The 57,671-nt window shown below is 42.1% G+C and carries 37 protein-coding genes and 1 tRNA gene (1 of these 38 running past the window's edge); 20 read left to right on the top strand and 18 right to left on the bottom strand.

Going from position 1 to position 57,671, the window contains the following annotated elements:
• Both AC1DUD_RS21540 and AC1DUD_RS21535 read left to right on the top strand, forming a co-directional pair.
• Nucleotides 1-754, top strand: partial view of an alpha/beta fold hydrolase gene (locus AC1DUD_RS21540; protein WP_477378190.1) — the 3' portion only. 302 nt of this gene lie to the left of the window's left edge; 754 of the gene's 1,056 nt are visible here — the last part of the coding sequence; the start codon falls outside the window, past its left edge; it ends in the stop codon at nucleotides 752-754.
• A 280-nt stretch (nucleotides 755-1,034) separates the two neighbouring features.
• A complete protein-coding gene (locus tag AC1DUD_RS21535) occupies nucleotides 1,035-2,129 on the top strand; it encodes a metallophosphoesterase family protein (RefSeq protein WP_477378188.1) in 1,095 nt (364 codons plus the stop codon).
• A 412-nt stretch (nucleotides 2,130-2,541) separates the two neighbouring features.
• Here the strand turns inward: AC1DUD_RS21535 and AC1DUD_RS21530 are convergent, their stop codons facing one another.
• Entirely contained in the window at nucleotides 2,542-3,816 is a 1,275-nt protein-coding gene (locus AC1DUD_RS21530) for a dipeptidase (protein ID WP_477378186.1), read from the bottom strand.
• A 242-nt stretch (nucleotides 3,817-4,058) separates the two neighbouring features.
• Between AC1DUD_RS21530 and AC1DUD_RS21525 the strand changes: the two genes are divergently transcribed.
• Entirely contained in the window at nucleotides 4,059-4,475 is a 417-nt protein-coding gene (locus AC1DUD_RS21525) for an acyl-CoA thioesterase (RefSeq protein WP_321555184.1), read from the top strand.
• A gap of 111 nt (nucleotides 4,476-4,586) precedes the next feature.
• On the opposite strand, the gene AC1DUD_RS21520 is transcribed toward AC1DUD_RS21525, so the two are convergent.
• On the bottom strand, nucleotides 4,587-4,982 hold the full coding sequence (locus AC1DUD_RS21520) for a DoxX family protein (protein WP_477378183.1): 396 nt from the start codon (nucleotides 4,980-4,982) through the stop codon (nucleotides 4,587-4,589).
• Between the two features lie 216 nt (nucleotides 4,983-5,198).
• Here AC1DUD_RS21520 and AC1DUD_RS21515 point away from each other — a divergent pair, with 216 nt between their 5' ends.
• The 4 genes from AC1DUD_RS21515 (at nucleotide 5,199) to AC1DUD_RS21500 (ending at nucleotide 8,499) form a co-directional block, all read left to right on the top strand.
• The gene (locus tag AC1DUD_RS21515) at nucleotides 5,199-5,786 is read left to right on the top strand and encodes a hypothetical protein (protein ID WP_477378181.1); all 588 of its coding nucleotides are present in this window, start codon (nucleotides 5,199-5,201) and stop codon (nucleotides 5,784-5,786) included.
• Between the two features lie 593 nt (nucleotides 5,787-6,379).
• Nucleotides 6,380-7,033 carry a flavodoxin gene (locus tag AC1DUD_RS21510; RefSeq protein WP_477378179.1) on the top strand — a complete coding sequence of 218 codons (654 nt, stop codon included), beginning with the start codon at nucleotides 6,380-6,382 and terminating at the stop codon, nucleotides 7,031-7,033.
• Nucleotides 7,034-7,082: 49 nt separating this feature from the next.
• The gene (locus AC1DUD_RS21505; RefSeq protein ID WP_477378177.1) at nucleotides 7,083-7,772 is read left to right on the top strand and encodes a carboxymuconolactone decarboxylase family protein; all 690 of its coding nucleotides are present in this window, start codon (nucleotides 7,083-7,085) and stop codon (nucleotides 7,770-7,772) included.
• Nucleotides 7,773-7,965: 193 nt separating this feature from the next.
• Complete coding sequence (locus tag AC1DUD_RS21500; RefSeq protein ID WP_477378174.1) at nucleotides 7,966-8,499, top strand: (R)-mandelonitrile lyase; 534 nt, start codon at nucleotides 7,966-7,968, stop codon at nucleotides 8,497-8,499.
• A 32-nt stretch (nucleotides 8,500-8,531) separates the two neighbouring features.
• Here the strand turns inward: AC1DUD_RS21500 and AC1DUD_RS21495 are convergent, their stop codons facing one another.
• From AC1DUD_RS21495 to AC1DUD_RS21460, 8 genes are all read right to left on the bottom strand, one after another.
• Nucleotides 8,532-10,334, bottom strand: a complete 1,803-nt coding sequence (locus AC1DUD_RS21495; protein WP_477378172.1) for a carbamoyltransferase family protein — start codon at nucleotides 10,332-10,334, stop codon at nucleotides 8,532-8,534.
• Nucleotides 10,335-10,338: 4 nt separating this feature from the next.
• Nucleotides 10,339-10,488 carry a DUF5989 family protein gene (locus AC1DUD_RS21490; RefSeq protein WP_477378170.1) on the bottom strand — a complete coding sequence of 50 codons (150 nt, stop codon included), beginning with the start codon at nucleotides 10,486-10,488 and terminating at the stop codon, nucleotides 10,339-10,341.
• Nucleotides 10,489-10,509: 21 nt separating this feature from the next.
• On the bottom strand, nucleotides 10,510-10,893 hold the full coding sequence (locus AC1DUD_RS21485) for an SxtJ family membrane protein (RefSeq protein WP_477378168.1): 384 nt from the start codon (nucleotides 10,891-10,893) through the stop codon (nucleotides 10,510-10,512).
• 3 nt (nucleotides 10,894-10,896) lie between these two features.
• Nucleotides 10,897-12,753: an SGNH/GDSL hydrolase family protein gene (locus AC1DUD_RS21480; protein WP_477378166.1), complete on the bottom strand. Its 1,857-nt coding sequence runs from the start codon at nucleotides 12,751-12,753 to the stop codon at nucleotides 10,897-10,899.
• Nucleotides 12,754-12,858: 105 nt separating this feature from the next.
• Complete coding sequence (locus AC1DUD_RS21475) at nucleotides 12,859-14,490, bottom strand: RagB/SusD family nutrient uptake outer membrane protein (RefSeq protein WP_477378164.1); 1,632 nt, start codon at nucleotides 14,488-14,490, stop codon at nucleotides 12,859-12,861.
• Nucleotides 14,491-14,512: 22 nt separating this feature from the next.
• The gene (locus AC1DUD_RS21470) at nucleotides 14,513-17,500 is read right to left on the bottom strand and encodes a SusC/RagA family TonB-linked outer membrane protein (protein WP_477378162.1); all 2,988 of its coding nucleotides are present in this window, start codon (nucleotides 17,498-17,500) and stop codon (nucleotides 14,513-14,515) included.
• A 544-nt stretch (nucleotides 17,501-18,044) separates the two neighbouring features.
• Entirely contained in the window at nucleotides 18,045-22,037 is a 3,993-nt protein-coding gene (locus AC1DUD_RS21465) for a hybrid sensor histidine kinase/response regulator transcription factor (RefSeq protein ID WP_477378159.1), read from the bottom strand.
• Nucleotides 22,038-22,308: 271 nt separating this feature from the next.
• On the bottom strand, nucleotides 22,309-24,639 hold the full coding sequence (locus tag AC1DUD_RS21460) for a glycoside hydrolase family 31 protein (RefSeq protein ID WP_477378156.1): 2,331 nt from the start codon (nucleotides 24,637-24,639) through the stop codon (nucleotides 22,309-22,311).
• Between the two features lie 892 nt (nucleotides 24,640-25,531).
• Between AC1DUD_RS21460 and AC1DUD_RS21455 the strand changes: the two genes are divergently transcribed.
• The 4 genes from AC1DUD_RS21455 (at nucleotide 25,532) to AC1DUD_RS21440 (ending at nucleotide 30,204) form a co-directional block, all read left to right on the top strand.
• The gene (locus tag AC1DUD_RS21455) at nucleotides 25,532-27,286 is read left to right on the top strand and encodes a tetratricopeptide repeat-containing sensor histidine kinase (RefSeq protein ID WP_477378154.1); all 1,755 of its coding nucleotides are present in this window, start codon (nucleotides 25,532-25,534) and stop codon (nucleotides 27,284-27,286) included.
• 53 nt (nucleotides 27,287-27,339) lie between these two features.
• Nucleotides 27,340-27,975, top strand: a complete 636-nt coding sequence (locus AC1DUD_RS21450) for a response regulator transcription factor (protein ID WP_477378152.1) — start codon at nucleotides 27,340-27,342, stop codon at nucleotides 27,973-27,975.
• A 338-nt stretch (nucleotides 27,976-28,313) separates the two neighbouring features.
• On the top strand, nucleotides 28,314-29,339 hold the full coding sequence (locus AC1DUD_RS21445) for a hypothetical protein (protein ID WP_477378150.1): 1,026 nt from the start codon (nucleotides 28,314-28,316) through the stop codon (nucleotides 29,337-29,339).
• Nucleotides 29,302-30,204 (top strand): hypothetical protein, encoded by a 903-nt coding sequence (locus AC1DUD_RS21440; RefSeq protein WP_477378148.1) that lies wholly within the window; start codon nucleotides 29,302-29,304, stop codon nucleotides 30,202-30,204. Before AC1DUD_RS21445 ends, AC1DUD_RS21440 begins: the two co-directional genes overlap by 38 nt.
• A gap of 214 nt (nucleotides 30,205-30,418) precedes the next feature.
• On the opposite strand, the gene AC1DUD_RS21435 is transcribed toward AC1DUD_RS21440, so the two are convergent.
• The 4 genes from AC1DUD_RS21435 to AC1DUD_RS21420 form a co-directional block, all read right to left on the bottom strand.
• Nucleotides 30,419-31,549, bottom strand: a complete 1,131-nt coding sequence (locus AC1DUD_RS21435) for a carboxypeptidase regulatory-like domain-containing protein (RefSeq protein ID WP_477378146.1) — start codon at nucleotides 31,547-31,549, stop codon at nucleotides 30,419-30,421.
• 74 nt (nucleotides 31,550-31,623) lie between these two features.
• The gene (locus tag AC1DUD_RS21430) at nucleotides 31,624-32,910 is read right to left on the bottom strand and encodes a hypothetical protein (protein ID WP_477378144.1); all 1,287 of its coding nucleotides are present in this window, start codon (nucleotides 32,908-32,910) and stop codon (nucleotides 31,624-31,626) included.
• An 11-nt stretch (nucleotides 32,911-32,921) separates the two neighbouring features.
• Entirely contained in the window at nucleotides 32,922-33,668 is a 747-nt protein-coding gene (locus AC1DUD_RS21425; protein ID WP_477378142.1) for a hypothetical protein, read from the bottom strand.
• Complete coding sequence (locus AC1DUD_RS21420) at nucleotides 33,661-34,218, bottom strand: RNA polymerase sigma factor (RefSeq protein WP_477378140.1); 558 nt, start codon at nucleotides 34,216-34,218, stop codon at nucleotides 33,661-33,663. Before AC1DUD_RS21420 ends, AC1DUD_RS21425 begins: the two co-directional genes overlap by 8 nt.
• Nucleotides 34,219-35,369: 1,151 nt before the next feature.
• On the opposite strand from AC1DUD_RS21420, the gene AC1DUD_RS21415 reads away from it, so the two are divergent.
• From AC1DUD_RS21415 to AC1DUD_RS21390, 6 genes are all read left to right on the top strand, one after another.
• Nucleotides 35,370-36,053: a response regulator transcription factor gene (locus AC1DUD_RS21415; protein ID WP_477378138.1), complete on the top strand. Its 684-nt coding sequence runs from the start codon at nucleotides 35,370-35,372 to the stop codon at nucleotides 36,051-36,053.
• Entirely contained in the window at nucleotides 36,050-37,417 is a 1,368-nt protein-coding gene (locus AC1DUD_RS21410) for a sensor histidine kinase (protein ID WP_477378136.1), read from the top strand. The genes AC1DUD_RS21415 and AC1DUD_RS21410 overlap by 4 nt, the downstream gene beginning before the upstream one ends.
• Nucleotides 37,418-37,572: 155 nt before the next feature.
• Complete coding sequence (locus tag AC1DUD_RS21405) at nucleotides 37,573-38,691, top strand: efflux RND transporter periplasmic adaptor subunit (RefSeq protein WP_477378134.1); 1,119 nt, start codon at nucleotides 37,573-37,575, stop codon at nucleotides 38,689-38,691.
• A gap of 12 nt (nucleotides 38,692-38,703) precedes the next feature.
• Entirely contained in the window at nucleotides 38,704-41,805 is a 3,102-nt protein-coding gene (locus tag AC1DUD_RS21400; protein ID WP_477378132.1) for an efflux RND transporter permease subunit, read from the top strand.
• 11 nt (nucleotides 41,806-41,816) lie between these two features.
• Complete coding sequence (locus AC1DUD_RS21395; RefSeq protein WP_477378130.1) at nucleotides 41,817-43,112, top strand: TolC family protein; 1,296 nt, start codon at nucleotides 41,817-41,819, stop codon at nucleotides 43,110-43,112.
• Nucleotides 43,113-43,126: 14 nt separating this feature from the next.
• The gene (locus tag AC1DUD_RS21390; protein WP_477378128.1) at nucleotides 43,127-43,501 is read left to right on the top strand and encodes a hypothetical protein; all 375 of its coding nucleotides are present in this window, start codon (nucleotides 43,127-43,129) and stop codon (nucleotides 43,499-43,501) included.
• A 184-nt stretch (nucleotides 43,502-43,685) separates the two neighbouring features.
• Here AC1DUD_RS21390 and AC1DUD_RS21385 read toward each other — a convergent pair.
• Nucleotides 43,686-43,759: transfer RNA gene (locus AC1DUD_RS21385), tRNA-Asn, on the bottom strand.
• Between the two features lie 406 nt (nucleotides 43,760-44,165).
• On the opposite strand from AC1DUD_RS21385, the gene AC1DUD_RS21380 reads away from it, so the two are divergent.
• Complete coding sequence (locus tag AC1DUD_RS21380; protein WP_477378126.1) at nucleotides 44,166-48,494, top strand: cache domain-containing protein; 4,329 nt, start codon at nucleotides 44,166-44,168, stop codon at nucleotides 48,492-48,494.
• Nucleotides 48,495-48,640: 146 nt separating this feature from the next.
• On the opposite strand, the gene AC1DUD_RS21375 is transcribed toward AC1DUD_RS21380, so the two are convergent.
• Nucleotides 48,641-51,010: an ABC transporter permease gene (locus tag AC1DUD_RS21375; protein ID WP_477378124.1), complete on the bottom strand. Its 2,370-nt coding sequence runs from the start codon at nucleotides 51,008-51,010 to the stop codon at nucleotides 48,641-48,643.
• 139 nt (nucleotides 51,011-51,149) lie between these two features.
• Nucleotides 51,150-54,809, bottom strand: coding sequence for an ABC transporter permease (locus AC1DUD_RS21370; RefSeq protein WP_477378122.1), 3,660 nt, complete (start codon nucleotides 54,807-54,809; stop codon nucleotides 51,150-51,152).
• A gap of 270 nt (nucleotides 54,810-55,079) precedes the next feature.
• Here AC1DUD_RS21370 and AC1DUD_RS21365 point away from each other — a divergent pair, with 270 nt between their 5' ends.
• Both AC1DUD_RS21365 and AC1DUD_RS21360 read left to right on the top strand, forming a co-directional pair.
• Nucleotides 55,080-55,802: an SDR family NAD(P)-dependent oxidoreductase gene (locus AC1DUD_RS21365; RefSeq protein WP_477378120.1), complete on the top strand. Its 723-nt coding sequence runs from the start codon at nucleotides 55,080-55,082 to the stop codon at nucleotides 55,800-55,802.
• Between the two features lie 197 nt (nucleotides 55,803-55,999).
• On the top strand, nucleotides 56,000-56,566 hold the full coding sequence (locus AC1DUD_RS21360; protein WP_477378118.1) for a dihydrofolate reductase family protein: 567 nt from the start codon (nucleotides 56,000-56,002) through the stop codon (nucleotides 56,564-56,566).
• 171 nt (nucleotides 56,567-56,737) lie between these two features.
• On the opposite strand, the gene AC1DUD_RS21355 is transcribed toward AC1DUD_RS21360, so the two are convergent.
• Nucleotides 56,738-57,472 carry an XdhC family protein gene (locus tag AC1DUD_RS21355; protein ID WP_477378116.1) on the bottom strand — a complete coding sequence of 245 codons (735 nt, stop codon included), beginning with the start codon at nucleotides 57,470-57,472 and terminating at the stop codon, nucleotides 56,738-56,740.
• Nucleotides 57,473-57,671 lie beyond the last annotated feature (199 nt).

Here is a 57,671-nt window from a genome sequence, read left to right as displayed (position 1 = left end):
AGCCGGTTACAGGGTGATTGTCCCCCACTTGCGCGGTCATGGTACAACACAGTTCCTTTCGGCACAAACCTTCAGGAACGGACAGCAGGCAGCAATAGCTACTGATGTCATCGCACTCATGGACGCGTTGAAAATAGACAGCGCCATTATTGGCGGGTTTGACTGGGGCGCACGTACGGCCAACATCGTGGCAGCATTATGGCCTGAGCGTTGTAAAGCAATGGTTTCGGTAAGTGGCTACCTGATAGGCAGCCAGGAAGCAAATAAAAAACCCCTGCCACCAAAAGCAGAACTATCATGGTGGTATCAGTTTTATTTCAGCACAGAACGTGGCCGCATGGGCTATGAGGCTAACAGGCGTGATTTTAACAGGCTTATCTGGGAAACTGCATCCCCTACCTGGAAATTCGACGACGCTACTTTTGCACAAACAGCTCCTTCTTTTGATAACCCCGACCATGTTGCTATCGTGATCCATAACTACCGCTGGCGCCTTGGTCTCGCCGAAGGTGAAGCAAAATATGATGACATGGAAAGAAGGCTGGCAACCGCGCCTCCGATCATTGTACCTACCGTAACCCTTGAAGGCGATGCCAACGGTGCCCCTCACCCTAAACCTGAAGATTATGCCATCCGCTTTAAAGGCAAATATGCACACCACACCATTAACGGCGGTATAGGGCACAACCTGCCACAGGAAGCCCCAAAAGCTTTTGCAGACGCGATCATAGAGGCCGAAAGTTTTGCCAAATAAATTTATAAAAGAGCTTAAAGCTAACAGAACAAAACATATTTTAACAGATAACTGTCAACCGGCTGCAATATACCCTCCATTGGTCAAGGTTAATTGCAGCTGGTTTGTTTTTTTGTTACCTCAGGGTATCTCGCAGATTTAATTAACCAAGAGTAAATCCTCCCCTTTTGACTAAATTTAACAACGGTTATTTTGATCCAACACACACATCTTTCAGGAATAAATAAATAGCTTTATAATCATCAATTAGTTATACTACCTTCCTTAACCCTATTGAGCTATGAAAAAACTTTTGTTCCTGTTACTCGCCGCCTTTCCTGCATTTAGTTATGCGCAAAAAGATTCCATATTGGTACTATCAGATGTACATGTACGGCTGGACACAACATGGAGTACCTTTTATCATACAGACACAGATTCCTCGCTCTTTCTGTCGGCAATCAAAAATATTAAACCAGGGAAATACCCATTCATCATCATGCCAGGTGATCTGCTCAAACATAAAGGTCATAGCAAGCAAGTAATGAAAACGACGTTTGCCTATATTATTAAACACGTCCACAACATAGATAAACGCTCGATCATCCTGCCTGCGTTAGGAAATAATGATTGCATGGCACATAATGTACCCGACGCTGAGACCTACGACGTTTTCTATAAATCCCTGCTTAAACCAATTGACCAGAATGGGAAAATAAAAAAGACGTTTTATAAAGGAGGGTATTATGCTTACGAAAAGAATGGGCTATCAATTATTGTATTAAACACGGTGCTTTTTATGAGCGAAAATAAAAATCTGGCACCGGCAGCGCGAGCCGAATTAAAATGGCTGGAATATAAATTAAGTACACTTAAACCCAATCAATCGGTTTGGCTCGTTTACCACGTCCCTCCGGGTATCGATCGTTATTCAAAATCACCTTCATGGCAGGATAGCATCCAGTTAGCGTATACACATATCATTAAAAAATATGCTTCGCTTATCAAATTTCAACTGGCAGGGCATACCCATATGACGGACGTTAAATTAATGGTCGACAAAGGAAAGCTGCTCTCCTCTGTTGTGATAGCGCCGGGCCTGGATACACGGAACGGAAATAATCCTGCCTACCAGGTGATGCATTACAATAAACTGGATAAAAAGATAAACGAGATAACTACGTATTATACCGATTCCATGAGTAATCTCCAATGGCATTCCTTTACTTTCAAAGATCTTGGTTTTAAATTCCTGTTGGATTGTAACCGCGATAGCAGTACAGGAGTCGAGTTTGTTAAGCATTACACTGTAGATAGGGGCACTACAAAGTCTGAAGACGGTGCAGCTATCGCCTGGAATGACGATTTTTGCACTACATCGAAAATAGATCATTGAGTGTTCAATTGAACAAAAGATTTAAAAAACTCCCCTCTTGAGAGGGGGCGCGGAGGAACGAGTGGTAGCAGGGGTGTGTTTATGCGATTAGCTCATCAAAGCAGAGACACACCCCTCCACCCCTCTCAAGAGGGGAATCGCACAATGCCACACTCTTTTTATTAAGTTAACGGTGATGGCGTAACCTATTCAAGCATCAATGACGGCCGGAAGTAGCGGCATCAAACACCCTTCGTCCCCTCAGGGTCTCTCATAGAGGACCCTGAGGCTGACAATTATTTCAGATCGGTAATTTTAATTCAATTAATCATAGCTACAGGCATAGCGCAGAACATCAGGGTCCTCTGCGAGAGACCCTGATGGAACAAGAAGTTAACGGCCATGGCGTTGACATCTATCGCCTGTTCAAGCATCAATGATGGCCGGGCGTGGCTGCACCAAACACCCGGCAAAAATTGCCGCCTCCTATCTTGCCAATTTCATCAGCGGTAAAGCCGGTTTTTAACATGACATCAACAACAGCATAATAAAACCCGGCTTTCTGATCCTGCCATGCCTCGTTTGTGCGTTCGCCAACCCTACCCCTGTTCTGACCGCCGCCACCAGGACCATTGCTCCCGTTATTGCCGGGACCATTAGGACCGTTATCACCAGGGCCTCTGTCGTGATGATCATCGGGGCCACCACCCGGCGGCGGACCTTGATTACCGGGCTTAGGGCCGAAACCACCGCCAGCTCTGAAAGCCGGGGTCAGTTTGGTATCGGTACCTATACAAACATGTTCAACCCCGATAACATCTACCAAAGCCCGGATGTTTTGGGCATATTCTAATGGACTATCGGCCAAATGTGTCCATACGCCAATTACGCCGCCTGCATCGGCAACTATTTTTGCCTGCTCCTTGCTGATGAGCCTTGGCCGCATCATACCGGCCATATTAGGGTTTTGACCTAATTGTGTATCAAGCCCTGTATGAGAAATGATCACCGGGCTGGCAGCCAGTTTAAGAGCAGCAGCGATGGTTTCTCCATTAGCATGTGCCAGATCGATAAGAATCCCAAGTCGGTTACATTCTTTAATAATATCCGCACCAAACGCAGTTAAACCACCCCTGCGTGCGGGGCTTGTGTATACATCACCCAATGGTACAGATGCATCGTTGTCATGAAGCAATCCGAGGTGCCTCAATCCCCGGTCATAGGCTACAGCAAGCCGGTCCAGTTTTCCCTCTAAAAAGTGACCTCCTTCAATAGACTGGATCACGGTTGGCTGGTGCTTATCATGAGCAGCTTTCAAATCTGCCAGGTTCAAAGAACGCTTTATACCATTATTTTTTAGTTGCTGATCCATGGCGGCAAGGCCATTCAGGAACCGGTCGTAGGCTTCTCCCGGGTTAGTCAGCTTTTGATAATCGAGCGCGAAGGTCATGCAGATGGCAGATAAGCCGGAGCGTTTCATTTCGCCGGCAAGGTCGATTTCCGGACCAGGCAATGCGTCTGCCGTGAGTGGGACGTCGATATGATTATGTGTATCAATACCGATTGTTGCGGCTACAATGGCGGCTACCCTTGGGTCTATTTCATCCATAGCCCATATAGCCAGCGGGCTCAGCATCATTGCGGCCCCTGTACCGGCAAGAGTAGTAATAAACTGGCGGCGCGACCATGTTGATTGAGATCTTATCATGATTTTAACATTGTAAACTTATTAAGCGAAACTATTCAAATATAGCCGGTAGCCCATTCACAGGCCAGTGCAATCGGCGTTCACCCGCTTTTCACCGACTAAGCCTTAAACTAACCTGATGTACAACCTGTAACCCGATACTGTCAGGCTTATGTACTAAATTTCAGATCGACGATTTTGGTTACTTCCTGAAACGAAAAGGTTCAATAGCTTTGCGATCTAACAAAGAAGAACTAATTATTATGGAATACTCAAAAACCTATGTTGCAAAAGATGAGCATATAGATGTGCAGGAAATTATGGATGGTTTATACTATCCGTTTTACATGGAATATTGCAGGCATGATTATATCAGGGAAATACTGGGCTTTGATTTTGAAACCGAAGCAAAAAACGGCATTTACATGGTACTGTCAAACTATAGCATCAGCTTTTTAAGGTCATTAAAAAAAGGTGATGAGTTTAAAGTTACCTGCACCTTGTATACTGATAAAGGTGGCTTACCCAAACTGCACTTTAAACAATCTATCATATGCAATAATAAGGTAATGACCAAAGCTGTGTTTACAGGAACCTGCGTACCGGCAACCGGCGGAAGACCATATTTACCGGCATCTGTACTGGAGAAAATAAAAGATGCCCCTGTTCTTGAAGATTAAAAATCTATCTCCGGTTAAAAAGAAACAAATAAAACGAGGCCTTTCCGATATGGAAAGGCCTCGTTTTATTTGTTTAAACCTGAAATACAGGTGCAGCTTAACGTATTGTTTTTATAACGCGGCCGGCGCTACGTATACTGCTGAATAGAGTTTACGGAACATCAGGTAGGTTACTGTTACCATGATAAATGCAACGATAGCATCTATAGTAGCAGCAAAATTAAGTACAGCAATTTTGGATAAGAAAGCAAATATGATATCGAAAAAGATACCTGCAAATACCCATTCTTTTAACCTAAGCAACCTGTTAGGTGTTAAAAGCACGGCGACGCCCGCAAGTTTGGCAACACCAAGGATGTAGATGAAGTGCGGAGGATAGCCCAACTTTAAGGTTATATCCCATACAAACTGGTTTTTGGTAAGTTCGCCAAATCCGCTTGCTGCAAACCATAGTGATGTTAGCGCTGCGCCTATCCAATAGATTGTTTTTACTGTTTTTGTTGTCATGATATGTAGTTTTTTAGTTGTTTGATGACTCAAAATTGTGGCAAAAACAGCCCATATTTAAGCACTTTCAGGACGAAGCAGACAAACTAACCTGCCGGCCGGACAATCTGGAACCCGACTATCTTACAATACCTGTTTTATATTGTCAGATCTTTTTTAAATTAAAACATCCGATACTATATTTGCCTCCCACAAATACCCTAATTCTGAATCACAATGGATGTCGAAAAAAATCCTTTTGCCAAAAAATCAGATATCGAGAGAGCTGGCTTTAATCTTTGCCTGATGTCGCTGATGACATTGTTATGGACAATAGTGGCGTTTATCGGTATGCGTAAAGAATTATACTCAGTAATCTTAATATTATTTCCTATCCTGTGCTACTTCCTTGTTAGAAATGGATTAACCTTATTTAAAGCCGCTAAGTTGTTGCCTGAAGAGGCCAGTGAAAAAGATAATGCACGCGATAAGAAATTCAATTATATTTTCATTGGCGAGGGCGTAGGAATTTTATTAGGAGTTAACATCGTTAACAATATAGGTCATCCTGAGCTTGATATGCCGGTTATAGCGCTTGTAGTAGCCCTGCATTTTTTCCCACTGGCCAAATTGCTTAACCGCCGGGTTTTATATACAGTAGCCATATGGGGTACGGTTATTGCGATTGCAGGTATTTTATTAAGTATAAAAAATATCCTTCCAGTAAACGGCATTATGGCTTTTACTGGCGTTGGAATGGCTGTCGCTACTTCGGGGTATGGGCTTTATACCCTGCAATCCGCACGAAACTATATTAGCCGGTAATAAACTCCAGGTTTAAATGCCTTATTCTTTGAGTAATTATATTGCCAAACCAGAGCCTTTTCATCTTAACGCTAATTGCCGCTTCATTACCGAAGCTTTATCCTTCATCCTAACAAATAACCGAATCAATTTCCCTTTTTTAAAAAAAACATCAAACTGTGTAGTTTTTTTGCTTCTCAAAAAAAGGCGGGATCTTGAAAATTTCGCATTGACTTCTGACAATGGCGTTTTTCGAGCCAATTCATCGAGAAATTAAAGAGAGTTGAAAATTGGGGTGAGACCCTTTTAAAAAATTTCTAATAAAGCTATTGTTTATGGAGATTTTTTAAAAAATAAGCATACGGTTGATTAGTATTTTATATCATCTTTCAATAAACGTGGTGGTGATATAACTGTCGTTCACCTGCCAGAAATAGGGATCAAAGACAATACTCATTTTGCCTTTGATCCCGATTTGAATAATGTGCAAATAGCTGATCTCCTATCGAAATGGTTAAAGAAAAAGACCTAAATAAGTAATAATGGTAGAAATGCCAGTAATTTGTATACCAAGAAAACCCTGTTGGATCCTGAATTTGCAAACATAAAATGATATGATAAAAAAGGCAACAATATATGGGGTATTGCTAAGTACTATTTTAATTGTGCTTACGTCGTGCTCCATGGCACAAGGGCCAACAATTGCAAATGAAGCATCACCAACAGAAAAAGGTGACGCAGTGAAGGATAAAAAGATATTGATCGTTTATCTGTCACGCACAAAAAACACCAAGGCGCTTGCAGATATTATCCATCAAAAAGTTGGCGGCACGCTGGTAGCATTGGAACTGGCGACACCTTATCCTGAAAACTACCAGCAAATAGTAGCACAGGTAGCCAAAGAAAATGAAACAGGATTTCTGCCACTGTTAAAAACAAAGATTGACAGTATGGAACATTATGATGTCATCTTTCTTGGATTTCCAACTTGGGGGATGCAATTGCCACCGCCTGTCAAAAGCTTTCTGCACCAATACGATCTGAGCGGAAAAATAGTAGTTCCTTTCAACACTAATGCTGGTTACGGTGTTGGCCGAAGCTTTAAAACGGTCAAACAATTATCTCCAAAAAGCGAAGTATTGGAAGGATTTACGACCAAAGGCGGTGTGGAACGGGACGGAATTTTATTCGTGATGGATGGGGACAAAGAAAAGCAGGTTAAGGCAGAAGTAAAGGCATGGTTGAAGAAAATAGGTTTGATTGATTAATAATCCGGAAATGATCATGGGGAAATTCTTAACATCAATAATCGTAATAATGGCGATAATAGTTTCAACGACGGCTAACGCTCAAACCAATACAGCGCAAAATTTAAGCGCTAAACAAGAGGCAATTGCCCGCATTTCGGCAGTTACGGGGAAAGGTGATCTGTCAAAACTAAAAGTGGAACTGAATACCGGCCTTGAAGCCGGACTGACCGTTAATCAGACCAAAGAAGTCATTGTTCACGTTTATGCCTATGCCGGATTTCCCCGTAGCATTCGGGGACTGCAAACTTTTATGACCGTTTTAGATGAACGGAAAGCCAAAGGCATTAGTGATGTAATGGGTACGGAAGCATCTCCCATAAAAGATGAACGCAACAAATATGACCGGGGTAAGGCTGTTTTAGACACGCTTTTAGGCGCTCCGCAAAACGGGCCCCAACCAGGCTACGCGGCATTTGCTCCTATCATCGAAGTATTTCTAAAAGAACACCTTTTCGCCGATGTTTTTGAAAGGGATGTTTTGAGCTATGCTGAGAGAGAATTGGCAACTGTGTCGGTACTTGCCAGTATAGGCGGTGTAGAGCCGATGTTACAATCGCATATGAAGATCTGTTTGAAAGTTGGATTGACAGCTGGTCAGCTACAGCAATTTGTAGGTATTATCCAACAAGCGATCGGCAAAAAAGAAGCTGAGGCTACACAAAAAGTTTTGGATGAAGTACTAAAAGACAAAAAGTAAAAGATGAAAAGTTATCATTAATAATAGCAATAGCAAACTATGAATATGGCAAATGCCCAATCAACTCAAAAAGCGTATCAATCCAACCCGTTTACGCTGGTATCTGATGAAGCCATAACCAAAAATGAAAAAGGTAAAGTAAACAGCAAAACTTGAGAAGTAAAGATTTAAGAATAACTAAACGAAGGAAATAATGAACAAAGCATGTTTAAAAATTAGTGTCTTAATTGTTTCCGTCATCGGCTTACTGGGGTTGTGGTCATGTAACAATGCCAGGAAGCAACATTCAGAAACAGAGCAGGCAAATACAAGCATGATTTTCCCGAAAGGCATAAAAGTAACGAGCGATAACTTCACAGGAACGGTCTGGCTCAATTATCTGGCACAAAACGATACTACCTACAACGTAAATATTGGTTCGGTAACTTTTGAACCGGGAGCAAGAACCAACTGGCACTATCACAAAGGAGGCCAGATACTTCTTGTAACGGAAGGTAAAGGCCTGTACCAGGAAAAAGGGAAACCAATCAAGGTTATTAAAAAAGGGGACGTAATAAAATGCCCACCCAATATAGAACATTGGCATGGAGCTACATCTGCCGATGCCATGACGCACATTGCCATTGGAACTAATACTAATGTAGGTGGGGCAGTATGGTTGAAGCCGGTAACCGACAAGGAATACCAAGCATCATTAGATAATCAAATCAATTCATCCCAGAATTAATTTTAATCCCCGCCAATGGTTGATAAATTTGTTTAATCATTAAAACGTGTTTCCTTCCTGATAAGAAAACTCCCAATCACTAAAACGTCCATTCCGGTTTGGATGAAGCAGGCCAGTGCTTCAGATACAGTATTGACTATCGGTTCGTCCATCCTGTTAAAAGATGTATTGATGACTACCGGACACCCCGTAAGCTTATAAAAAGCGTTGATCAGGTTATAAAAATCAGGATGACTATCCCGCCCTACAGTCTGAACCCTGGCAGAAAAATCCACATGTGTTACCGCCGGGATCGTTGACCGTACCTGCTTCAGCAGATCAACCCCGTAAATATCCTGATTTTCTTTAGAAGGAGAGATTCTGACCTCTTTAGCAACATCGGCGACCATCAGCATGTAAGGGCTTTTCCCGGTCATATCGAAGTAGGATGAAGTGTGTTCTTCTAAAATTGCAGGGGCGAACGGCCTAAAAGATTCCCGAAACTTTATCTTTTGATTGAGTATGTACTGCATTCGCTGATCTCGTGGATCCCCAAGTATGCTTCTGGAACCAAGCGCACGCGGGCCAAACTCCATCCGGCCTCTGAAATATCCTACCACTTTCCCCCCGGCTATTTCTTCCGCGACGGCGCTGTAATAGCGGTCTTCGGTTAGCTCTTCAAACCTGACATTTTCGTTTAAAAGTTGCGTTTTGATATCCTTGTCCTGCAATGATGGGCCCAATAAAGCATTTTGCATTTTATCCTCCGGAAAAGTTATCGGCCTTGAGTTCCCCAAATAGTCGTAGTACACTGCATAAGCAGCCCCTAATGCACCACCGGCATCGCCGGCAGCTGGTTGTATCCAGATATTTTTGAAGCCCGATTGTTGAAGGATTTTACTATTGGCAACACAATTTAATGCCACACCTCCTGCCAGGCAAAGATTGCTTATCTGAAATTCCCGTGAAAGATTGACAGTTATCTTTAACATGATCTGTTCGGCGACAGCCTGGATAGACCTGGCTACGTCCATATGGAACCTGGTGAGGGCAGCTGACGGCTCACGGCGCGGATTGCCAAACAACTGTTCAAACGCAGACCCCGTCATAGTCAAGCCCGTACAATAACTGAAATACTTTAAATTTAGTCGGAAGGATCCGTCCGGCTTGAGATCGACCAGGTGTTGGAATATAAGGTCAACAAATGTTGGCTCACCATACGGGGCCAGTCCCATAACCTTATATTCGTCACAGTTTACCTTAAAACCCAAATAGTAGGTAAACGCGGAATATAACAAACCTATGGAGTGCGGAAACCTGATTTCCTTATGGAATTTGATGTTATTACCCTCTCCAACGGATACAGACGTGGTTGTCCACTCACCAACCCCATCTGCTGTAAGTATCACCGCCCTATTAAAAGGTGAAGGATAAAAGGCCGAGGCCGCGTGTGACATATGATGTGTACTGAATAATAAAGTAACCTTCTGAACATTAAAGGCTTCATCTGTTTTCTTCAGTTCCTGCAATAGCTTCTTTTTTAAAAATAGCTTTTCTTTTAACCAGAGCGGCATCGACTTTATAAATGCCAGGAAGCCTTTCGGGGCGAAGGATAAATAAGTCTCTATCAGTCGCTCAAATTTTAAAAAAGGTTTTTCATAGAAAACGATGTGATCAACTTCATTCAACCCGATTCCGCCCTCCTGCAGGCAATAACGTACAGCGCGGGCAGGAAAACTTTCATCGTTTTTTTTCCTGGTGAACCGCTCTTCCTGTGCTGCAGCAATAATCAGGTCATCTTTCAGAAGACAAGCTGCACTATCGTGAAAAAAAGCGGAGATTCCCAGTATATACATGCGCTTAAAATAAAGTGTAGATGAACGGTGCCAGCGCAGAGCCCTGCGCCAGAATCAGTAAAAGCCCCAATAAAAACAGGATAGCGAACAACGGTAATAACCAGTAGCGCTTACGTGAGCGCAGGAAGTAAAAGAACTCAAAAATTATTTCCATGATTTTGAATTTTAAGATGAATTAAAACTGCCGCTTATAGGATTCTTTTTCAGGCTGTTCCGAAGGCTGCCAGTAACTTACCAGGTGTTTTTGCGCCCTCGCTTCAATTGTTGTTTTTTTAAACAGCCGGAGTAAAAAGGCGAGAGGCGTGATGATCAGGAAAAACATAAGGGAAAGTATGGCCGCTGTGTTGATCATACCCAGGATTTCACCTGTCTTATCCCATATCTTCCTGACGGGGTTCAATAAATTCGGAACTGTAAAGGCTGTTAGTATCAGGATGAGGCCCACAACGCCGGGTATGAAAGTGAGTTTGTGTTTAAAAAACACAAGGCATATATCAAGGACAAGGAAAGCAATACCGGTTACCCATCCAAATTTCCTGTTGATCTTTTTGTTTTCCATAACTTACCTCAGAAGTGTTGTTTTGTATTTCCTGGCAGCATCATCAATACCTATGGATTGGAAATCAATCGCGATTTTTTCCTTAAGCGTATGATCGCCTGGTGACTGGGCCAGCTTGCTTTTTATTTTCATAATATCTTTAACTGTTGCCAACATAACCGGTAAACTAACATCCTGCGGATGTAGTTGCATACCCTCCTGGATATAAGCCATTGATTTTTCCGGCTGGTCTGTTTTTAAATACACGAGATACATATTCCGGGCATTCTCGAATGAGGGTTCCTGATCATAGGCCATTTTAAAATAAAATGTGGCATCCTGAAAATTTCCAAGGTCGAAACTGAGCCTGGCAGCATAAACTTTGTAGGTAATATTTCGCGGAGACTCCAACAGCACAGCCTCAACGGCTTTCAACGCGGTCTTTTTGTCGTTGGATTTCATGCTATATTGGAATAATTTATTGATGGCATCAGTCCAACTGATCCTGTTTACAGCCAAAGCTCCCGCCAATTGCTCATCCAACGAATTTCCACGCTTAAAACCAGTAGAGATTGGTTCATTAAAGGGCCAACCCGACTTTAACATCATAATGGTATACGCTCCGTAAAGAGAATCTATCGTGGTAACAGGCATCCGCCTTAAAAGATCCTCAAATGACATTTCCGGGCCGGCAGTCGCCTTGATAAGTTTTGATTGCTGAATAGATTGATAAAAAGCATCTGAAAGAAGTGCGTAACCATATAGATTGGGGTGTACATGCTCTAAAAGGGTCTCCGTCCCCAATATCTGGTGCGGTGAATGTACCTCGAAAATTTTCCTGGCATCAACCAGGTGAACGTTGTTATATTTTGCCGAAAGCGCGGTGATGATCCTATTGATAGTATCTGGTCCCCGGAACCGGAGCAGGTCCAGTTCTTTTGCCTTAACAAATTGCTTTTTTGCTGCCGGATAATCTTGCGAAGCATATAATAGGCTGCCTTTTTTAAATGCGGCTTCGGCATTTGCTGATACTTTCCCATTGCTGATAAAAGGGTGCTGGTCTTTTTCATTACTCACAAGGGTGCTTAAAAACACGGGGATGGATCTACCCTGCAATAGCCTGCAGAGTTCGTCCATATTGGTTTGAAACTGCCTGATGCCCGTGTCATATTCTCTGGAACCATAACTGATCTCCTGGCTGGCCGCCATTCGCTTCATCAGGTTTTCTCTTTGATCAATGGTTTTATTTGCTGCGCCTTTGATATTCCTGAAGCAGTTTTCGATTAACTGAACAACCCGGGAACGGCGCAGTGCAAGAACCATCTCAACCAGTGTACGGTTGTTGGCAATATTGCTGGTTGAACCCACGCCCAAAGCCCCGTAATATTCATTATGCCCGGTGTAAATCAAAACCGCGTCGGGTTGAAAATCAATTACCTGTTTGCCAAAATCAAGCACCGTATATGAGTTTACCGCTGTAAGCGAAACATTTATAACCTCGAGATTGATTCCGGGATACATATGCATTAAACGGTATTGCAGCCAACGGTGAAACGAGCCATTATGCAGATAAGGATAACCCGCCGTAGTCGATTCGCCCAATACAAATATCCTGAACGTGTTACTGCCCTTATCTACTTTAAATGGCTCAATATTTCCCTTTGTTGCATTGGCAGTATCAGAAAAATACCGCTCAGACGCGTATTTATTCATAACCCAGTAAGACTGGTCATCAGGATAACGTATAAACAGATCGGTATTATGCCCATATCCGGAAACGCGTAAAATGAGTTCAAACAGAATCAATACCACAACGGGAGTAACCAAGGCCATCGCCTTGAACCATCTTAATTTCTTTTTAGATAATGGTATGTCTTTCATGAATCATTGAATTTTTCCAGGCACTTAACATCTGTAAAATACCTGGCGGGACGACTCAAAGCCGCCCTGCCAGGTTATTGAAATTAATTGTGATCTTATCGCCGGTTAATAGCCGGAGTTTTGTTTAAGGTTACCGTTAGTGTGGAGCGCGCTGGTTGGTATCGGTAGTAAAGTCCGGTAATCGCCGTTAGGTGAATGGGACAACCAAGATTTTTTTGTAAATACACCAAACCTGATCAGATCCTGCCTGCGCCTTCCTTCCTGAGCAAATTCCCAGCCTAATTCATCCAGGAAACGGCCATATTGAATATCGGATACCGTTTCATGGGTTGTTTGCAGGTGATTGTTCAGGCCGTAGTCATACACCGTAGTTCCTGATAGAAGTTGGGCAGCGGTAACAACAGCTTTGGCCGGGTTGCTGGTAAATGCCCTTTGCCGTACCTGGGTAACCAATGTAGCCGCGGTGACAGCGTCCCCCGATCTTAAGGAAGCTTCCGCTTTCATCATCAGTACATCGGCATACCGTAATAGCGGGAAATCGTTGCTCATGCCAACCAATTCGCCGGAAACGATCTGGTATTTACCTAACCTGAAACCGTGTACTTCTTCAGATGAATCGACACCCGGGAGGGAATTAATATAGGCTAAAGGCTTATTTTTAAAAGCACCCAATGAGCCATTTAAAGGTGCCCCGGCAGATGTATATTGCTGACCTTGCACCCAATTGCTGGCCAGGCGGCTATCCTGCGGATCGAACGTATTGATAAACTGCGGGATAGCACAGATGCCCCCCCATGGCGAGTTTTGAAAATTGTAGGTCGCCTGATTTTCCGGCTGAAGTGTTTCCATATGTAAGGTCCATGCCGTACTGCCATCTGCAGTGTACGTCTGATCAAACGGTATGGCAAAAATGATCTCTTTAGAGTTTTGGTTTTGCTGCAGGAAAACATTGGCCTGGTTGGATTCAAGGGAATAAAGGCCTGATGCAATGATAGCGTCACAGGCTGTTATACAGTTTGCGTAATCCGGGGTACCGGTATAAACACCTGCATTCAGATACATTTTGGCCAATAAGGCTTCTCCCGCCCATTTATTAAACCTTCCGTATGTGGTACCGTCATTCAGGGTACTCAGTAATGGCACATTGGTTGTCAGCTCAGAAATAATGAAATCATAAACCTCTTTTCTGGTGCTTTGCGCAGGTACAAACCCTGCCGGAAGATCAAATTTGGTCACGATTGGTACGTTGCCAAAAAAATCGATCAGGGCGTAATAAAAAGACGCGCGCAGTACTTTGAGCTCTGCTGTAAGCTGTGCTTTGCCTGATGCTGCTACCGGGATCAAGCCGGCATCTATCTGATAAAGTACCCTGTTGCAACCGGTGATACCGGCGTACGCGTTAGTCCATATCTGGTAGCTGTTATCTTCATCAGCAGTCCATTTATGGGTATGCATGCGTCTGTAAACACCGCCATCCACCCAGCCGTTGGGCCTTTGAGGGATTACTTCCTCATCTGCCGAAATTTCATTTGTGCGCCATATGGCATTAGAGCTTCTGCCCAGCTCTAATGTTCGCCAACTGGTGTAGGGGGCACCTACTAAGGCGGCAACATCGGCGGGACCGGGGGCAAACTGGCTGGACACGATCTGACCATAATTTTTGGTTGCCAGTTTGGTGCAGGAAAAACTTCCAAAAAGGATCATTATTCCGCTAATTATTAAACATATCTTTTTCATTTCAATTTTCATAACGCTTTGATTAAAAATTGGCTGAAAGCCCGATGGTATAAGTCCTGATCGTAGGGTAGGTATCGCGGGATTCCATGCCCGGAGCAAGCCCGTTTGAATCGCCGAAGCGGTCAACTTCAGGATCAAGACCTTTGTATTTGGTAATGGTGAATGTGTTCAGGGTAGAAATATATATGCGCGGATTGTGTACGAATTTAGATTTTAAATTGCGCCAGGTGTATCCCAGGTTGATATTATCTATCTTCCAGTAATTGCCGTTTTCTACATAGTAGCTGTTAAATTCAAGCGGTACAGTTTTGTTTAGTACTGCTGTACCAAACACTTTGTCTTCTGATGATTTTAAACGGTTGTAGTTAGTGACAGAAGTATTTTCATAGTTCATCCGCAAAGCGTTCAGGATCTGAAAACCAAAAGCACCGCGCATGGTTACGCCAAAATCCCAATCTTTGTAGCGGATCGTGTTATTCCATCCCGCATAATATTTAGGGATACCGTTTCCTATTACCTGCTTATCATTAAAGCTGTGGTTAAACTGGTCATACTGTTTGGTAGTACCGTCCGGCTCCTGGTAGATCCATTTTCCATCTGCCGATACGCCTGTAACCTTAAATCCGTAAAAATCTCCAATGTTATGACCTACCTGTACAATGTTAGTGAAGGTAGTGATAGGATCGCCAGTACCGCCTGTTGTGAAATAAGGGGTAGTTGCCTTATAAATGTCATTGGAAAGGCTGATCAGCTTATTGGAGTTAGTGGAAAAATTAAAAGAGGTTGTCCATTGAAAATCCTTTTTCCGGATGGCATTGATATTGATGACAGCTTCAAGCCCTTTATTTTCCATCGTTCCGGCGTTAGCGAAAGTTGAAGGATAAAGGTTAGGCGGGCTTGGCACCGCAAAATTGTACAATAGGTCTGTTACCTTGCGTTTATATACATCTATAGTACCAGAGATCAGGCCCTTGAACATGCTGTAATCCAAACCGAGGTCAGTTTCATGCTTTTCTTCCCAGCGCAGCCCTGGATTGGCATTTTGAGCGGGTGCCAGCGTTTGAATAAACTGGCCGTTATATAAAACATAATTGCCATAACCCAATAAGCCCACACCCAGGAACGATTGCCTCGGAGGATTACCGGTTACGCCATAGCCAGCGCGTAACTTCAGGTCATCAAAAATCTTTTGATCTTCCATAAAAGATTCTTTGGTGATCCTCCACCCTGCCTGTACTGCCGGAAATTTTCCAAAAGGATGAGCTGCACCATAAAACTGGCTTGCGCCGTCGATACGTAAGCTGGCCAGCAAGAGGTATTTTTCTTTATAGTTATAGGTTAAACGGCCAATGTAACTGATCAGGTTAGTCAGGCTTTGCCCGCTGTTCATCAAAGCGTTACCATTTTTCAGTGCCGAACCTTGCTGTATGGCGTTATAACCAAAAAGATCGGTAGGGAAATTGTGATTACCCATTTCAGTAGTGAACGAATTGTTATCCTGGTATTCGTAACCTCCCAATAGAGTGAAACGGTGATCACCGAAAGCTTTTGAATATTCCGCCGAAACATTCAGGTACCTGTCAACCGACTGTCCTTGCTGAATATCGGCCACACCGCCCTGGTTATCCCGGATAGTTGAAATGTTTTCAAAATTGGCGAAATACCGGTTTAAGTAACCATGTTTTGTATAGGAACCGATGGCCGAAAACCTTAAGCCTTCTATAGGCAGGTAGGTTATGGTCGCGTTGTATTTGCTGGTGAAGCTTGTTTGCGGCTGATCGGTATTGTAAATATCAGATACGGGGTTTTGGTACTCGAAATTATTGGGCTCCTGGTAAAAATTTCCATCCGGCATTCTTACGGGAGCTGTAGGATTCATTTTCAGCTGCTGCTCATAATCGTAAGTATTAAAAGGATGATCATTAAAATTGGTTTGCAGGAGGCCCAGGTTGAATTTCAATTTTCCATCCAGCATGGAATGGTTTATATCCACACGTCCGGTGATTTGTTGATGGTCGCTTTTCAGGAATATGCCCTGGTTATAACGATAATTCAGGGAAGCCAGGTAGTTAGTCTGGTTGTTACCGCCCCTGAACGTTAAGCCATGTATATGTGAAACCGGAAAATTATTACTCATGGCTTTGATCCAATCGGTATTGCTTCCCAGATCATAGGAGGCCTGTCTGGTGCCGGCCGCAATCTGCCTGCGGTAATCATCGCCGGTAAGTAAGTGTGGTTCTTTTGAAATCTGGCTGTAAGTTTCATTACCGTTATAATCAACCTGGTTGATCGCATTGCCGCTGGCACGCTTGGTGGTAATGATGATTACACCATTGGAGCCGCGTACACCGTAAATCGCAGCTGATGACCCATCCTTCAAAACTGATATTTCTGCGATATCTTCCGGCGCTACAGTTAGCAGATCGCCAGGCACGCCGTCTATGATATATAGTAATCCCAAATTGCCATACAAAGAGTTGTTACCACGCAGCATGATCTGGGATTGGGCATTGGGATCACCTGAAGGGGTCGAAACTGAAAGCCCTGCTACTTTTCCCTTAAGCAGCTCAGCAGCATCTGATACAGGTCCCGTTACAAAATCCGTTGATTTAACTGTGGTAACCGCGCTGGTTACATCAGCTTTTCGCTGGGCACCGTATCCTATAACCACTACTTCGCTCAACGACTGGTTGTTATCTGTAAGAATAACGTTGATAATACTGTGGTTATTAACAGGAACTTCCTTAGTTGTAAATCCGATGTAAGTAAAAACGAGTGTCGAATTAGCCGGCACATTCAAGGTAAAATCTCCTTCCAGTGAGGTTTGTCCCCCTCCTGGTGCCCCTTTAATTTTTATACTTACTCCCGGAAGCGGAAACCCCTTAGTATCTTTTACGGTTCCTTTTATTTTGATGTCACCGCTTTGTGCATGGGCACATAGTGATAAAACGGACGCTAAAAAAAAGGCAAAAAGCAGCCGGTACCTTAAACAAAGTCTAATTTTTTTCATGAATTGAGGTTATAATGTTTGGTTTGTATTGTTCGATAAGTCGTAATTAATAATTGTTTTTTTCACAATTATTAATAGAAGCAAATAGCTAACTGATTCTTTCCATATGTTCTGATTAATTGGTTAATATTTAAGTTTATTGATTATGGGTATGGTTCAAAGGGGCTATAAGGAGCTCCTGTAGTCGGGATATTCGGTTACAAAAACATGCTAAACCTGCATATCTTTTTTGCGAAACAGCGCTGTCGGATCATAATCTTTTTCAATCGATTGTAAACGACGGTGCCAATAACTAAATAGAATGAGCGTACAACTCCGCATGGCTTTAATCTCATTTCAGAATAAATTGGTTAATAATCGTACTGATCCTGGATATCAGCTTTAGACAAACTTAGATGCGAATGGCCTTTCAGAGACAACACTCATGTTGAAATAAATATCACTGGTGATGAATTATATAACAATTCGGGGTAATAGATCTACTTGAAGGGGAAATTGGGAAAGCAATTCAGAAACGGGTGCGTAGAATTAGGGGAGATATAAATCATTCTGATACAGAATGGTTGACAGCGGCAAGCGCATGTTCTGCATAATGAGAGGGCTTTATATTAAACTCTTCCTGGAAACATTTGCTGAAATATGCGGCATTGCTGAAACCTACCCGGTCAGAAATTTCAGCCACTGATAGCTCTCGCTGGCTTAATAGCTGGGCTGCTTTTTTCAGTCGGACAGAACGGATAAACACAGACGGGGTTTGGCCGATGATCGAAACTAATTTGCGATATAACCCAGAACGCTCCATGTTCATATCGCTGCTAAAGTCTTCTACCGAGTAGAGGGCATTGCCGAGATTTTTCTCAACACAGTCCAACGCTTTTTTGATCAATCGCTCATCGACGTCAGAACCAGTTACCATTGCCGGCTGGATAACGATCGCCTTCTTAAACAACTGTTTCCGCTGCTCCTGTTGTTCGAGCAGATTGCGGACACGTACAACCAGGATATCAATATTGAAAGGTTTTGTAATATAAGCGTCGGCCCGGGCCTGGTAGCCCTCAAACTGCGATTCATCCGAAGAACGGGCGGTTAAAAGTAGTAGCGGAATATGGGACGTTCTTAGATCTTTTTTCAATGCATCACATAGCTCAAGGCCGTTCATCTCCGGCATCATGATGTCACTGATCACCAGATCCGGCATTTGGTTTAAAACCATATCCAGCGCTTCTTTTCCGTTAGATGCAAGTAGTATATTGTAACGCTTGTTCAACTGCTCATCTAAAAAATGACGAAACTCCTCGTTATCTTCTGCAATTAAGATACTTACCGCATTTGCTTTCCCGCTATAATCCGGGGCCGGTTTAAATTTATCCGTTATTTCCGGTTTCAGGTCTAATGGGATGTATAGGGTAAAAGTACTTCCTTTTTCCAGGATACTTTTTACTTCAACCGAACCATGGTGCAGGCGTGCGTACTCCTGTACAAGATGCAGCCCGATACCACTTCCAGTATTGATACCCGGCTGATTATCCGCCTGGAAAAAATGATTAAAGATTTTAGAAAGGTCCTTGCCGGCTATGCCTGTACCTGTATCTGTTACGCTTACGGATATAGCGGGCCTAATACTACCCGGCATAGTTGTCCTTTTAACCATTACACTGATATTTCCCAGTTCAGACGTGAATTTAAACGCGTTTGATAACAGGTTATTCATCATCATACCGAACTTATCTTTGTCAAGGTAAAGCCAGAGGTTTGGAGCACAAACTCTTTGAAAGCCAATGTTTTTGTTAACTGCCAGTTCAAGAAAAGGGAGGCACAACGCTTCGGTAAATTCATTGATATCGCAGTAGTTTAAATGAAGCGCTTCCTCATTCAGTTCCAGGCGGCGAAAATTTAGCAGCTGGTTCACCAGGTTAAGTAAAGATTGTGCATTCCGGTAAATCCCGGTCAGCTGGGTTTTGAGCAACGTATCCCCTGTGTTCTTTAAAATCACTTCAAGCGGCGTTAGAATAAGTGTAAGCGGCGTTTTTAGCTCATGGCTCATATTGGTAAAAAAGCTAAATTTCATTTCATCCAGCTTTTGTTGTTGCATCTCTAACTGTTTTATTTTGTTTTTTCTGATATACCCGGAAATAATGAGGTATATCAATCCAAGCCCGGTTATGCAATATAGTACAATCATAAACGTGGTTTTCCACCAGGGAGCAAGCACGGTAATTTTTAGCGTTGTCACTTTCCCACCCCAATTCCCACTATTGTTTGCGGCCCGAATTTTCAACAGGTAAGTTCCGGGAGCAAGGTTGGTATATGTGGCTCTGCCAACTCCATCCGGGGCAATTGTTTCATGCCAGCTATTGTCAACACCATCCAAAAAGTACCGGTAATAAGTTTGAGATGGATTTACATAATTAAGTGCGGAGAAACCGAGACTGATAAAATTCTGATCATGTTTTAGTACGATGGATTCAGAAGCTGAGATCGATTTTTCAAGAATTTTGTTCCCTTCATATACATCTCCGGGTTTGATTAGCTTACCAAAAACCTGAAGCTCTACAAATATAGGATTAAGACTGTTCCTGGTCACCAATACACGACTCAGATCTGTTTTATTAAAACCATCAATCCCGCCCAATAACAGCGATCCTTCTGGAGTTATAAAGAATGAACGCTGCACAAATTCGTTGTTGATCACTCCGTCGTAACGGTTGAAATTAGTAAAGCTGCAATGTATTCCGCTAGTATTGTTACTCACCTGAATATGCGAAACACCATTTGAGGTTGAAACCCAAATTGATTTTTGATTATCTTCAACAATCGACTTAATGGTATTATTGACAAGGCCATCATCGGTATGAAAACTAAGCAATTTCTTTTTCGTGGCATCCCAAACGTTTAAACCATCCTGTGTCCCGAACCATAATAATCCCCTGCTATCTGAGAGCAAGCAGCTATACTGCCGGTTGTTGTGATTTAACATACCGGCGCCGTAATGACGATCCACTATTTTAAGTTCCTTATTGCGGGCATCATAAATAAATAAGCCGCCGTTAGAAATCCCCAAAAGGGTACCATGATACGAAATAACCTGCTGTATTGAATTGAGCTTATCCTGATCATCTTTTTTTGCGGGCATGCTATTGCATTTACCGGTAGCAGGATCAAATTCAAGCAGACCGGCACCATCCGTACAAAGGTAAAAACGTCCGTCTTTGGCCTGCAGTATATTATTCAGGCTTCCTACAGGGTAATGCATGACATCATTGCCCGACAGGCTGAACAAGCCTTTGTTTGTAGCTACCCAGATATTTCCTTCGCGGTCGGTCAACATGGCTTTGCAGTTAATCCCGCTAAAAACCTGTGAGTATAGGGTTAGCCTCTCCATTTTATCTGAATAGCGAAATATCCCCTTATCGGTACCTATCAGGAGCTCCCCGGCTTTATCTTTAGCGAAAGCGGTAACATATAGTTCCTGGTTTTCGGGCAGGGGAAAAAGCGATTTACCGATATTTCTGAACCGGAAACGGTCCGCGTGATAATACAGCAGCCCCTTATTTAATGTGCCCAGCCAAAGGCCACCCTGAAGATCAAAAAACAGGTTGCTAACCTCAATATCGATCAATCGGCCATCAACCAGGTGAAGTGTCGGGCTGAATTTGATATTTTTCAGGTCATCGCTCATCATCCAAAGTCCCTTTCTACAGCTTACCACAATTTCCCCCGTTGGACCAATAGAAAGAGAGTTTAGCCAGTAATCAGTTTCGATCACCTTTTCCCATTTTTTCTGGACTCGGTTAAGCGCCAGCATAATGCCCCGTGTTCCGTTTCTTAAAAGGTAAAGCGTATGATTGCCCGGCACAACATATAATGTTCTCTGATAGGAGTTAGGCAGCTGCTTTTCCAGGGTATTTTGCCTGTCGATCAATTTTCTACCGGCCATGCTGTAGACTGTTACCAAACCAGAGCGATAGAAAATATACAAAGTGCTATCCAACACCGCGATATCATAAACAGGATCGGGGGATTTTTCCGGAGAGGCTATCCCGGATAAAAAAGTCACCGTTTTCCCGGAGGCTTGATTTCGGTAGAGTAACTTGCCCGAAACCGTAACCATCCATAAGCCCTTATCCGCATCCATAAAAAAATCGGATAAGGGTTCTGTAACACCGAGCGACTTTAGCACTTTTTCAAGATGTTCTTCGTAACGTTCTGTGCTTAGGTCAATGAGCATCAGTTTTCCGCGTGTTTTGATCCAAAGACGTTTTTCATTTTCAACGTACACATGATGAAAACCAACGTAGCCGCTCAACGGGTAAGTATGCTCATCATTGATATGGATATATTGAAACGAGGTTCCATTGTAGAGGTTAACCATACCTTCGGTAACAATAGCTATCCTGCCATCAGGCAACTGGTTAATGGTCCTCACACTGTTTTCCGACAGCCCATTACTGCTTTCGATTGGAGTAAAAGCACGAAATTGCTGGGCAAATAAACTATGGCTGACCAACAACGCGATAAAGAAACAAAATACTTTCACATCAATCTGTTTAATCTCGGGTGAGCCCCCTTCTTTCAAGCCTGACCCAGGGCATACTCATATTTACCAGTGGCTGCTGATTGTTTCGATTATTAGTATCCTGGCTCCAGAACCAGGCTTGGTTAAATCGGTTAATTGGTTAAATATACGCATATCATATATATACACTAAGGCCGTGTCGCGATCCGCGCCGGCCTTAGTTAAGTTAACAAATTAATCGGAACAGGATCAATTTGTATTTATATCGGATAGATCCTGTTCCTGGCTTTAGTTATATTTTCACAGTCATTGCCGCTCCTTTGTAATTGATCACTTTGTCTGCTTGTTTACTTACATGCTCCCCTGCGCCTTTTGTTTCGGTCACTAATATGATATTGAACTTCCGGTTACCCAGGGAGCCCAGGAAGTCACCTTTCTTTTTACCAATTGTGAGCGCCCGGGATTTATTATCCCAATGGAACGGGATCTCTGTATATTTCCCGGCCTCATAATTATAGTTGTCGTTTTCATCCTCGTATAACGTAAAATCGCCATCTGCACCGGGATAAATTCTTATCTCCAGGTTGTCCCATTTTTTTTCCTCGGCAAACTGAACCTTTGGCCCCCACGGTATAATCGCACCAGCCTTTACGTATAACGGCAGGGTCTCAATCGGCGTAGCAATAGTTATGAATTTACCGCCTTCCTCAGTTTTACCTGTCCAGAAATCATACCATAAAGTACCGGCCGGAAGATAAACGGCCTGCTCTTGCTGTCCCGCTTTAGTTACAGGCGAAACCATCAATGATTTTCCGAACATATACTGGTTACCGATATCATAAACCTGTTTGTCCTGTTCGAAATCCATAAATAAAGCCCGCATAATGGACCCTGAATGATGTGTCACATCCCAGGCCGTAGCATAGATATAGGGCAAAAGACTGTAACGCAGGTTAATGAACTTTGCTATAACGTCAAAAGTTTTGTCGCCAGGTTCTCCAAACTGGTAAATTTCCCTCGGAATGTCTGTGCCATGTGACCTCATCATTGGTGTAAATGCAGCGAATTGCAACCAGCGTGTATATAGCTCCTGGAACTCAGGGTTTTTAGCCCCCCCTCCTTTATTGAAAGCACCGGCGAAGAAACCACCTATATCCGCATTCCAATAAGGGATACCGCTGAGTGAAAAATTTAATGCCGCCGGGATCTGCCTTTGAAGCGTAGGCCAGGTGGATACAACATCGCCGCTCCACGTATTAGCAGCGTAGCGCTGCTGCCCGGCAAATGCAGACCTCGTAAAAATAGTTACACGTTTTGTGGATGTAGTTTTACGCTGGTTATCGTAAATTCCGCCGACATGTTCTAAAGGGAACGCATTGATGACACTTCTGAAAGACCCAAGATAAGTAGGCTGATCGAAGTCTCTTTCTTTAATATTAATATGGTCTGGTTCGGTTGAGTCTAACCACCACCCGTCTGTACCGAGAGAGAAAATACCCTTATTCAGATAATCCCAATAAAGGGCGTGACTTGCAGGATTATAAGGATCGTAAGGTTTTGCTCCGCTCTTTGGCGGCCAGGTATCGAAATTAATAAGCATATTTTTCTCCTTAAACTCAGCATATTGCTTGGTTAAAGGTCCGAAGCCTGGCCATGCAACAATAAAAAGGTGTGCTTTTAACTGATGAACTTTATCTACCATACCCTTAGGATCAGGGTAAGTAACAGGATCAAATGACATGGAGTTCCACAAACTATCTTTACCCCAGTACTGCCAGTCCTGTACAATGCCATCCAGTGGCACCTTCAGGTCCCGATACTTTTTCACAACACTGAGCAACTCATCCTGTGTTTTATACCTTTCTTTAGACTGGTGATAGCCGTATACCCATAAGGGCATCAGCGGTGCCTGCCCCGTCAGGTCACGCATCTGTGCTACTACGCCATCACCGTTACCTCCCCACATTAAATAATAATCTGAGCAGTTTCCTATCTCAGAATCAAACGAGGTTTCCTGTTTGTTGTCGGTAAATGTGGTGGGTGAATAGTTATCCCAGAATATCCCGTACCCTTTAACCGACTGTATAAAAGGGATACAGACTTTAGTATTTTGATTTGAAAGGTATACTTTTTGCCCGCGCTGGTTCATTTTCCCATTCTGCTGTTGGCCGAGGCCATAGATCACTTCATCTCTGTCAAGCATAAACGCCTGTCTTACCGAATAGGTATCTTTATTTACATCTTTTGCAGACGTGAACTGGGTGCCATAGTCCTTTTCCGTAAAAAGAGGATTTCCTTGTAAATCCGAAAATGAAATTTTACCCGTTTTCAAATTTAGCATCACCTGTAAAGACGCACTTTTCAAATTAACTATATTGCTTTCTTCGTTAACCGAGAGAGCCGTTTGCTCGGGGTTCTTGATTACAGATAGGCTTTGTTTCTTCGGCGAAGATCCTTCCGGGAATTTAATGACCCTTACTATAGTTGGGGAAAAGAACTGGATCTCAATATCCATGAATTGCACATTAGCCTTTACCCCGAGTTTTGTCTTTTGAAAATCCTGTGCAAATGTTTGCACGGCAAGGAACAGGAGCATAACCGCACCTATGAATTTAGTCCTCATACTTTATGATGAATGTTGGTTTAAAAATGATTTATAATACCGTAAATGTAAATGACCAGCGGTTATGACGTGCCATAGCGATGTTGAAAGAAATAACACTCACGTTGAAAATATAAGGGGCTTAAGCGGATATATAGAATCATGAAGCTTCAAACCAGAGAAACGAACCATTAAATGAATTTAAAGGTTCGAACCACATTTCAGCCTAAAAAGCAAACAAACAACTATAAACCAAGATTATACAAGAAAAAAATGAAATTCTTAATTTTACCCAGTGTGGGTGAGAGAATGGGTTCGAACGAAAATGTGCCTTCATTTGAATTAAACGAAGACCAAAATTTCGATTAAAATAGAAAAGGCCTTAGCGGGCAATGCTAAGGCCTGTTAGTGTTTTTCGAAGCAATTCATTGAAAAATTGTGGGGAATTGGCAATTCGGGCGAAAATTCTGCTGAATTTTCAATAATTTATAATTGTTGTTGAGTTTTGTTAAAAACCAGTGAGACAGATAAAAGTTCTAATGCTGAGTTTGTACTTATTCCTGTCGACTTAAGGAAGGGCTCGATTTCCTTGGGCTAAAGTCAACCATATATTCTATTGATTGCAATCTTTATCGGCTATTTAAGCAGGAATTCATTTTCTTTCGAATCCCTTACCGGCAATAAAGCCGTATCATAGCAGAGCAGCTTTTTGTATGCAAACTGATACTTGCTGTATTGCATCAAAGTTAGAAAGTTATAAGGGCGATAATCGGCGAACCATACGTTGATTTTAAAATACAATAACTATTACAGCGGGACTTTTTAAAAGCCACTGTTTAAATCACACAAACTGGTGATTGACAGATACGCAAAAACTAAAAAGATTTACTGTTTATAACTCATATATTTATAAATGAAACGCCCGTTGCGATATATAAGTCTGTCAGCCATGCTCCTTGTGTTTTCATTGGGAGCGCATGCACAAAACTCTGATATCGACTCATTAAAAAAAGTATTATCCACACAAAAGGCAGATACGAATAAGGCAAAGACGCTCTTCAATATCAGTCTATACTATAATTTTTTCTTACCTGATTCAGCTTTAAGGTATGGAAAACAGGCATTAACACTCTCTGAAGAACTAAATTTTGATTCGGGCATATTTTGGTCAATTGTTGCCATCAACAAGGCGTTATATGTTTTAGGTAATTATGCGTTGGAACTGGATTATGCTTTTAAAGCGTACCCGATAGGTATAAAATTGAACAATCCGCAATCTTTCGGTTGGGCAAACGGGATGATGGGCGATTGTTATTTTAACCTGGGCGAATACAGTAAAGCGATAAGTTACTACCGGAAAATATTAAGAGTAGCGGAAAAAGAAAAGCAATCAAATGATCTGCCTTCGCTTTATAGCGCGTTGGTCCCCGTTTTTATAAAACTTCGCCAGCATGATTCTGCCCTGATATATGCAAAAAGAGGGTATGAGTTATTAAAACAAAATCCATCGCTTAATAATGGCAATGCTGATAGTGAGTATGCAAAAAGCCTTTCATTCAGGTTTTTAGGGGAAGCTTATGCGGGCAAGGCCAATTATGATTCGTCATTGTTTTACTACAGGTTAACCCTGCCTTTATATAAAAATCTCAGGATGGCTACAAACAGGATCGATGTATATAATGGCATGGCAACGGTTTATAAAGAAAAAAACAGGCTGGATTCTGCAACATGGTATGCGAAGAAAGCATTGACAGAAAAAAGCATAAAAGTGTACCCCGTGGGATTTCTGAAAGCAGCCAGTACATTAGCAGATATTTATGAATTGCAAAGCAGGCCGGACAGTACCCTAAAATACCTGCGGATTGCTTTTAATATAAAGGACAGTTTATTCAACCGGGGGAAAACAGTTGCAATACAAAATATTTTTTTTAGAGAGGAGGAAAAAAAGAGGGCCGTACAGGAAGCTGAAGCCACATTACAAAACCAGTACAGAACATATATTCTGTTAGCTATACTGCTCATTTCTTTTATCATAGCAGGTAATGTTATAAGAAACAGGAGAGTTAAACAATTACAAAATATGCGCAACAGCATTGCCGATGACCTGCACGATGACATCGGCTCTACCCTAAGCAGCATTGGTATTATGAGTGAACTGGCGAAAGCTAAATCACCAGAAGCGTCATCGTTGCTTGCATCCATAGGTGAAAGCACAATAGCCATGCAGGAAAACATGAGTGATATTGTGTGGGCCGTTAACCCCAAAAATGACCGATTTGAAAATGTATTACAGCGGATGAACCTGTTTGCTTCGGAAATACTGGATGCAAAAAATATGGAGCTGGATTTCACCAGTGACGCCACACTTTCCGCCTTAAAAATCACTATGGAACAACGTAAAAACTTTTACTTGTTTTTTAAAGAAAGTATCAATAATGCGGTAAAACATTCTAATGCCAAAAAGATATCAGTAAGTATTACTAAAAACGACAAGACGATTGAGATGAATATTCGGGATAACGGCAAAGGGTTTGATACCACTAAACTTTTCAATGGGAATGGTATGTATACTTTAAAAAAACGTGCCGGCGAACTATATGCTGATTTTAAGATACAATCAATATTGCAGGAGGGGACGTCTGTGAGGCTGCTGTTTAAAATCACCTGAACAGGTGATTGACCCGTATTGAAAAAAAACGCTCTTTTACCTAAATATATGCAATGGAAATAAAAGTTGCGGTCTTTGAAGATAACAAGCTGCTGCGGGAAAGCCTGCAGCAGCTGATCAATAATGCAGAAGGCATGGCCTGCACCGGAGCGTTTCCCGATGCCAATAAGCTGATGCGCAATATGCAAATGGCGAATCCGGATGTGGTAATGATGGATATTAATATGCCTGGAACTTCAGGTATAGAGGCGGTGCAAATGATCAAAGAAAAATTTCCGCAGGTACATATCCTGATGCAAACGGTGTTTGACGATAACGACAAGATATTTGCTGCCATTTGTGCCGGTGCTTCGGGATATATGCTTAAAAAAACATCACCGCCAAAAATGATCGAAGCTATCCACGAAACTTATCTTGGCGGTGCCCCTATGACAGCATCGGTCGCGGTAAAGGTATTACAGATGTTCCGGCAGCAAACTGCCGGAATAACGGAGTTTATAGACCTGTCAGAACGTGAAAAGGAAATCCTGGCGCTATTGGTTAAGAGTAAATCATACAGAGGTATTGCGGCAGCCTGTTTCATATCCATTGATACAGTCAGTACACATGTACGGCATATTTACGAAAAGCTTCACGTACACTCCAAAAGCGAAGCTGTTGCAAAAGCCATTAATCAAAAATTGGTATAAACCTCACATCTGAAATTTCTATAAAAATCACCAGTTCAGGTGATTGACCACAGCCTTAGGAGCCTATAACTTTAGTTAATTAATCAGCTAAAGTTATGACAAAACAAATTTCCCTATTTAACAGAGGTTATACGGCGCTGATCATTCTAATAGCCTGTGGGGCCGCCTTGATCATGGCGTATTTCTACGCAGAATTTATTTTGACACTAATCAGCTCCCTTGCGATTCCCCCCAGATTAGTCCATGTTGAGTAATAAACCAAAAAATGGAGGTAATGCCCTAACAAAAACTGAATAATATTTATAAACACTAACCAAAAACCACAAAAACTTGTAACCATGATCAATGAAGTTTTGCAACCCGACGTTACGGACGGTTCAGTCGCCCATGATAAGGTGAGAAAAAAAGGACTGCGTTTATTCTACATCCGTTATTTCTTTGTTGCAATGGCCAGTCTTTTTCCGATAATGGCGATAATTGGGTTTACCCCAGATTATCAGATGATAAGCGCCCAGGGGCTTAAGGTTTATTGGTTTCTTCATGTTCACGGTTCCATAATGGCATCCTGGCTGCTGGTTTTCCTTGCGCAGGCGATACTCGCGGCAAAAGGCAACCTCAAATTTCACCGCAAACTCGGCCTTATTTCCGTGGTGCTTGGTGTACTAGTTTTCCTTAGCATTGGCATTGCCATCGTTCATGCAAAAATTGCCTATTCACCTCCGGTAGGAGACGCCGACGCCTGGGGCATTTTGTCACAACAATTGTACGGCTTCCTATTATTCGGCCTACTATTTACATGGGGTATCCTGGCCAGAAAAAATGCGGCGGTACACAAACGCCTGCTTTTACTGGCAACGCTGGTTTTGATACAGGCTGCCGTAGACCGGATACGTTTCTTACCAGGAATAAACGAGGCGCTATATATTCGTTTTATTTACCTGGACGCATTATTAATTCCACTGTTTATTTATGATCTTCTTGCTATAAAGCATATTCACAAAATAACGATGATCGGTACGGCGTGCATCGTCTTTTTACAATTGATGGTAACAATGGCCTGGGGCTCTCCCATCTGGAATAAGTTAGCCTATAACATGTTCGCACCTTTTATGGAGCAGCAAGTGGAAATAAAGCTCACCGATACCCAGACTGACCCGATACTGGGTTATTACGGCGACATAAAATGGAAGATGGCAATTATCCGGACTGGCGGAAAGATCTATCTTCAATTACCAAACGTACCTAAATTTGAAATGGCGGCGACCTCTGAAACTGAATGGTTCCTTAAAACCACCACCTGGAGGATCTCGTTTATAAAATCTCCGGATGGCAGAATATGGCAGGGGTTTATATCCGGGCAATGATACCACTTACCGGTTGTTGAAACACAGTGGATTTAATACGCTGTTGTTATCAAGTTTTTACATTCATGCAAACGGAGACCTGTATTCTGGTGATTCTCATCAACCCATTATTCATAACGGTAAATGGGTAGGCGATTCTTCCTATGTGCGAAGGGTGACTGATCTCAAAAGAAAATCTTCCATATCCCGGATTGAAATTTTACTGGAAGGGCGTTGGTATGGGCAGCCGCCAAACACATTTGATTTTATCCGTGACTGGTATGATCCATCTAAGACGGTGCCGGGTATCGTGACCGGTATCAGTGAACAGAGTACGTTATATAATATCTGTAAGGTGCTAAAAGAGGTGCTTGGTGCCGATGCATTTTGTATTGATGATGAGTCTGTGTATGACAGCCCTTCTATTATTGCGATGGGCAAGATTGCGGCAAAACTAAACATGCATATGACGTTATGCCCTTATAAAGGATACACTTATTGGGACAGTATTCTAAAAGCATCAGATGTAAACGTGGTTGATGCTTTGTATTTACAATGTTATGATGGCGGTGCAGAAAACGAAATAAAAGACTGGGTAAGGGCGCTTAAACCTAAGCAGCCGATTTATCCTGTATTTATGGTACGTGGTTCATTCAGTACATGCGATACTTATAAAGGAAGTAAATCAGTAACGGAGATCAAGACCCAGTTGAAAGGCTTTAAAAACGACTATCCGGGTATAAGTGGTGCAGCGATATGGCAGATGGAAGATCTGAAAAGTTTTGTAAAGATGGGATGTTCTGTGAAGGAACCAACCTCGGGAAGTGCGAAAAGTGTAGCCGGATTTTTGAGCCAGTTGAAAAAGACGTTGAAAAGCGAGTTGTAGCATATGCCGGTATGAAAGTAGGTGTTCTTTTATCATGCAGGTATTATTTCTGAGGCTTATATGATGTTTTGATAAGTTTTATGAATGCCCGATTAGGGTTCGGGTTTTTCTTGTTCCAGTATTTGTTGTTAGCTAAGATTGTGAGTCCAAAATCTGCGATTGCTTTGAAATTTTCAACAAAAAGGTTCGAAAAATGTCCCGCTTCAGGAGCCATTTAACTTTTGTTAACTGATGACGGCAGGTTGTTTTGCGAAAGCGTATTCCTTTCGCCGTCAACTGTCAATGAACCAATTTTATAGTTGATGTTTATTGACTGCTTATCGTTGTTAATTTTACGATCATAATGAGCTCCTCCGGTGGCGGCTTTTGGATAACCATCCCCGTCGTATCGTCCATCAAATGATTCAAGTTCATCACCTCCACCGGAAATAGTTATACCGCCGCTTTCAGATACCTGGATATTTCCACCGGCCCCTAACTTGCTGTTATCTTCCCACCCTAAACCTGTTTTACCGGTATTAGAAATGGTACCGTATGCTGATAGTTTCTGTTTGTTACTGAAGAGATTGAAATAAGCCTGGTCCTGGTAATATTGGTTGGTACCGATACCTGCCTCAAGTTTACCGAAGTAGCCATTCTTTTTATCTTCCTTAAGTTTCACATTGATCGTTTTCGTTTTTTTTCCGTCATCAATACCCGTAAAGGCGGCCTGATCACTTTTTTTGTCATATAATTGGATCTTATCGACCATATCACCACGAATATTCTGAGTCACCAAGGTGGGGTCGTCTCCAAAAAACTCCTCGCCGTCAAGTAATACTTTATTCACCACCTGACCCTGAGCGGTAATTTTACCATCTTTATCCACCTGGATTCCGGGCAATTGCCTTAGCAGATCCTCAACCTTCGAATTTGGCCTGATTTTGAAGCTCGCTGCATTATATTCAGTAGTATCTCCCTTTATCTTAATGGCGATTGGGTCGCCCCTTACGATCACTTCTTTAAGTAAGCGCGTTTTAAGTGTCAAATTGATTTTTCCGAGGTCAACGTCGCTGGTGCTGCTATCCAAAACGATTTGCTCTATATAATCGGCGTACCCCTTATATGTGACCATTAGCAGTACCTTACCTTTCTTCAGGTTATTAATACGGAATGTCCCGTCCAAAGCAGTTCTCGTGAACGCCTTTAATGTCGAATCCCCCGAGTTTAATACACTCACTGTCACATAGGGTAATTTCAATTGGATGGTAGAGTCGGCCACTACGCCCCTAAGCGAGTTGCCCTTCTGAGCAAGCAAAGAGAATCCCAACACGCTGAATAACAGCGTTAGCATAATTATTTTCATAAGGTATGGGAAAGATGTATTTGAAGCCCTGGGTTATATTACCAGCGTTTCCATTTTGGGGAAATAATTTTGGTTTATTTAAAATCCACGGTACAGTTGTAGCAATTCATTTTTATCTTGGTTCCTTCGCCATTGCCGGATTTTGCAGTAAAACTCGGCGGGTCTTCTAAAAGCTGTTCTGCGAGAGTTATTGAAGCTTGGGGATTTATTTTTTTCTCTGCGTTATCGGGTTTGGCTTTAGTGCCGTCTTTTCCGGGGCTATTAACCCGTACTGCCGTGATCATAACCGGTTCTTCTTTTTGAACCCCAACCAGGGGACGCGAAACTTTCTCAAAATTGGCGAAAACCTTAGTATAGATACCTATGAAATCAACGGAGAAGTTATTGATACCGGTAAGCGGCAACCGAAGGCTGCAATATTTATCTTCAAACATTAAAGAGGTCACAGTCGGCATAATATTCCTAATCTTCACGTCAGCTCCCGCGCCGTTCATTTCCATGACGTATAATAGTTTATCGATCTGGAATGAGTTGAACTTTTTTGTGCATTGTACGATCCCCGCTTCATCGAATTCATATTCATCGTTTACACTCTGAATAGCAGCTTTCATGACATTTCCCGCGATTATCGTCGAAGATTCTGACCTGATTGTGAGATCATGAATATTATTTGCCCTGAAATGGCCAAGACTGAAATCAATGTTTGCCGTTTGTAAATCCCCGCCTTCAAAATCTCCATACTTTGAATTTAAGATCAGCAGCCCTGCATTCAGCATTTGCAAACTGCCGTTACTTATATTGATCCTCGCATTGCCAACATTGTTTAGAATCTTAAGATCTGCCAGTTTATTATCAATATTTAACCTGGTGTCGGCAGGGAAATAAATCGTAACCGTCCTTTTAACGTCTTCCTTGGTTCCGATGTACTCACCCTTGCCATTGAACAATACTACACTTCCTTTTTGCAATGCTTTGTCGCCGGGCGTCTTGTTGACGGCCGGTTTACCGGAATTATAATCTGAGTGAATGGAAAATTGACCAGATGTTGCTTTAAAAGCTATTCCTAAGCGCTCAAACCATTCTGCGTCTGTAAGTGTTGTATTTCCTTCGTAGTATACCGTGGTGACTATCTTCACTTTCTTTTCATCCCAACTTTTTATCACCAGTGGCCGCGAAATATTATTTATAGCCAAAGTTGCCCCGTCTGAAATATTTACTTCCTGTGAAACAGTTCGGCTTTCTGTTCTTTCAACGCCATTCGCAGCTGTTTTGACCGCTGATTCCTGCGAACTGGCAGGCAGGAATAAAACGCATAAATAAAGCGACAGTATAAAAAATCTTAATAACCTTATATTTTCCATCGTTCTGAATATTAAATGTTAAGAAATGTTTGTTGGTTACCCTCAGAAACCGGCCGGTTTTCCTTGAATAAAGTATTGGTTTTATTGATCTCCGATTGTAGTGATTTCAATATATTGAGCTTCTGTTGATAAATAGCGATCAGCTGTGTTAAAAGGTCATCGTTTATGCCGGAACTCCTGATTTCTTTTTCGAGCGCGGCTTCGTCTTTTTCAATCCTGCGGAATTCCAAAATAAAATAATTAAAATAACCCGGCTGAGCTGTGTAAAGTGGAGTTTTGTTGATCCGCTCCTTCTCAAGATTTATAACCTGGATGAAATTCACATCCAAGGAATGCATTTCAACGGAGTTTGGGCCCTCAGTTGCAGTTATTACCCTCGGTTCTTCTGCCTTAGACTTGAGTTTCGCCTTTGACCTCTGATTAACGGCCAGGTTTTGCTGAACGGTCGTCCCGCCTTCAGAACTTTCTTCTTTTTCGCCATCCGTTTTTATCGATTGTGTTTCAGGAATGACTTTCTTTATCTTGTTATATTGAACAACCGAATTGACAGTAGTTCCTTTGTTGATAAAAATGATCCAGATCCCAAACATCAAAAGAATTACAACAGATGCTGCTATTCCATATCTGAACAATGGGATTGTGATCATCCCTTTATTTCTCTTGGTTTCTTTGCGGATATTAACCCAAATCGCTTCTGAGGGTTCATCCAGATCCAGCCCGCTGGCGTTATTTTTTAAATATTCTTTAAAATCATCCATTGTGTTGCAATTGTTTAATAATTCTATCCTTCAATAGCGATTTCGCCCGTGAATACTGGCTCTTACTTGTCCCTTCACTAATCCCGAGATTGTCAGCAATCTGTTTATGGCTGAAATCTTCCAGTACATACAGGTTAAAAACTATCCGACATCCGTCGGGCAACGCCTTTATATGTTTGTGTATTTCGTCAAGACTGACATCTCTCCACCATCCTGATTCGACTTCCTCGGCCAGGCCCTGAAAATCCTGATCATTCCAGCTATCATAAGAAATTCTCTTCTTACAAAATCTGATACATTCATTAACTACTATCCTTTTCAGCCAGCCACCAAACTTTTCCGGATCATGTAGCTGCCGCAGGTTCTGAAAAGCAACCATAAAAGAATTCTGCAATAAATCTTCAGCATCGTCTCTATCACCGGACATTCTAATACATATATTGAACATAGCTTTAGAATAGGTGGAATAAAGGAATTGCAATGCTGACTCATTGCCCTGTTGGGCTTTTCTTAAGATATCAGGCAAAACGAATTCACTTTTTACTTTCATTGCATATAAGAGTTTGAGTTGGTAAAAAGGTTGGAATGAAATATGAACATTTTATAAAATATTCCCTCAAACATTGAACGTATTAACGAAATGCATCGGCTATTCAGCTTTTGTGCGTCGCCTGCGGCCCGAAAAATCCGGAACATGGAAAAATTCGATCGCGATTGTATGAGGCACAGTTTTATAAAGTATTTATGAAGACCGGCAGATAATCTACTACCGCCCGTGAAATTAGATAAACCTGGTGGAAAACAAATGCCAGGTATGGCAAACGCAGCAGAAAATAAGAGAAAAGTATTTCTATTCATAATAAGGTTTATAATTCAAGCTGACTGGGGGATCACCTGAAAATCAAAATAATTGGTTTGGCGCTTCCGCGATAAGACAAAAATCGTATTTATTATAAAATGGTATCGGGGATAAATTAATATTTAATAGGGGATTAATTGATATTATCAATAATATTAGCAATAGCAAGTATAAACAACAATAAAGAAAAACTAAATATTACTGCGATCATACTTCAGTCCGTTTAGAAATATTGCAACAAGAATATCGAAGTATGTAAATGAGGAACGTAAATTATTAACAATTGAGAAGAACTGATTTTACAATCTCGTAAAAGCTTTCATAATTAAACAATTTAAAGTACCATATCATACCGCAACACATTAGGGTTGCCTACGCTAAAAATATGCAATGAGTTAACTTGAATAGTATCGCCATTCGAACCAACTTTTAGATCAAATGTGTGCGTTGAACGAAATGTGCGGACATCCGTAAGTTCAAAATTTTCTAACAGACCTCCTGGTAAGATGAAGCGGACAAGAGTTTCGTATGTTGATGACAAGTGGATGCATATTGGTTGTTTCAATCCACAAAAAAATACTTTTTTTACTTTCCAATTTTTCCGCCTAATAATAATGCTGTTGAGCCGCCCAAAACTTCAATCAAGAAGAAAAAAGATTGAAAATGTAACTCCACTCTATAGAATGAGCGGTTTGTTATAAATTAACCTTTTGCAATTTTCATCTACAAATGCCCATTTGATCTATCAAATTTGAAATTATAAAAGCCAAAGAGACACCCTGGAAACAGAACAATTCTATTGCAAATAATTGTTTTAATTTGCAATAAGTTATTGGCTAATTGTGAAAATACTGATCATAGAAGATGAAGTTCGTATAGCAACGCTGGTGCAACAGGGGCTGGAAGAACAGGGACACCAGACTACTATCGCTTACGATGGCCTAACTGGTAAAAAACTGGCCCTTCAAAATGATTATGATCTGGTGATCAGCGATATTATTTTACCCGGCCTTAACGGGATAGAGGTATGCAGGGAGTTCCGTCTGGCTAAGCCTGATCTGCCTATTATCCTGCTTACGGCCCTTGGCACAACAGACGACAAGGTAGATGGCTTTGATGCCGGGGCAGATGATTATTTAGTAAAGCCGTTTGATTTTCGGGAATTACTGGTGCGTATACGAGCGGTGATGAACCGCAAGAGCATTAACCTTATTGTTCGACCAGTTATTTTAAAATATGCCGATCTGGAATTAAACAACCAGACCAAAACCGTAAGTCGTTCAGGCAAATCTATTAGCCTTACCCCAAAAGAATTGAAACTGCTGGAATACATGATGCAAAACAGCGAAAGGGTTTTATCCAGGGCGGAAATTGCGGAAAAAGTATGGGACACCCATTTTGATACGGGTACAAACTTTATTGATGTCTATATCAATTACCTGCGAAAAAAGATCGACAGAGACTTTGGCAGTAAACTCATCCACACTAAATCTGGTTTGGGCTTTATTTTTAAAGAAGAGGCATGACCATACGCAATAAACTCACTTTGCTGTTTACCGCCATCATCGCCGCCTTATTGTTGGCATTTGCATTGGTGGTTTATTTCTCCTTTTCAAAAAACAGAGAGACTGAATATTACAATTCTCTACGCCATACTGCCATCAATAAAGCGAATCTCTTGTTAGATGCCAAAGTTGCCCCTTCGGTATTACAACTGATCTACCGGAACGCTGAAAACTCCTTGTTTAAGGAAGAAGTAGCCATTTATGATACTTCCTTTAATCTATTATACCATGACGCGGTGGATATTGACCAGGTAAAGGAAACCCGGCGGATGATAGATGAGGTCGTCCAAAAAAAGGAGATCAGGTTTTACCAGGGGGAGATGCAGGTTGTGGGTATTTTTTATCATCACCGAGGCCAGGATTATGTGATCACAGCTATAGCCAATGACCAGGGAGGCTATGTGAAACTTCGCGACCTAAAATATACCTTGATCATCTCATTTTTTGTAGCAGTATTCCTCATTTACATAGCTGGTCATGTTTTTTCGAGCAAAGCCTTAAAACCGGTGTCTGACATGGTGGACAAGGTGGAGGAAATAACAGCCACCAATTTGGACCTGCGTATTGATACAGGAAAAGAAAAAGATGAGATCAGCGAACTGGCGGTTACTTTTAATGAAATGCTCAACCGGCTGGAAAAATCCTTTGACGCGCAAAAGGAGTTTGTATCCAATATTTCGCATGAACTGCGTACCCCGCTTACGGCTATGCTCACCGAATTGCAGGTTGCGGTAGAAAAAGAAAGGAGTAACGAATCCTATAAAGCATCCATTCACCATGCCATCAGCGACGCGCAAAAGCTGGTACGCTTATCCAATAGCCTGCTCGACCTGGCTAAAGTCAATTATGACCATACAGAAATCGCTTTTAGGGAACTGCGCTTGGACGAGGTGATCCTGGATGCCCGGAATGATGCCCTGCACGACCAGCCGAATTGTAAGATCAACATCTTGTTTGAAGGGGAAATGGATGACGATAATGACGTTTCTGTAAGGGGCAATGAATACCTGTTAAAGGTAGCATTTATGAACCTGATGGAAAACGGGTGTAAGTTTTCAGCAAACCGGGAGACCTCTGTAGCGATCTCCTATTTTAAAGATAAAACCATTCTGCATTTCCGGGATAAGGGTATCGGGATAGCTGAGCCGGAATTGCAGCACATCTTTGATGCTTTTTACCGGGGGGCCAATCAACAATTTGCCGGGGGAAATGGCATCGGGCTATCGCTCACCAGGAAGATCATCGAGTTGCACAAAGGAAGTATCTCGGTAACGTCCGAGATTAACGAAGGCACCACATTTACTATTGAACTACCTCACTTATAAAACATTATTTACTGAATGCTCCCACATACTATAATTCTAATGAATTTCTAATTTTTTTCTAATAGTCCTCTAACGAACTGCTGAAAACAGGCCATCTACCTTTGCGCCAGTAAATAATAGCTGTCTCTGGCAGCAATTAAAAAGCAAAGGTCGTTATGAAAAAAAATCTATTCTTATCTCTATGGTTAACCGGCTGTATGCTTCTGTTGGCTGCCTGCCATCAACCGGAAGCCGCTAAAGAAACAAGTGATTATACTTTATCTGGTGATACGATCCTGGTAACACCAAATTCCAAGCTGGCGGGCAAGCTGAAAAACGAAGTCGTTAAAGAGCAATCTTATCGCTTGCAATTGTTAACAGCTGGTACAGTAAAAGCCATCCCAACCCAGTATGCCGAGATCGCCCCACCATTTTCGGGCCGTATCACCAAATCGTATTTAAAACTGGGGATGCGTACCTCCCCCGAAACACCGTTGTTTGAAATTAGCTCTCCGGACTTTATCACCGCGCAAAAGATCTTTTTTCAGGAAAAGTCACAGTGGCAACTGGCAGAAAAAACACTGAAAAGACAACAGGATTTGACGGCGCATGGCGTTGGTACGCAAAAAGATATGGAAGAAGCCCAAACAGCTTATGAAGTAGAAAAGAAGGAATTTGAGAACGCGGTGATTGGTATTAAAATATTCAAAGCCGATCCTGACCAGCTGGTGCTGGGCCAGCCGCTCGTGGTGCGTTCGCCTATTGCCGGACAAGTGATTGAAAATAAGGTGGTACTTGGCCAATTTATTAAAAACGATGCCACCAGTGTAGCAACTGTAGCCGAACTATCCAAAGTTTGGGTAGCCGGCCAGATCAAAGAAAAGGATATTCGCTTTATTCATGAATTGGATGAATGTTCTATTCAGATTACTGCCTTACCCGAAAAACAGGTTAAAGGTAAAGTATACCATGTGAACGATATGGTAGATGAAGACACACGCAGCGCTCAGGTACTCATTGAGTGTAACAATGCCGACCGTACACTAAAGCCGGGTATGTATGTTACCGTAGATTTTGACAACGCACCCTCCCCGGTTATCCTGATCCCTACAACCGCCGTATTGCAAATGAATGATGAGAGTTTTGTATTTACAGAGCCCGCACCCGGAAAATATGTAAAACGGAAAATTGAAACAGCCAATACGGATCATGACCAGGTGGTGATCAAGTCAGGCCTGAAATCAGGCGACCGGATCCTGATTTCGGGTGGCTTTTATCTGTTGGACGCCAAATAAAATATAGCCATCATGAAGAAACTAATTTTTACCGCCATAAAAAAGCGCTGGCTTTTTGCTGCGTTATTTGTCCTGTTGGCCATATTTGGCTATTACTCCTGGACACAACTTTCCGTAGAGGCTTATCCAGATATTGCCGATGTTACTTCGCAAGTAGTGACACAGGTACCCGGCCTCGCCGCCGAAGAGGTGGAACAACAGATCACCATACCTGTAGAAAGAGCCTTGAACGGCATGCCGGGTATGCACGTTATGCGCAGCAAAAGCACCTTCGGGCTCTCTATCATCACCATAGTTTTTGACGATGGGATTGAAGATTACTGGGCAAGGCAACGCATTACCGAGCGCCTTGGCGATGTAACCCTGCCGTATGGCGCGCAGCCCGGCCTTGACCCGTTAACCTCACCTATTGGCGAGATCTACAGATACATCATTGAAAGTAAAAACAGCGACCTGCGGCAGATCACCGACCTGCAAACCTGGACCATCATCCCGCGCATTAAACAGGTGCCCGGTGTGGCGGATGTAACCAACTTTGGCGGTATCACTACGCAATACCAGCTGGAAGTTGATCCTGGTAAGCTGGAACAATACAAACTTTCGCTTACTGATATACAAACCGCTATCAATAACAACAATGCCAATGCGGGTGGCAGTGTATTGACGCGTGGCGACCTTGGCTATGTAGTACGCGGCATCGGCCTGGTAAAAACACTGGAAGGCTTGGGTAATGTTGTTGTTAAATCGGTAAATGGCGTACCTGTTTTTTTAAAGGACGTGGGCACTTTGAAGTATGGTAATCTGGAACGAAAAGGTATTTTAGGCTATACCGACCGTAAAGTAAATTACAGCGAAGGTGATGAAGGCATCGTATTATTATTAAAAGGTGAAAACCCATCCAAAGTGTTAGAAGGCATCCATGCCGCTGTTGAAGACCTGAATAAAAATGTATTGCCCGAAGGTGTAAGGATCAGGCCATATATAGACCGTACCAGCCTGGTTGACACCACCCTGCATACCGTATCGCACACGCTGCTGGAAGGCATGACCCTGGTTATTGTTGTGCTGATTGTTTTTCTGGGTAACTGGCGTGGCGCCTTGATCGTGGCTATCACTATTCCACTGGCATTATTGGTCGCTTTTATATTGATGCACTTTACTCATATCCCGGCCAACCTGCTTTCGCTTGGCGCTATTGACTTTGGGATCATTGTAGACGGTGCCATTGTAATGATGGAAACCATTTTGAAAAAGCGGGAAGCAAGCCCCACAGAAGAGTTGCAGGAAACCACCATTGGGCAAAGGGCATTGGCGGTTGCCAAACCCATTTTGTTCTCTACGGTAATCATCATTACCGCTTACTTGCCTTTGTTCTCCTTTGAAAGGGTAGAAAAGAAATTATTTACCCCGATGGCTTTCACGGTGGGGTTTGCATTGCTGGGTGCATTGGCAGTCGCGCTGTTGCTGATACCCGGCCTGGCTTATGCCGTGTACCGGAAACCCAGGAAGCTGTTCCATAACAAATGGCTCGAAAAATTAACCACGGCCTATTTTGAAGGTGGTAAAAAGGTGATGAAGAAGCCACAACAGGTTTTTATTCCATTGGCAATCGCTTTGATTGGTGCAGTGATTCTTTCTATTACTGTAGGTAAAGATTTTTTACCTCCTTTGGATGAAGGTTCCATCTGGCTACAGGTGCAGCTTCCTCCGGGCGTATCCCTGCAAAAATCGAAAGAAATGAGCGATACCTTACGGCAACATACTATGAAGTATGATGAAGTAACCTATATGATGGTGCAGGCAGGGCGTAATGATGACGGTACGGATCCCTGGACTGCCTCACACTTTGAATGTAGCATCGGCATCAAACCTTATAGCGAATGGAAGAATGGGAGGGCAAAGGCTGACCTGATTAACGACCTGGCTAAAGAATATGCAAATATGCCGGGTTATACGGTTGGCTTCAGTCAACCTATGATCGATGGTGTAATGGATAAAATTGCAGGAGCGCACAGCGAACTGGTGGTAAAAATATACGGCGAAGATTTTAAGGAGACCCGTCGTATTGCAGAAAATGTAATGACCACGATCAAAAGCATCAAAGGTGCCGCCGACGTGGCCATTGACCAGGAACCCCCATTACCGCAATTGCAGATCAGCGTTGACCGCGATGCAGTAGCCCGTTATGGTCTCAATGTAAGTGATGTATCCGAACTGATCGAAGTAGCTATTGGCGGTAAAGCCATATCGCAAATATTTTCGGGTAATAAAGTTTATGATGTTATATGCCGCTATAACGAAGAAAGCCGTAACACGCCTGAAAAGATCGCTAACCTGATGCTTACATCACAAACAGGGGCAAAAATCCCTTTGTCGCAAATAGCAACTGTCAAAACTGCTACTGGCGAAAGTACCATCACAAGAGAATTGAACAAGCGGCATTTAACAGTTAAGCTCAATTTACGCGGCACTGACCTGACAGCGTTTTTAAACGAAGCGCAAACCAAAATTGAAAGTAACATCAAGTATGATCATGACAAATACGCTATCAAATGGGGTGGGCAATTTGAAAACCAGAACCGGGCCTACGCTAAGTTGATGGTTATTGTACCACTGGCATTAGCCATTATGTTTTTACTGCTTTATGGCGCATTCGGAAAATTCCGCCAGGCAGGACTGATCTTGTCTATTGTACCGCTGGCCTTGTTTGGTGGCATGCTGGCACTGAACATTAGGGGTATGACACTGAATGTGTCTTCGGCCGTGGGGTTCATTGCTTTGTTTGGTGTAGCCATTCAAAACGGAGTGATACTAATCTCGCACATCAACGACCTGCGTAAAAAAGGGTACGATTTACTAAAAGCTGTTGTAGAAGGAGCCGAAGATCGTTTTCGCCCGGTGCTGATGACTGCTACAGTCGCAGCATTGGGTTTGTTACCGGCGTCGCTGGCTACAGGCATCGGTTCTGATGTACAAAGGCCATTGGCTACAGTAATTGTATATGGGTTGTTTGTGGCAACAGCTATTACCCTGTTTGTGCTGCCGGCTCTGTATTACATACTTGAAAATAAATGGGGTAAAGATGATTTTAAACCGGCAGAGCCTCAAAAATAAGCTACAACGACATGAAAGCTAAGAAATTCAATATCATGTATCTGTTGTTATTCATCGTGGTGATGAATAATACAAAAGTATTGGCACAGCAAAGCGCTGATACCTCTTTTGCAAAAATCAAACTACCGCTTTCTCAGTTCCTGAGTTTGGTAGGAAAGCAGAACCTGGATTATCAGGCCCAAAAATACAATGTAAGTATTGCCGAAGCGGGAATAGAATCTGCCAAGGTATTTCCCGATCCTGAATTATCCTTCGGGGCATTTGATAATCAGAATGCCAGTAAGAAACTGGGCTATGGCTATAATGTCGGTCTGAGCACTACTTTGGAATTAGGTGGAAAAAGAAGATCAAGGATAGATCTGGCTAAAAGTCAGGTGGAGTTGAACAAAGCCATGCTCGAGGATTATTACCGTAATCTGCGGGCCGACGCATCCCTGGCTTATTATACCGCCATACAAAACTTTTATATTTTCCAGGTTCAGAAAAACTCCTGGGAGAATATGGATAAGCTAGCCAAAGCCGATTCCATCCGTTTTAAATTGGGTGCTATTACAGAAACTGATGCCCGCCAATCCAAACTGGAAGCGGGTACTTTAAGAAATACGCTGTACCAAAATGAGGCCGACTGGAAAACTGCACTCATACAACTTAATCTGCTTACAGGGAAAACCCATGCCGATACCTTATTTATCCCCTCCGGAGGTTTCGATAAGTTAGATAGGGATTTCTTATTAGGTAACCTGATTGTCAATGCGCAAAGTAACCGTGCCGACCTGGTGGTGGCTTTAAACACAAAGACAGCTGCCGAAAAAAGTCTGCAACTGGTAAAGGCCAACCGGACTATTGATGTGGGCATTAACATGGGCGGTACTTATAATGCGGCAGCTAACAATGAAATAGCGCCTACCCCAGCTTATCGTAGCTTGAATGCCGGACTGTCCATCCCGCTGAAATTCTCCAATCATTATAAAGGGGATATTAAAGGCGCGCAGTACACCATCAAACAATCGGCAGTGCAATATGATCAGGTATTGCTGCAGATCCAAACGGAAGTGACCCAGTCATGGATGAATTACAAGGCTGCGCAGCAACAGGCCATACAGTTTAAAAATGGTTTACTTACGGAAGCGCAAAAAGTTTTGGACGGTAAAACCTACAGCTACAAGCGCGGCGAATCCTCGCTGCTGGAAGTTTTGAATGCCCAGCGTACTTATAATGATGTACAACAGAATTACTACCAGGCTTTATTTAATTACGCCTCGGCCCTTATTGCGTTGGAGCGCTCAGCGGGCATCTGGGATTTATAATAATCAACCGAATCATGAAAAAGAAACTTTATTTAATCTGCTTATCGCTGGTTTTCCTGACCTCGCTTTATTCCTGTGAAAAAGACCCCAGCGGTAATGACAGCCTAAATATCACGGTGCATTTTCATAACCAGCCGGTGGCAGATGCCAAAGTATATTTAAAAATGGGTGTTTACACCAATCCAAACTTTACAGATAGCCAGTATGATGGTATCCTCAATACAGACGGCAGTGGGGTCACTACCTTCAGTAACCTAACTCCGGGAAGGTATTATATAAAGGCCATTGGATATACAAATCAAACAACGGTACAGGGAGATACTATTGCAACTATAGCACGCCGCTATCGGGGCGATAACATATCTAACTTTACCATCGATTTACAATAACCATGTTGTCTTTTAACATTAAAGCAAAATGTTTTTAAAAACTGTTTTTATCATCAAAGCCCAAGATTTTTTGCTTTTAAAATGATGTCTGGTTATTTTCTAATAAAGCTTTTAAACGTAAAACCCTCCTTAAATAATTAGGGAGGGCTTTACAGTAATCTTCGGTACTACCGAACTATTTTTGCTCCTGAGGCTGGGCTCGAACCAGCGACCCTCTGATTAACAGTCAGATGCTCTAACCGGCTGAGCTACTCAGGAGTGTTTTCCGGTTTGGAGTTTGCAAAAGTATAATTTTCATTGATATTTTACAATTTTATTCAATTTGTACTTATCTAATGCTAATTAAAATCAGTTATGCAGCACATTCTTTCTTTTAATCAACTGTTACAAAAAAGTTAGGATCTCAGAACATCACATGCACAACCCGAACAATTTACGCCCCCACAGTTTGTAATACACTAATTAACAGCCCTGAAACGTAAAACCCGACGTAAAAACGCGTAAAAACACGCTTGCATTAGCCATCAACGCCAATTACTTTTATAAAATTCTCATTATCAGAATGCTAATATAGCCGCCGATATTTTTTTGACTGAATAAGCATTTTCTACTGACACCTTCTGGTTTAGCTCTGATTCGACAAAAGTTTTTAATAACCTAAATTATGTTCAAATTCCCCACGATAGGCAAAAACCAGGTGGTTGTCATTGTTACCTTCCTTACATTGGTCATGTTAGGGATAAGTTATTTATATATATACATACCGGCTAATGAAAAAGTAGTACAGGAACGCCGGTTTCGCTGTCTGCAAAATATAAACATCAATATTCATTCAAAAATTGTAAACAGCACCTGGATGCTGAACAACTTTCTGAAAACCTTTCCATATGATGATCAGTTGCAGGATTATTTGGGTAATTATCCCAAAAACAATTTTACTTTACTACCGGTAGCATGCCGTTTTGAAGGAGCAAAGATCAGGGAACTATTGCAAGGGAGAAAACTTAACTGGACTGATAGCGCCGTTACGATCAACACAAATATATCTGCACAGCAGCTAACCATTTATCTTAACAGAACAATAGCTTTAAACAAGCCAAACGATACACTTAGCATGTATATAGGCATTCGCTACAGCTTTGATCATTTTATCAAACCATTGCTGGTACCCGATGTTTTTAGCAATTATATAATTTTTAACTGCAACACATCGGGCAATAACAAAACCTACGACAATATCGTTTACGAAACCTTCCCTTCAGGTTTAAGCTACCAATCAAAAGACTCATTATTAAACTTTAAGAATAAGATAAGTAGTCCTGGGTTACGCAATTTAAATATTGGCGGAAAAGATTACCGGGCATTTTCGCAACCAATTAATCTTGACGGTAAAAACCAATTAATAGTTGTTGGTTTAGTGCCCGACAAAAGTTACAACCAGGAACGGAAACGCCTGCCACTTGTTGTTGTGTTACTAATGTTAACGTTTGCAGTAAGTGCCATTATATCCTTGCCCTGGATCAAGCTGTACCACACGGGCAATAAAGATAAACTTACCGCAGCCGATGGCATCGCGTCTGTATTGGTAGCAATCCTTATGATGGCGCTTACCTTTTTTGTGTTTATGTATTCTCTATTTTTCACAAATACACACGGCAAAATATCTGCCTCATCAAAATCGCTGGCAAATGGAATATCAAACGCCTTTTGTACAGAATTGGAAAACGCATACCAAACACTCAAAAATTTCGATTCACAATCTCATTTATATGCAAGTGATGATATAGCCAATCTTGGCAAGCACAATTTAAAGTTCAAATCAAGGTCTTCGCTGGATACAGGCTATTCAAAAGGCAGGGACATGTTAAACGCTATTGCAAAACCAACTGCTTTGGAAGAGGCCTTCTGGATCGATTCGACAGGAAAGGAACTTCTTAACTGGAGTACCGACAGTGCCTTCACCCCCCGAAGCAATTTAGGCTGGCGCGATTATTTCAAAAAGATCAGGAGCAACAATACCTACAAATTCAATGACCACGAGTTATATCTTGATCAGATCTTTTCTGTCACCAACGAAACTTTCCGATCTGTAATTGCCATAAAGTCGACTTCAACGTTAAGCCAAAAGGCCGCCGTAGCTGCCATGACCTTTACAATGAAAAGTTTAGATCATGCAATAATGCCAGATGGCTATCAATTTGCCGTTATTAACAATAGCGGTAAGGTATTATACCATTCCATAAACAACAGAAATTTGAATGAGAACCTGAAGAGCGAATTTGCCGATAGTACAAACCTGGTAAGTTGCCTGGAAGCAAAATCTGATACCGGCTTTACAGCCACATACTACGGGAGAGAATGGAATGTTAAAATTAAACCTATAAATGGCCTACCCTATTTTGTTGTGATATTTGAAAGCCAGGAATACAATGACAACAGGGATATGCAGGCTTACGCCTTTACAATAGCAATGCTCACATCCCTGTTGCTTTTTCTTATTATCCAATTCGCTATCGTGTTTTTTGTATCGGCTAAACGGTCATTCTTTAAAAAGCAGCTCTTTGAAACTTCATGGATAGGGCCAAAAAAATGTTTTCACCGGCAATACAACCTGATCATTGTCATTAACCTGGTTATCATTTTTTGCATGCTTGTGACCATTGACCATAACTCATTTCTGAAATCCCTTTACCTTATCCTGTTCTCCATAACGTTTATAGGTATTGTTCCTAACATTCTGTTTGCTATGGATTACAGGCGGGTTAAAAGCTATAATTTCAACTTTAAGCTTTATGCCATTTTATGGCTGCTCTTGTTTGCTTTTATTATTGACATCGCTGCGGCAAAAACACTAACAGCCCAACATTTAACCAACCTTTTTTTATATGAGAGCATAATAACGCTGTTTGTTTTTACAGTTATCGCTGTTATATATATACGAGCATTCAGAGATTGGATAATTGCTAAAACCCATCTATACAACTTATTGACGTTTATTAAGTCATTAAGAAAAATAGACACGCCGTTCTGGACCTATACACACAGCTTTGCATTCATGGCAACTACACGCCTCGTTATTACAAGTGGCATCCCTGTTGCATTTTTCTTCATCTATTCATCCAACTACGAGCAAAATTTAGAAACCAGGTACAAACAATATCATTTCGCTAAGGATTTGGTTCAAAAAAAACCAAAAAGCATCATTGAAAATAACAAACTTCCGCAAGGCGTATATATTGACAGTTCGTTCATCTATCATCACAATATTGTTTCTCAAACAAAACAAATTGATAGTGTTAAACTTAACGGGCAGTATTTTAAGGAGGATTTCCTGACCACTCAATTATTAACTGCCTTCAAGCTGCAATTAAAAGATATTGAGGTAAAAAGTAACAACATGGTTTATGCATCTGTTGGGTCTGATGCTTTTTTCAGTAAGCTTAGCAACACAAATGATACATCAACACGTACAATTTATAAGCTGGATACCGCCACATACCTTAAATTGGGCTCTGCCAGGCTTGGCTGGCACCCCTCCATCGATGCTGTATTTCACCCGCAATATTTTATTCCGGTAATTGTACTGGCCCTGTTGGTTATCGGTTTCTTTTATATGCTCCACAATGTGATCAGAAAATTATTTGCACTCGGGTTGCCCTTTCAGGATGGCTGGAGAGAAATGGATGAACAGATACTGCTTGACGATAAACTTAACTCACTACTGTTGATAGTAGGGCCTCCCGGTTCGGGAAAATTAAAAAATATCAAAAACAAAATAAAGAACAGGTTATTCAGAGATAAACACGGTAAACCTTTATTGTATAGTGAAGGCATGCAGCCCGACGATAATGTTTACATAGCCGATATGATCAGGATCCCGACCGAAGATGGCGACGCCAATGAAGATTGGAAAAAATGTAAAGCAGATGCCTTAAAAAAGAGCAACAAACTGGTTATTATAAATCATTTTGAGTACAACATTAAAGATTCCCAAACCAATAGTATAAAACTCAATTTCCTGGAATCGCTGATGCTGCAGGGCAAAAGTAAGATCATGATCATTTCAACAGTTCACCCGCTCACTTTCCTTGATTCATTTACCGAAGAGCAAAGGAAAAATGCAGATAAACAGCAAAGTGCCGCCAAGAGCGATTCGGCCGATACGACAAAACGGGCAGGCAACGTATCCGAAAGTGAACTGGAAAGGTGGCATGTGCTGTTAGGGCATTTCCGCATCATCATCCAGCCCTTGTTCGGGCTTAGCGAAAGGTTAAGGAAGAAAAAGAAAAATGCCATGATAAAGGTACCGTTCAAAGCTTCAGAACGGCAATGGCGCCTGCATTATTCAAGGCGGTTGAAATCAAAAGTAATCCCTCCGGCATCCGGTTTACCTAAAAACATTAATAATTTAAGGCACAGTATAACAGAAGAAACACGGTATACGCACTATTTACGCGACATGAAAGAAAAGGCGATATCCACCTTACCATTACTCAATGACGAAGGCATAGGCATTGCAAGCGATACATTGATCTTTAAAATGCAGCTTAGTTCACATTATTTTTATACCTATATATGGCAATCGCTTACTAAAGAGGAAAAGTTTCTGCTTTATGATTTGGCCGAAGACGGGTTGGTTAACCCCTATGACGATTATAATCTGAGCATGCTGATATATAAAGGTCTGATCACAAGAGCCGAAGGAACCCTAATGCTGTTTAACAAAGGCTTCCGTAACTATATCCTGACAGCTATCGGCAGCAGCGAAGTTGAACGTATTAAAGCCCAGGTAAAAGATACTGGTAACTGGAGCAGTTTGAAAGCGCCTTTAAATCTTTGTATAATAGGTATATTAATTTTCCTGATCATATCTCAACAAGAAGCTTATACCCAAATATTAACTTATATTACAGCTCTTGGTGCCGGGATACCTGCTGTTTTAAAGATCCTTTCGATGATGGGCAGCAGTGGTAATACCCAAAAAACCGCATAGCTGAATCAATTTGGTAACAGATCCGAAATTGTGTTCATGAACAAGGCAAATGTGTTGAATGTATCGTAAAATGCATTATAAAGTAAAAGCCCCGCAAAATACGGGGCTTTATTTTTGATTAGGCTCATTAGTTAATGTTCAATAAATTATTCCGTTCTCAAACTTTTTATTGGGTTAACAACAGCTGCTTTAATAGATTCATAACTAACCGTAAGCCATGCTATACTCAAAGCAACCAGGGCTGCTATAAAAAATACCAGCCAGCTAACGCTAATATGATAGGCAAACCCAGCCAGCCAGCTATTTACAGCATACCATGATACCGGTATGGCTATCACGATGGCAATAAGGATGAGCCTGGTGATGCCGGATGATAATAAATAAACAAGGTTAAATACAGATGCGCCTAATACTTTACGTACACCAATCTCTTTGGTACGCTGCTCGGCCATAAAGGCCGATAAGCCATATAAACCCAGGCAGGAAATAAAAATGCCCAAACCTGCAAAAAGGTTAAAGATGTTACCCATCTGCTGTTCACCTTTATAAAGCTTGGATAGTTCCTGGTCAATGAAATCAAATTTAAAGGGATAAGCCGGGTTGAACTCCTGGCTCATTTTTGCTAAAGCCTGTATGGTAGCATTCGTTTTACCGGGTAATGTTCTTACCACAATATAACCACCTATTTTGTTAAAAGGCATAACCAACGGCTCTATCACTTGCTGAACAGGTTTAAAATTAAAGTCGTTTATAACGCCAACTATTGTACCCTTGTTACCCCAAACTGTTAATGGTTTCCCTATCGCGGTGCTAGCAGTAAGGCCCATAACATTCGCCATTTTTTCGTTAACCATATAATTGTTCGAGTCGGTTTTAAAAACCGTTGAAAAGCTTCGGCCTGCGGCTAATTTCATCCTAAATGTGTGCGTAAAATCTTCGTCGACTGCAATTACCGGGATAGACAATTGCGAACTCGGATCTTTGCCATTCCACTGTACATTGAGCGTCCAGCCGCCAAGTTCTGTAGGCAGATCGGAAACTACAGTAAAATCGCTGGTAAGTGAGGTTTGTGCTAACACATTTTTTAAAGCCTGCTGCTTGTTCCAGATCTCGCCGGTCATGGGTATATACAGCAGATTGGCCTTTTCAAAACCGGGGTTTCGTTCTTTAATGAACTTGAGCTGATTGTAGATAACTACGGTACCTACCAGCAATACAATGGAAACCATGAACTGAACTACCACCAAAGTATTCCGGAATAATAAATTACCCCCCATTGATTTTACATTCCCCTTAAGCACTTTAACCGGGTTGAAGCCTGAAAGGAATAAGGCCGGATAGCTACCTGAAATAACACCGGTTATTAGCGCAATGCTAACAAGACTTACCCAAAGCTTTGCATCCGACATATTTAAGATCAGCTTCCTATTGGCCAACTCATTAAACGCCGGAAGGAACATGCGGACAATAACAAGTGCAAGCAATAAAGACAGAAAGGAAATAAATACCGACTCGCTTAAAAACTGTAGGATGAGCTGACCGCGTACCGCGCCTGCTACTTTACGCAAGCCAATTTCCTTGGCCCTGCGGGCAGAACGGGCGGTAGCCAGGTTCATGAAATTGATACAGGCCACTACAAGTATCAAAATGGCGATAACAAAAAAGATGCTTACATATTGTGCATTCCCGTGCCCCGGCGAATCGCCCAACCTTTCGGGTGCCAGGTGTATTTTGGTTAAAGACTGCAATTGAAATGCAGCTTTGGTACCCGGACTATGTTTATGAAAAATCTGACCTATCTGTTGCTCCAGCTTGGTTATGTTGGAAGCAGACGGATCAAAATTCTTATCTAACTGAACATAGTCGTAAAAATTGAAGTTGTCCCAGATATTATTTTTAACATCGTTATTGGTTTGGGCGATGGAAGCCATTGGAAGCAGGATGTCAAACTGCAGATCGGAGTTGGCTGGAATATTGGCCATAACGCCTGTTACTACCAGGTTTTCCTTGTTATCTTTTCGGATTACCTTACCAATCGGGTCTTGTTTTCCGAAGTATTTTGTAGCGATGTCTTCTGTTATTAAAACACCATTTACCTGCTTTAAAGCCATTGCCCTGTCACCCTTTAACAAGGGGTATGAAAACATCTCCATAAAACCCGGGTCAGCATAAAACACATGCTCCTCCTGGAATTTCCTGTTACCGGTTTCAAATAAAATGGATGGAAAGCCGGGGTATAAACGGGCTGCATTTTTAACTACGGGCAGCTCAGACTTTAACCCTGCGGGCATACCAGCTGAACTCGCCGCAGTTTTTGAATCGCCAAAATCACTGTTTATGCGATAGATCTGGCCTGCATTTTTATGGAACTTGTCATAACTTAATTCATTTTGTACCCAAAGCAAGATCAGGATACTTGAGGCCAGGCCTATGGCTAAACCTGATATATTGATAATGGAATAAGCTTTATCCTTGATTATATTCCTGTAAGCGAGTTTAAAGTATGTTTTGAACATGGCGCTAAAGTAAATGTTAATGTGCTATCCAAAAATCTGTGCCACGTAATTAAATCACTAATAATAAAATAGTTACATATAATACTTTATACACACCGTACGAAAACGTTACAACCGGTGTGCGGTTTTGCCTGCTGTGTCATTCATTCCGCAAACTATTAACAGGGTTCGCCAGTGCAGCTTTTAAAGCCTTGTAACCTACAGTGAACCAGCCTATCAATAACGATGTTGCAATAGCTGCTACAAAAACCCAAAGGCCCGGCGAAATACGATAGGCGAAGGTTTGCAGCCATCCGTTCATCAGGTACCAGGCAAGTGGGGCGCCAATTACAAATGCCACTACGATAAGCGCTAAAAATTCTTTCGAAAACAGGTACACGATACTGCGCGTTGATGCGCCCAGGATCTTCCGGATCCCTACCTCCCTGGTACGCTGCACCGCCATAAACGATACCAGGCCGTACAAGCCAAGGCAGGAGATAAAAATCGCGACAAGCGCAAATACCTTATAAATAAGTTCGAGCTGGTTTTCCTGTTTATAAAACTGGGTAATACTGTCGTCAACAAAAAAGCCGGTATAGGCATATTCGGGATATTTTTTTTCCCAGGTACTTTGCACCAATGCTACCGTTTTGGCAAATTTTCGGCCTTCAATTTTTACCGCTATTTGCTGTTCCGATTGTTTTGAGGGGTACATTATCAGCGGCTTAACTTCCTCGCGCATGGAGTTTGTTTTAAAATCGGCAACCACGCCCACTATAGGCATATTTCCATAACTGTCGAAGGTGATGGTTTTGCCCAAAGCATCGTCTGCACTTTTAAGGCCAAGTTTGTGTATAAAAGTTTCGTTAACCACCAGCTCACGCACGGTATCGCTGGGTCTGTAACCTTTGCCTGCTATAAACCTGAGGTCAAATGTTTTAAAGTAATCCGCATCGGCTACTTTCATGAAAACATCAAAGCCCGGATCTTTTTCTGAATGATTAAAATAGAAATTGCTTGAATTATTATGCGACGATGATGGCGCATCGGCCGAAAAGCTGGCTGCTTTTACACCCGGCAGCGCAAGTACCTGTTGTTTAAAGCTGTTCAATCGCGATAAACCGACGCTATCGGCGGGGCATGGGATAGCCAATACAGCTTCTTTGTTAAATCCAAGATCGGCGTTGTTTACAAAATCCATTTGTTTAACGGCGATGGCGGTTCCAATGATCAGCAACTGTGAAATGGCAAACTGGGTAACTACCAGCACACGGCGGAGTGATATACCGCCAACAGCGGCGGAATTAATCTTGTTTTTGAGCGCCTGGACAGGTTTAAATCCCGATACAATAATAGCCGGATATACTCCCGAAAGCAATATCACCGCAACTATTACGCAAGCCAGGCAAAGCAATATGCCGGGATTGAACAAACCAAGGCTATCCGGAACGCTGGCGATATGCTTGAGTAATGGTAAAGCTACTTCGGCCACACATACCGCGAGCCCCGCCGAAAACAGTACGATAATAGTCGTTTCACACATTACCAGGGCTATTAACTGCCCGCGGCTGCTGCCCAATACTTTGCGGACACCCACCTCTTTGGAACGCCCTACAGATTGCGCCGTTGAAAGATTAATAAAATTGATAGATGCCATAACGATGATCAGTACCGCGATAAGCGACAGGGTACGCAGCGTGGACCTACTGGTCACATGATCGCCCAGGGTACCGCCAAAGCTGGTATCAAAGTGGATAGTTGATAAGGGCTGTGCGACAGCAAATCTTTTCCTGGCAGTGCGTTTATTATTACTATTAAATTGCTTTTCTGAAAAACTAAGCATTTGACTTTCAATGGTGCTTTGCAACACATTTGCAGGAAACTTTATGTATACCTGGCAATCACTACTGGTTTCGTCCCAGGTATATGAATAATTATAGTTTTTTGCGTTCAGTTTCCAGGTGGTGTAAGAAATCAATACTTTAAATGGAAGGTCGGTATTTGGTGGAACATCCTGTATCACACCGGCCACCTTTAGCGTAAGCAGGTTGTCCATCCTGAGCGTTTTTCCTACAGCCGATTGCCAACTGGCAAAATATTTTATGGCGCTGCTTCTATCTATTACCACCATATTGGGATCTTTCAAAGCCGACGCACTGCCGGCAAGCCAGGTTGCTGAAAAAATATCGAAAAGCTGGGGTTCGGCGAACATGATGCCGGTGTTCTCAACAAATTTTTTATCGCCTGCCGGATCACCGTTAGCCGCCGGGGCCACAATCTGGCTGCCATAAATCGCATTGATGCCTGCAATAGTAGCTTGCGGAAAATAAAGGCGAAAAGCGTCTACAGCAGGTGTTGAGATCCCAGCGCTATACCTGATATTACCTTCACGCTCTTTTTTTGTAACGATGCGATAGGTGCTTTTATAGCCAGGTTGATAGGTATCAAAGCTCAATTCATATTGAACAACTACAAATATCAGCAGACAGGCTGCAATCCCTACTGCCAGCCCGGCTACATTGATGGCCGAGTAGCTTTGGTGGCGGGTAATATTGCGCCATGCGATTTTAAAATAATTTTTGAACATATAGCTGCGGTTTAATTTCCTTGTAGACCACTTATTAGTGGCTTCATGGTTCGAAATTACCGCAGCAGATAGGGTAATACTTCTCAAATTATAGGATGGGAAACCTTTTTTCAGGTCATTTTTATATTCAAGCGGGGTTCTGCCGGTTGCCTGCTTAAAAATACGGCTAAACGTACTTTGGGCGTTAAACCCCGATTCATATGCAATACCCAGCAGTGTGACATGATTGTAAGCCGGATCCGCCATTTTACGGGTTGCATCTAAAACCCGGTATTCGTTAATAAAATCATTGAAACTTTTTTTGAGCGCGATGTTGATTATACGTGATAGTTCATGGGTGCTGAGGTTAAGCTTTTCGGCAAGTGAACTTAAACTCAATTCCGGATCCTGATAATAGCGTTTATCTTCAATAACTTTCTTGAGCCAGTTGCCTTTTTGCCGTAGCGCCGCCGGGGTTACCGGTTTTGAAACCGACATTGTCGGCACCGTCACTGGGCTTCCGGGTTTTGAGTGGACTGTCGCCGCTATCCAGATCATCATTCCTGCCAATAGCAAATACAAAGGGTAGTATGCGTGAATACCTAATTGGTAATGGAAATAAAAATAATCTATAGCAATATATGGCAGCCATAATAACCATAAAAAGCCAAAGGCCTTAATCAACCGGTGCAGCCAGCGCATTTGGTTACGGCATCGATCATTTACGTTATTGAACTTCAACTGCCGGTAATAGCTTTCAATCAGCCTGAAGGAAATATATAGGTAGGCAATCACCGAAATGAACGCCGCCATATTCAGTATTGGGCTCGTTTGCCGAAAGACCTGTGTATTGTAAGTTGCCGCGCCGGTGCTAATGCTTTGTCCAATCTCCAATACAAAAATGACCTGTTGCAGCAACAATGGGATGAAGTGCAACAGATCTGTGCTACTTAATTTATATTCCGGCCGGGTTATCTTAAGTACATAAAAATAAATGAGCGGGCCGAGGGCCAGCGAAAATTGAAGCGGCAACCGGCTCCAATGCGGAAAGTAAGCAGCCAGTCCAACGCTTTTTCCCAACACCCAGCCCATCCATAAAACAATGGTTAGCACAGCCAGGGCGAGAAAACGATTTGCAGTGCGGTTAATATTCTTGGTAAACCATAACAACAGGCTAAAAGTCAGACCGATAAATATCGCTGCCAAAATTGCAAGGTCGTAGGGGGTGATATGGAAGATGTATGTGGTCAAGCTACGATATTGTCTCAAAGGCCATTCCAACCTTATAACTTACTGATATATAACGAGTGCAATTTTATAAGTAAAAACTATTGTAATAAAAGCGGACGCTCAGCTGTACGAATTTAAGCCAGGAAATTTCAGTACCCGATATTTGACCAACCCACGAATAATCCAATAACTGCAATTGATTGTGCATTGCGGTTTATAAATCAATTATATTTTTTTGCTTTTATATTTTCCAGTTAAAATTACGGAAAAACACAATCAAAAACCATCACCATGAAAACAGTATTAATCACCGGGGCAAACAAAGGGATCGGCTTTGAAACCGCCAAACAACTGGCACAACTCAATCATTATGTTTATTTAGGCAGCCGGTATAAAGAAAACGGGCTTGAAGCTGTCAGGCAGTTGAAAAATTTGGGTATAACTAATGTAGAAACTATAGTAATAGATGTGGCCGATATCAATAATGTGCGTGAGGCCAGAGCCGAATTGGAAGCTAAAATAGATTCATTAGATATTTTGATAAATAATGCTGGAATTGCAGGCGACCAGCCGCAAAGCCTTGCTACAGGTTCTGTTGAAAACCTGCGCCAGATATTTGACATCAATTTTTTTGGTGCGGTTCAAACCACGCAGGAATTTCTCCCGCTATTGAAAAGGTCAGGCCAGGGGGCAATCATTAACGTATCCAGCGAAATTGGCTCCCTCGCTGTACATACTGCACCCGAAAGAAACCCCAACCGGGCTAAGTACCATGCCTACGGTTCATCAAAAACAGCACTAAACGCTTTTACGGTGATGCTGGCGAATGAGCTTAATGACACCGGCATTAGCGTTAATAGTGTTACACCGGGATATACCGCTACCGATCTTAACCAATTTCAGGGGGCAAAAACCGTGGAACAAGGCGCCATACCAATTATAAAACTGGCCACACAAGCTCAACCGCACGTTACCGCAAAATTTTTCAAAGATGGAGGCGAGGTAGGCTGGTGACCTATTTAGTGACCTGTCTAATTTGATGAAAAACAGCCTTGGTTCAGCAAACAGGGCTGTTTTGTTTTTAATATCACTATCCCCTGTTTTTTGCCGCAAATCGCCTCTTCTTTGTCGTGATTACCCCCTTCAAATCAGATAACCTTTGCAGACATTTGTAGTAGAAGATCATACAATCAACTATTAAATCTATTTATATGCGAAAGTTAAAATTACAGGTACAAATGACCATTGACGGCTTTGCAGCCGGACCAAACGGCGAACACGATTGGGTATTCCTCTCCGGCGGGGACGAAGCCGGTTTGCAGAAAATAATTGACCTTGCCGACAGCAGCGACACCCTTTTGCTGGGACGCAAACTGGCACAATCGGGATTTATCGATTATTGGCAAAACCTGGCGGACAATGGTCCCGATGGCCAGCAGCGAACTTTAGCGCAACGAATAGCAGGTTTGCACAAGATCGTTTTCAGCCATACAGAAACAGCTATCGGTGGCAATAATGTAGAAGTTGAAAACGGCGACCTAACCACCGCCGTACAGGCACTCAAAAATCAACCTGGTGAAGATATCCTCGTTTACGGAGGCGTAGATTTTGTGAGCTCGCTCATTAGCCTGAACCTTATTGACGAATATTTTATTATAACGTGCCCGGTTGCTATTGGAAGCGGGCTTTCAATTTTCAAGGAGAAAAAGATCCTGAAGTTAGAGAGTTCAATTGCTTACAACAATGGGAAAGTGCTGAATAAATACCTACCTGTATAGGGCGTGGATGAGGCAGGTGAAATATTTCATTCAATAAAAAAAGCCTCACATGTTTGTGAGGCTTTTGCTTCTGAGACTGGACATTTTTAGAACCATTTTGTTGAAAAAATTTTCGCTTAAGAAATCCTAAACGGCTTGATAGCCCCGCTGCAAGTATGATTAAACCCGTCGTTATTCACTATGAATCATTGTTTTTTTATATTTCAACGACTGACCGTTCCTGTCAGAAAAAAAAGCTTTGATCTCAGCCACTATAGCTAAGGCAATTTCCTCAGAAGTTTCTGAACCGATATCCAGCCCTACAGGACCATGGATAGTTTCCAGGTTGCGTTCGGTTATGACGGTTCCATTTTCCTCCAGTTCGCCAATCATGCGCTCCAGTTTTTTCTTCGGCCCTAAAACCCCTATGTAGGAAGGATGTAAAGGCAATAGTTTTTCCAGAAAAGCGATCTCATAATTATAGTTATGTGTCATCAATACAAAGGCCGTCCATTCGTTTATTTCCAGGTTGTCTAAAACTTTTGCCGGTTTGGCAACCAGTATTTTTTTAACAGACGGGAAGCGTTCAGCGGTTGTATAATTGGGGCGTCCGTCAACAACGGTGATATTCCAGCCCAATAAGGCTGCAATCATGGTTAAAGGAATAGCATCATTACCCGCACCAACAATAACCAAGGAAATCAGCGGTTTAATACATTCCACAAACGCGGTAAAACCCTGATAAATGGTAATGACCGAATGCTGGTTATCCAATGCGTTATTCGCATCTTCCAGTAATTCGTTTTTATAGGGTAAGCTATTTAAACCGTTGCGGAGGGTTTGATCATTGCTCAGGTATAAACATGACCCCGGTTGTGGGCCCTTTCTGTCTTCGATAGAAAATATAGTAACAAGTGGATATACCAATGATATTGACCCCTCTTCGCCAATCTAAAGTGACCCCTCTGAGTTAGGGTTTGAAAGAGAGTAAAGTTGTTGTACAGATAGGCTCTTTGGAGCGGATGTTTTTGTCCGGTTTAACAACTATTATTTTTACAAAAATACATTTTCTGATTTAGAGTTTCTTCTCCTTAGTGATTCGCCATATAATTCGACCCTTAAAGAG

Source organism: Mucilaginibacter sp. P4_A11, assembly GCF_056402535.1.
Note: the sequence above shows the minus strand (reverse complement) of the source record. Positions and strands in the feature narration are given on the sequence as shown.

Coding starts and splice junctions, on each gene's coding strand:
- AC1DUD_RS21535 (WP_477378188.1), top strand. CDS start 1,035: ATGAAAAAACTTTTGTTCCTGTTACTCGCCGCCTTTCCTGCATTTAGT.
- AC1DUD_RS21530 (WP_477378186.1), bottom strand. CDS start 3,816: ATGATAAGATCTCAATCAACATGGTCGCGCCGCCAGTTTATTACTACT.
- AC1DUD_RS21525 (WP_321555184.1), top strand. CDS start 4,059: ATGGAATACTCAAAAACCTATGTTGCAAAAGATGAGCATATAGATGTG.
- AC1DUD_RS21520 (WP_477378183.1), bottom strand. CDS start 4,982: ATGACAACAAAAACAGTAAAAACAATCTATTGGATAGGCGCAGCGCTA.
- AC1DUD_RS21515 (WP_477378181.1), top strand. CDS start 5,199: ATGGATGTCGAAAAAAATCCTTTTGCCAAAAAATCAGATATCGAGAGA.
- AC1DUD_RS21510 (WP_477378179.1), top strand. CDS start 6,380: ATGATAAAAAAGGCAACAATATATGGGGTATTGCTAAGTACTATTTTA.
- AC1DUD_RS21505 (WP_477378177.1), top strand. CDS start 7,083: ATGGCGATAATAGTTTCAACGACGGCTAACGCTCAAACCAATACAGCG.
- AC1DUD_RS21500 (WP_477378174.1), top strand. CDS start 7,966: ATGAACAAAGCATGTTTAAAAATTAGTGTCTTAATTGTTTCCGTCATC.
- AC1DUD_RS21495 (WP_477378172.1), bottom strand. CDS start 10,334: ATGTATATACTGGGAATCTCCGCTTTTTTTCACGATAGTGCAGCTTGT.
- AC1DUD_RS21490 (WP_477378170.1), bottom strand. CDS start 10,488: ATGGAAATAATTTTTGAGTTCTTTTACTTCCTGCGCTCACGTAAGCGC.
- AC1DUD_RS21485 (WP_477378168.1), bottom strand. CDS start 10,893: ATGGAAAACAAAAAGATCAACAGGAAATTTGGATGGGTAACCGGTATT.
- AC1DUD_RS21480 (WP_477378166.1), bottom strand. CDS start 12,753: ATGAAAGACATACCATTATCTAAAAAGAAATTAAGATGGTTCAAGGCG.
- AC1DUD_RS21475 (WP_477378164.1), bottom strand. CDS start 14,490: ATGAAAAAGATATGTTTAATAATTAGCGGAATAATGATCCTTTTTGGA.
- AC1DUD_RS21470 (WP_477378162.1), bottom strand. CDS start 17,500: ATGAAAAAAATTAGACTTTGTTTAAGGTACCGGCTGCTTTTTGCCTTT.
- AC1DUD_RS21460 (WP_477378156.1), bottom strand. CDS start 24,639: ATGAGGACTAAATTCATAGGTGCGGTTATGCTCCTGTTCCTTGCCGTG.
- AC1DUD_RS21455 (WP_477378154.1), top strand. CDS start 25,532: ATGAAACGCCCGTTGCGATATATAAGTCTGTCAGCCATGCTCCTTGTG.
- AC1DUD_RS21450 (WP_477378152.1), top strand. CDS start 27,340: ATGGAAATAAAAGTTGCGGTCTTTGAAGATAACAAGCTGCTGCGGGAA.
- AC1DUD_RS21445 (WP_477378150.1), top strand. CDS start 28,314: ATGATCAATGAAGTTTTGCAACCCGACGTTACGGACGGTTCAGTCGCC.
- AC1DUD_RS21440 (WP_477378148.1), top strand. CDS start 29,302: ATGGCAGAATATGGCAGGGGTTTATATCCGGGCAATGATACCACTTAC.
- AC1DUD_RS21435 (WP_477378146.1), bottom strand. CDS start 31,549: ATGAAAATAATTATGCTAACGCTGTTATTCAGCGTGTTGGGATTCTCT.
- AC1DUD_RS21430 (WP_477378144.1), bottom strand. CDS start 32,910: ATGGAAAATATAAGGTTATTAAGATTTTTTATACTGTCGCTTTATTTA.
- AC1DUD_RS21425 (WP_477378142.1), bottom strand. CDS start 33,668: ATGGATGATTTTAAAGAATATTTAAAAAATAACGCCAGCGGGCTGGAT.
- AC1DUD_RS21420 (WP_477378140.1), bottom strand. CDS start 34,218: ATGAAAGTAAAAAGTGAATTCGTTTTGCCTGATATCTTAAGAAAAGCC.
- AC1DUD_RS21410 (WP_477378136.1), top strand. CDS start 36,050: ATGACCATACGCAATAAACTCACTTTGCTGTTTACCGCCATCATCGCC.
- AC1DUD_RS21405 (WP_477378134.1), top strand. CDS start 37,573: ATGAAAAAAAATCTATTCTTATCTCTATGGTTAACCGGCTGTATGCTT.
- AC1DUD_RS21400 (WP_477378132.1), top strand. CDS start 38,704: ATGAAGAAACTAATTTTTACCGCCATAAAAAAGCGCTGGCTTTTTGCT.
- AC1DUD_RS21395 (WP_477378130.1), top strand. CDS start 41,817: ATGAAAGCTAAGAAATTCAATATCATGTATCTGTTGTTATTCATCGTG.
- AC1DUD_RS21390 (WP_477378128.1), top strand. CDS start 43,127: ATGAAAAAGAAACTTTATTTAATCTGCTTATCGCTGGTTTTCCTGACC.
- AC1DUD_RS21380 (WP_477378126.1), top strand. CDS start 44,166: ATGTTCAAATTCCCCACGATAGGCAAAAACCAGGTGGTTGTCATTGTT.
- AC1DUD_RS21375 (WP_477378124.1), bottom strand. CDS start 51,010: ATGTTCAAAACATACTTTAAACTCGCTTACAGGAATATAATCAAGGAT.
- AC1DUD_RS21365 (WP_477378120.1), top strand. CDS start 55,080: ATGAAAACAGTATTAATCACCGGGGCAAACAAAGGGATCGGCTTTGAA.
- AC1DUD_RS21360 (WP_477378118.1), top strand. CDS start 56,000: ATGCGAAAGTTAAAATTACAGGTACAAATGACCATTGACGGCTTTGCA.